The following is a 54,993-nucleotide window of genomic DNA, read 5'->3' on the forward strand; positions in this document are numbered from 1 at the left end:
TACAACTTCGCGCGCCGGCTCAAGACGCTCGCCAGCCATGGTCCTCGGACCGATGGCGGCCCATGGCTGGCCCTCACGCCTTACGAATACATCTGCAAGATCTGGACATCCGAGCGAGACAGATTCATCCTAAATTCGATCCACCAGATGCCGGGACTGAGCATCATCCAGACGTGCCTGACGATGAAGGTGCTGGTCGGCATGGCGCTGCGGAAAATCGAGCCATGGAAACGCCACTGGTCCAAGTGACCATGGCGAGGCGGGTTCGTCGAAAGCTTGTTGCGCCTGGTCGGACTTGGCTGGTCCGCTCCCGACTTCAGCACGCTGTCTCGCCGCCAGAAGGTACTGGCCGTAAACATCCCCTATCGCGGCTCCAAGGGACCGCTGCATCTGCTGATCGACAGCACCGGCATCAAGGACGAGGGCGAAGTGTGAAGAGGATCAGTAAACAGTCCAGTGGACTGTTTTCCCGACGAACGGCACGCACGCAAGCATGGCAGCCCCAAACGGCGGGTCTGGCGCAAGATCCACCTCGGATCGACGAGCAAACGCTGGAGGTCCGTGCCGTCTAGGTCACCGAAAGCCATATAGGCGACCCGCCGGTGTTGCGTGACCTTCTCGGCCAGCTTCCCGAGGATCAGGAGATTGATAGCGTGACGGCAGATGGCGCCTACGACACGCGCAAATGCTACGACGCGATCGCCAATCGTGGTGCCACGCTGTCATCCCACCGCGCAAGAACGCCCAACCATGGAAGACCGTCAGTACGCGACGACGAGGCCCTAGGCGGCGAGGCTTGCCGGCTGTGCGTGCCGCCAGGGCATGAGGTCTTCGATGCGGGATTTGGGGTGTCCGTCGAGGATGGCGCGGGACGTGCTCACCCAAATTCCCATGCGCAAACCATGCAAGATGCGCGTCGCTGTCGATCATTCGCTGTATTCATTGCGCACCCTCGTCGAACGGTGCTTCAACAAGCTGAAAAACGCACGCCGGGTCGCCACACGCTACGACAAAACTGCTGAAAGCTTCCTTGGCTTCATCGACATCACGTCTATCCGCCTCTGGGTTCGCCTATTGTCAACATGAGCTAGTCATTCGATTGCGCCTCGATTGCACGCGCGGGTTGTGGCAGGTTGGCCCCATCCCCGGAGGGCCGCGATGATCCGATACGTCCTGATGCTGGCGCTGCTGCTGCCCCTGTCCGCTCAGGCCGGGCCCTGGCCGCGAGAGGTCGGGCAGACCTTTGTGTCGCTGTCGGGCGAACGCAACCGCGCCGGGGCCAGCTATGCCTCGGCCTATGGTGAATACGGGCTGACCCCGCGCTCCACCCTGGGGGTGGAGTTGGGCCGAAGCGCGGGTGAGACGACCGCGATCCTGTGGTGGCAGCGCGCGCTGGATGATGGCCAAGGGGTCCACCGCATCGCGCTGCAATCGGGGGTGGGGGCGGTCCGGCGCGGCGACGACCTGCTGCCGCTGGCGCAGGGGGCGCTGTCTTGGGGGCGGGGGTTCGACCGGTGGGGCGGCGGATGGATGACCGCGCAGGTTCTGGCGCGCATGACCGGCGGCGCCCCCGACCCACGCAGCCCCGACATGCCGTCCCTTGCCGCCAGCTTTCTGACGGCCAAGCGGGTGGTCAAGGCCGACCTGACCCTGGGCCTGCGCCCGCGCGACGGGCTGATGGTCATCAACAGCCTGTGGCTGGAGGACCGCCAGGATGAGGGCTTTGCCGCCCGCCTGGCCCCGTCGCTGGTCTTTGACGCTCCCGGCCCGGTGCAGATCGAGTTGGGCGTGGTCCAGCCCCTGTCGGGCGGCGCCGAACAGGCGGTCAGGCTGGGCACATGGCTGGAGTTCTGACCTACAGCCGGTCGCGCCAGCGGTTCACCAGCGGATAGCGCCGATCCAGCCAGAAGGCGCGGGTGGAAATCCGCGGCCCGGGTGCGGCCTGATACCGCTTCCATTCGCTGACATAGAGCAGGGTCTCGACCTTGCGGACGGTGTCGGCGTCGAACCCCTGCGCGACCAGATCGGCCAATGACAGGTCCTGTTCCACCAGCCCGTCCAGGATCGCGTCCAGCACCTCATAGGGCGGCAGGCTGTCATCGTCGCGCTGGTCGGGGCGCAGCTCGGCCGACGGCGGCTTGGTGATGATCTGCGGGGGGATCACCTCTCCGGGCGCGCCCATCATCCAGTCGCGATGGTTGGCGTTGCGCCAGCGGCAGGTCTCGAACACCCGCGTCTTGTAGAGGTCCTTGATCGGGTTATAGCCGCCGGCCATGTCGCCATAGATGGTGGCATAGCCGACCGCGACCTCGGACTTGTTGCCGGTGGTCAGCAGCATCTCGTTGAACTTGTTGGATAAGGCCATCAGCATCACGCCGCGCAGGCGGGACTGGATGTTCTCTTCGGTGATGTCGGGCGCGGTGCCCTCCATCAGATGCGCCAAGGCGCCGCCGACCGCATCGCGCGCGCCGTCGATGCGCACGGTGTCCAGCCGCGCGCCAAGCCGTGTCGCGCAATCGGCGGCGTCATCCAGACTGGCTTGGGACGTATATTCCGACGGCAGCATCACGCAGCGCACGTTCTCGGGCCCGATCGCGTCGCAGGCGATGGTCGCGACCAGGGCGCTGTCGATGCCCCCCGACATGCCCAGCAACACCTTGCGGAAGCCCGATTTGCGCAGATAGTCGCGCAGGCCCAGCATCATGGCGTGGTAATCCTGCTCCCACGCGTCGGGCTGGGGCTCCATCAGGCCGGGCTCGGCGCGCCAGCCGTCGGGGCCACGGGTGAAATCGACATGCACCACGGCCTCCTGGAAGGCGGGCAGCTGCACGACCTTGTGGCCGCCCGGGTTCAGCACGAAGCTGGCCCCGTCATAGATCTGGTCGTCCTGACCGCCGACCATGTTCACATAGACAAGCGGCAACCCGGTTTCCACGACGCGGCCGACCATGTGGCCCATGCGCAGGTCCAGCTTGTCGCGGTGATAGGGGCTGCCGTTCGGCACGACCAGGATCTCGGCCCCGGTCTCGGCCAGGGTCTCGGCCACGTCCGGGTACCAGCTGTCCTCGCAGATCGGGCTGCCGATGCGGGCCGCGCCCACCGGATAGGGGCCGCTGATCGGGCCGCTGTCGAACAGGCGCAGCTCATCGAACAGCTGCTTGTAGGGCAGGTGATGCTTCAGCACCCGCGCGACCAGCGCGCCATCCCGGAACACCCACCACGCGTTGTACAGACGCCCGCCGTCGCGCCACGGGCCACCGATGCCGATGGCCGGGCCGCCCGTCAGCGACCGTCCCAGCTCCATGATCGCGGCCTCGGCCTGCACGACAAAGGCGGGTTTCAGCACCAGGTCCTGGGTCTGGTATCCGGTGATGAACATCTCGGGCAGGGCCAGCATGTCGGCGCCTGCGTCGCAGGCCTGCTCCCAGGCCGCGCGGGCGCGTGCCGCATTGCCGGGCAGGTCGCCTACGGTGGCGTTCAGCTGGCCGATGGTCAGGCGAAAGCGGTCGGTCATGCGGTGTTCCCCCGTGTCATGCCCCGGGGATAGCGGATCGTGACCGAGAGGAAAAGTCGGGCTTTGCGCCGGGCCGCCATCCGGGGTAAACCTGCGGCAAAACACCGTAAGGGGCGACAGGCGATGAAAGCGGCAATCGGCACGGTTCTGGCATGGGCGATCCTGGCGGCCCCCCTGGCGGCCCAGGTGATCACCAAGCAGTATGACGATGGCGGCGTCTATGAGGGCACCTTCCGCAACGGGCTGCAGCACGGTCAGGGCAGCTATGTCCTGCCCAACGGCTATCGCTACGAGGGCGATTGGGTCGAGGGCCAGATCATGGGTCAGGGCCGGGCGGAATTTCCGAACGGTTCGGTCTATGAGGGGCAGTTTGCGCGCGGCAAGCCCGACGGCCAGGGCACCATCACCTATGCCGATGGCGGCACCTATGAGGGCGCTTGGGTCGAGGGCGAGATCACCGGCCAGGGCATCGCGCGCTATGCCAATGGCTCGGTCTATGAGGGCAGCTTTGAGGGCGGGCTGCATCAGGGACAGGGCGTGCTGACCCAGGCCAACGGATACCGCTATGAGGGCGACTGGAGCGCCGGGGTCAAGGAGGGTCAGGGCAAGATCACCTATCCCGACGGCGCCACCTACGAGGGGGCGATGATGGCCGGGCAGCGGGCCGGGCGGGGCAGGCTGGTGATGGCCGACGGGCTGACCTATGACGGCATCTGGGCCGGGGGGCAGATGTCGGGCACCGGCGTGCTGGTCCAGGCCACGGGCGATCGCTACGAGGGCCAGCTGGAGGCCGGGCGCCGTCAGGGCCGCGGCGTCGCGACCTATGCCAATGGCGATGTCTATGACGGCGATTTCGCCAATGACCGCCGCCACGGGCAGGGCACCTTCACCGGCGCGGACGGCTATGTCTATGTCGGCGAATGGGCGCAGGGCCGGATGGAGGGCCGCGGCCAGATCACCTATCCCGACGGGTCGGTCTATCTGGGCCAGATGCGCGCCGACCGCCCCGATGGCACCGGCAAGATCACCTATGCCGACGGATCGACCTATGAGGGCCAATGGTCCGAGGGCGTCATCCAGGGCGAAGGTCGCGCCGCCTATGCCAACGGCATGGTCTATGAGGGGGGCTTCCGCAACGCCCGCAACGAGGGGCAGGGGCGCATGTCCTATCCCGACGGCTATGTCTATTCCGGCGCCTGGAAGGACGGCCAGCGTCACGGAGAGGGTCAGGCCACCTATCCCGACGGCACCGTCTATACCGGTGGTTTCGTCGACGGCCTGCGCGAGGGGCAGGGGCGGCTGACCACGCCCGACGGGTTCATCTATGAGGGCGGCTGGCGCGCCGGAGAGATCGACGGCACGGGCGTCGCGACCTATGCCAATGGCGACCGCTATGAGGGCACGTTCGCTGCGGGCAAGCGCCAGGGCCAGGGCGTCATGCGCTATGCCACCGGGCAGGTCGCGTCGGGCGAATGGCAGGACAATCGCCTGATCGAGGCAGATCAGGGATCGCCGGATGACGCCGCTGCCGCCCCCGACCTGCCGGCCGAGGCGCCGTGATGATGCGCAGGGCGCGGGTCACGGACCTGCCCGCGATCCTGGCGCTGCTGGCCGACGACCCCTTGGGCGCGGCGCGCGAGGACCCGACCGACATCGCGCGGTATCGCGCGGCGTTCGACCAGATCGACGCCGACCCCGCGCAACTGCTGGCCATCGCCGAGGTTGCGGGCCGCGTGGTGGGCACGCTGCAGCTGACCTTCATTCCGGGGCTGTCGCGCGGCGGGGCGCTGCGCGGTCAGATCGAGGCCGTGCGCGTCGCCCGCGACCAGCGCGGCGCGGGTCTGGGCCGGGCGATGATGGATTGGGCCATCGCGGAATGCCGCGACCGTGGCTGCGCGCTGGTGCAGCTGACGACCGACCGGGCGCGGCCCGAGGCGCACCGCTTCTATGACGGGCTGGGCTTTGTCCCGTCGCATCTGGGATACAAGTTGGCCCTGGCCTAGGCGGCGCGGTCGTCGCTGGTGAACAGGCCCTTCAGCGCGCGGCTGACCAGGTTGCCGACTTGGGGGCGCGGTTGCGCCAGGAACGGCAGGGGGCGGCAGACCTCCATCGCGGCGATGCCCACGCGGGCGGTCAGGGCGCCGTTCACCAGCCCCTCGCCAAAGCGGCGCGACAGCTTCGCCAGCATGCCCCCGCCCGCGACGGTCTGGATCAGGTCGTCGCCCGCCGCGACCGCGCCCGTGGCGATCAGATGCGTGATCACCGTGCGCGCCAGCCGCCAGCCGCCGACCGCACCGGCGCGCCCGCCATAGATCTCGGCCATGCGGCGGATCATGCGCAGGTTCGCGGCCAGCGCGGCGGCCACATCGGCCAGGGCCAGCGGGATCAGCGCGGTGGTGGCGGCGACGGTGCGGGCGGCGGCCTCGATCTCTCGGCGGGCCTGCTGGTCCAGGTTGGCCAGCAGCTCGGCCTCGGCCAGGGTCAGCAGGGTCTGGGCGTCAAAGGTCTCGGCCCGCCGTTCGGCCAGGCGCTGGCGCTGCCACTCCATCTCGGGGCGCTTGGCATAGAGCGCGACCAGACCGTCGGTGACCGCGCGGGCCTGATCCAGACTGTCCTGCGCCAGCGCGGCGCCCGCCTGACGCTGCAGCGCGTCGATGCGCGCCATGCGCCGCCAGGCCCGCCATTCGCGCAGCGCCATGCCCAGGGCCGCGACGGTGAAGATCGCGAACAGCGTCACCGCCACCCAGCCCAGCAACGGATAGCGCGTCAGCAGCCCGTTGATGAAATCCAGCGCCATCACCCCCAGAAGGAAGGTGAACAGCGCCGCCCCCGCATTCAGGAACAGCCGCGTCAGCCGCGACGGAGGCCGCCCGACCAGCCGCGCCACCATCTGCATCGTGCGCGGCTGCGGCAGGGGGGCCGTGCCCTCGTCGATGGCGGGGGCGTCGGCGGGGTTGGGGGGATCGTCGGCGCGGGTCTCGCTGCGGGGCGGGCGTGAGGGGCCTGCGCCAGCCTCGTCCAGCGGCATCAGGACCGGGCCGCGCGGGCGTTTGGGGGCGTCCGTCTTAGTGGTGTCGGTCACAGGCGGTCTCCGATCAGGAATTCGGCGGCGCGGTCCAGCCGGATATGGGGCGGGCCGTCGCCGGGGCGCGTGGTCAGCGGCGCGGGGGCAAAGTTCATGATCGCGTAATCGGCATCCAGCCAGGCCTGCGCGCCCTGCCGCGCCGGATGCAGCAGCACGGCCGGATCGGCGGGCAGTTCGCCCGGAAAGAAGGCCGCGTGACGCCCGTCCAGCAGGCGGCCGCGCACGGCGGGCAGGTCGCCATCCTCCTGCGCGATCATGTCCTCGGTCGTGGCGCGCAGGGCGGCGATGGCCATGGCCTCGGTCCGGGCGCCCTGGAAATCGGCGCGGTCGCGCGCCTCGCGCAGCATCGCGGCCAGGATGGCGGTCAGGCGGTTGTGCTGGACGTGATGCAGGTGGTCGGCCTTGGTCGCCGCGAACAGGATGCGCTCCACCCGGCGCGTGCCCAGCAGCTGGCCCAGCCAGCCCGCGCGACCGGGGCGGAAGGCAGACAGGATGTCGGCCATGGCGCGGCGCATGTCCTCGACCGCGCGGGGGCCTTGATGGATCGCACCCAGCACATCGACCAGCACGACCTGACGGTCGATCCGGGCGAAATGGTCGCGAAAGAAGGGCCGCACCACCCGCGATTTGTAGGCGTCAAAGCGGCGGCGGAATTCGCGCCCCAGACGGGTGGTCTGTAGGTCGGGCGGCAGGGGGGCGAAGGTCAGCGCGGGCGATCCGGCCAGTTCGCCCGGGATCAGAAAGCGGCCGGGCGTGCAATCGGACCAGCCCGCATCGCGCGCCGCGTTCAGATGCGCGGTATAGATGTCGGCCAGGCCCTGCGCCTGCGGTTCGGTAAAGCTGTCGTCGCGGGACTGGGCCGCCAGCGCCGCCTGAAAGCGGTCGGCGCCGGGGCGGCCCGGCATGCGGTCCAGGACCTCGGCCGACCATTGGGCGAAATCGCGCTCCATCAGGCGCAGGTCCAGCAGCCATTCGCCGGGATAGTCCACGATGTCCAGATGCAGGTTGCGGGTGCCGCGCAGGCCCAGGAACCCGCCCCCTTCCAACCGCAGCGACAGGCGCAACTGGCTGACATGGCGGGTGCCGTCGGGCCAGTGCGGGTCGGGACCGGTCAGCGCCGCCAGATGACGTTCGAAATCGAACCGCGGGATGGTGTCGTCGGGCTGGGGCTGCAGCCACACGGCCTTGAGCCGCCCGTCTGCGGCCGCGCGCAGGGACTGCATGCGGCCCCGTTCCAGAAGGTTCGCCACCAGCGCGGTGATGAACACCGTCTTGCCGGCCCGCGACAGGCCGGTCACGCCGATGCGCACCACCGGGTCGCCCAGGCCCAGGCCCTCCATCATGTCGCTGCCGATGCCCATGTTCACCCCTGTTCTTGCCGCGAGACCTAACGCCGCCGTCGGAAGATAGGTCCGCGACCGGCGGAAGTGTAGCGTCGCGATTGTGCCGGCCCGCCCTGCAACGCTAGAAGGCGGGGATGACGGATGCCTTGCCCATCGACGACGCCCTGCCCGCGCTGTGCGCGGCGATCCGCAGCCATGGCCGCGCGGTGCTGGTGGCCCCGCCGGGTGCGGGCAAGACGACGCGGGTGCCGCTGGCGCTGATGGATCAGATCGCGGGCCGCATCCTGATGCTGGAGCCGCGCCGCCTGGCCGCCCGCGCCGCCGCAGAACGGCTGGCGCAGTCCCTGGGCGAGGCCGTGGGCGGTCAGGTCGGATACCGGATGCGCGGAGAGTCGGTCCCGGGCCGTCGCATCGAGGTGGTGACCGAGGGCATCCTGACGCGGATGATCCAGACCGACCCCGCGCTGGAAGGGATCGGCTGCGTGATCTTTGACGAGTTTCACGAACGCAGCCTGAATGCGGATCTGGGCCTGGCGCTGGTCTGGGAGGCGCGGGGCGCGCTGCGCGAGGATCTGGCGGTGCTGGTCATGTCGGCCACGCTGGATGCGGGGCCGGTGGCGGCGCTGCTGGACGCAGCACCCGTCGTGACGTCCGAGGGGCGCGCCTTTCCGGTCGAGACGCGCTGGCTGGACCGGCCCTTGCCTGCAGGCGGGCGGCTGGCGGATGATGCCGCGCGCCTGATCGCGCGGGCCGAGGCTGAGACGCGAGAGACGGGCGGGTCGATCCTGGCCTTTTTGCCCGGAGAGGGAGAGATCCGCCGCGTGATGGCGGCCCTGTCGGGCACGGGGTGCGATCTGGTGCCGCTGTATGGCGCGCTGCATGCGGCGGCGCAGCGGGCGGCGCTGGCGCCTGCGGGGGCGGTGCGGCGGATCGTGCTGGCGACGGCGATTGCCGAGACCTCGCTGACCATCCCCGGCGTGCGGGTGGTGGTGGATGCGGGGCGCGCGCGGCGGGCGCGGTTCGATCCGGGCAGCGGCATGTCGCGGCTGGTGACCGAGCGTGTCAGCCGGGCCGAGGCCGAACAGCGGCGCGGCCGTGCGGGGCGCGTGGCGCCGGGCATCTGTTACCGCATGTGGGCGCGGGCCGAGGAGGGGGCGCTGCCCGCCTTTGCGCCGCCCGAGATCACCGTGGCCGACCTGACCGGCCTGGCGCTGGAACTGGCGGTCTGGGGGGCGGGGGCGGCCGATCTGGCGTTCCTGACACCGCCGCCTGACGCTGCGCTGGCCGAGGCGCGGGCGCTGCTGGGCGATCTGGGCGCGCTGGACGGGGACGGGCGGATCACGGCGCATGGGCGGGTGCTGGCGCGGCTGCCGCTGCATCCGCGTCTGGCGCATATGCTGGCGCTGGCCGGGCCTGCGGCCGCCGATCTGGCGGCGCTGTTGTCGGATCGCGATCCGTTGCGGGGCGCGGGCGCGGATCTGGAGCATCGGCTGCGGGCGATCCGCGATCCGGCTGCGCGGGCGGCGTTCGAAGTGAACCGGCAGGGCATCGAGAGGATCAGGGCCGAGGCCAAGCGGCTGCGGCGGTTTGTTGCGTCCCGCGACGACGGGGGGGACGATGTCCCCCCCGCACCCCCCCTGGCGCCCCTGTCGGCGGGCGGCATGGCTTCGCTGGCCTATCCCGACCGGATCGGGCTGCGCCGCAAGGGCGTTGATGCGCGGTTCGTGCTGTCGGGCGGTAAGGGGGCGGTGCTGCCTGCCGATGACGGGCTGGCCGCGCAGAGGCTGGTCGTGGCGCTGGACCTGGACGGGGATCAGCGCGAAGCCCGCATCAGGCTGGCCGCGCGGCTGGACGAGGGCGATCTGCGCGCGCTGCATGGCGACCGGATCGGCCAGCAGGCGGTCTGCGCATGGTCGCGCCGCGAGGGCCGGATCGTGGCGCGCCTGCAGGAGCGGCTTGGCGCGCTGGTGCTGTCGGAACGGCCCTGGCCCGACGCGCCGCCCGAGGCAATGGCCGCCGCGGCACTGGAGGGGTTGCGCCTGGACGGGCTGTCCTGGACCCCCGCTGCGGCGCGCCTTCGGGCGCGGATCGCGCTGGTGCCAGGGCTGGGGCCTGTCTCGGATGCGGATCTGCTGGCGGACGGGGCTTGGCTGTTGCCCTGGCTGGGCCGGGTGCGCAGCCTGTCCGACCTGCGCGGGCTGGATCTGGTCGAGCCGTTGAAGGCGCGCATCGGGTGGGAGGGCCAGCAGCGTCTGGACCGCGAGGCGCCGGGGCAGTTCACGACGCCCCTGGGACGCCGGGTGCCGATCGATTACAGCGGCGAGGACCCCTCGATCGAGCTGCGCCTGCAGGAGCTGTTCGGCGTCACCCGCCACCCCGTCGTGGGCGGGCGGCCGCTGCGCATCACGCTGTTGTCGCCGGGGGGCAAGCCGGTGCAGGTGACGATGGACCTGCCGGGGTTCTGGGCCAGCTCTTATGCCGATGTCAGAAAGGACATGCGCGGCCGCTATCCGCGCCATCCCTGGCCGGAGGACCCGACCGCCGCCGATCCGACCGTGCGGGCCAAGCCGCGCGGGACCTAGGCGACGGGACCTAGTCCACCGGGCGGATCAGCTTCGCGTCCAGCACGCGCAGCACCTGCGCCAGGTCATGGCCGCGTTTCAGGATGCGCCCGTCCATGGCGATCACCGCATAGGCGCCTTGGGCCGCGCGCAGCCGGGGGCGTTTCTCGATCCGGTAGAGGGGGTTTTCGGCGGCGCGGCGGAAGACGCTGAACACCGCCGCGTCGCGCAGGAAGGACATTCCGTAATCGCGCCATTCGCCCGCGGCCACGAAGCGGCCATAGGTCGACAGGATCAGGTTCAGTTCCTTGCGGTCGAACACCACGCGGTCGGCATCGGGCGGAGGGGCGTGCATCATGTCGGAATGGTGACACCCCGCCGCGGCCTGCGCAACGCGAAACGGATCAGAAGCAGCTGACCTTGGTGATGCGGCCGTTGGGGCCGTATTCGATGTTCAGCCGGTCGGGGCGGAAATCGGCGGTGACCATGTCCTCGGGGCCGATGACGCGGGTGCCCAGGGGAAAGTTCATCGCCGACAGCGCGGTGCGCGGCTGGCCGATCAGGCCCTGGTACCCGGCGGCGCCGCATTCGTCGGCAGCCGCGGGCGGGGTCACGGGCTGGACCGCGACGGGCTCGCAGGCGGCCAGGGCGGTGACGGCAAGGATCAGGGCAAGCGTGGTCTTGTGCATCGGGGTCATCCGCAATCGATCTTGGTGATGGTGCCTGCCGCATCCAGGCGGAAGACGATCCGGTTGGGGTCATAGTCCTGGGGTTCGATCCCGCGATACTCGACCACGCGATAGGTCCGGCTGAGGCCGAGCGTCGGGATGCTGCTGCCCGGCTGTCCCACGCTGGAGGCATAGGTGCTGGCCTTGCACAGGTCGGGCTGGCGTTCGGTCAGCCCGCTGATGCCGGTGGCGGGGGCGGGCATGTCCATGCCCACGGGCATGGCCGCCGGAACGGGCACGGGGGAGGGATAGGCCATCGGCGCGGCTGCGGGATAGGCGACGGGCGCCATCTGGGGCGCGGGTGCGACCTGTGGTACGGGGGCATAGGCCGGGGCCGCGTAATATCCGCCGCCCGGCGGCATCCGGCTGGCCGATGAGGCGCATCCCTGCGCCAGCATCACCAGTCCTGCGGCCGTCGCGGCCCGAAACATCCATCCCGTGCGGATCATCGCCTGTTACCCCTGCCGGTCCTGTCCCGGACCTTGTCGCAGTCACCATAGGCCCGCGCTGGGCCCTTGAGAACCCGGCATTTCAATCACGTTTCGATCATCGCAGGAATGCCACAGCGACCCCCGCCAGCGGGCCGATCAGCGGCGGCCTGCGGCATGGGCTGACAGGAACAGCTGGGCCGCTTCGGCGGCGATGCGGTCGGCCGGTGGCGCCTTGCCGGTCAGCAGGGCGGGCTGCTGGACCTGGGTCGTGACCAGGGTCACCAGCTGGCGTGCCGATTGCCCATGGTCATGGGCGGCGAGCTGGCCGGTCTCGATCCAGCCGGCGATCATGCGGGCCAGGGGGGCGACCACGCGGTCGGTCATCATCGCCTCAAAGCTGGCGGCCTCTTGCGGAAAGCGCGTGGCCTCGGCGGTGACGCTGCGCAGCAGCTCCAGCCGGGGCGCGGAGAGCGCCCATTGCGCCAGCTGGGTCAGGATCGCGGGCAGGGCATCGGCCACGGGGCCGGTGCGGTCCGTGTCGAAGGGCGCCTGACGGAACGCGCTGTCCGACGTGGCCCGCAGCACCTCGCGGAACATCAGCGACTTTTCGGGAAAATAGCTGTAAAGGGTCGCCTTGGAGACGCGCGCGGCCCGGGCGATGTCATCCACGCTGGCCCCCGCATAGCCATCGCGCAGAAAGATCGCAGCCGCGCCGTCACGCACCTGGTCAAACTTGCGTCCCCGCGTGATCACGGCGGGGTTTGGGTGCATTGACATGTTCATCGTTACTATCCTCGTTTCCGTCCGAACCCGCGCGCTGTCCGAACGGTTCAATCGTAGCGTAATTAATCGTGTGTAAGGTAGGCGACAGTATGAGGCAGAGGCAAGCAATCGCTCAGCCCGACCATCGTATCTCGGTCACTTTTCCGTCCGATCGCCTGTGGCGGGGCGTCGCGGATTGGCCTAGCGTGCGGTCAATCGACCTTGCGCCGTGATCAGGAGGAAGCAGCCAATGTCCGTCAATACGACCTCGTTCCGGGATTCGGTGGATCGCATGTTCACCCATGCCGCGGGCCTGATGAGCCTTGCGCCCGGGCTGGAGGAGAAGATCCGCGTCTGCAACTCGACCTATACGGTGCGCTTCGGGGTGCGGCTGCGCGGGTCGATCCACACGTTCACCGGATACCGGTCCGTCCATTCCGAACATATGGAGCCGGTCAAGGGCGGCATCCGCTATTCGCTGGACGTGAACCAGGACGAGGTCGAGGCGCTGGCCGCCCTGATGACCTACAAATGCGCGCTGGTCGAGGTGCCGTTCGGCGGATCGAAGGGGGGCCTGTGCATCGACCCCCGCGCCTGGAACGAGGATGAGCTGGAGCGGATCACCCGCCGTTTCACCTATGAGCTGTCGCGCAGGAACCTGATCTCTCCGTCGCAGAACGTGCCCGCGCCCGACATGGGCACCGGAGAGCGCGAGATGGCCTGGATGGCCGACGCCTACAAGCGGCTGCATCCCGATGACATCAACGCCAAGGCTTGCGTCACCGGCAAGCCGCGCACTGCGGGCGGCATCGACGGGCGGGTCGAGGCCACGGGGCGCGGCGTGCAATATGCGCTGCGCGAATTCTTTCGCCATGACGACGTGATGACCAAGGCGGGGCTGACCGGCACGCTCGCGGGCAAGCGGGTCGTGGTGCAGGGTCTGGGCAACGTGGGCTATCACGCGGCGCAGTTCCTGTCGGCCGAGGATCAGTGCCTGGTCACCTGCGTGATCGAGCGCGACGGGGTGATCCGCAATCCGCAGGGCATCAACATCGACGCGCTGCGCGGCCACATCCGCGCGACCGGCGGCGTCAAGGGCTTCATCGGCGGCGATTTCACCGAGGACGGCCTGCGCGCGCTGGAGGATGAATGCGACATCCTGATCCCGGCGGCGGTCGAGAGCGTGATCGACGCCGAGAATGCCGGCCGCATCCGCTGCAAGCTGATCATCGAGGCGGCGAACGGTCCCGTGACCGCCGACGGCGACGAGATCCTGCGCGAGAAGGGCATTGTCGTCATTCCCGACATGTATGCCAACGCGGGTGGCGTGACGGTGTCCTATTTCGAATGGGTCAAGAACCTGTCCCAGATCAGCCTGGGCCGGCTGGAGCGCCGCCACGAGGAGGCCCGCGCGCGCATGATCGTCGAGGAGCTGGAGCGGCTGTCGGCCGATACCGGGCTGAACTGGACGCTGTCCAAGGGCTTCAAGGAGAGCTTTCTGACCGGCGCGGACGAGCTGGAGCTGGTGCGGTCGGGTCTGGACGACACGATGCGGACCTCGTTCCAGAAGATGAAGGAGGTCTGGACCGCCAATCCCAAGGTGCGCGACATGCGCACGGCGGCCTATGTCGTGGCGATCCGGCGGATTTCCAACGTCTATAATTCGTTGGGGCTGTAGAAAGGGGGGCGCTGCCCCCCGTCCTGCGGACCCCCCCCGGGATATTTTTCTGAAGAAGAAGAGTTCAGGGGCGGGGGGCGGCGGCGCGGCGCAGGCGGTCGTTGATCGCCTGGCCCAGGCCGTGATCGGGGATCGGCGCGACCGAGATCGGGCGGCCCAGGGCATCGGCGCGTCTGAGCAGATCGAAGAGACGGGCGGCGGCTTGGGTCAGGTCGCCGGTGTCGGACAGGCTGAACGGGCCGGGGCTGCCGAAGGACAGGTGCGTTTCGCCGGGTTCCGGGGTTGCGTTCAGGCGCAGCGTGGCGCGGGGGGCGTAGTGGCTGGAGAGCTGTCCGGGCGCGTTCGGGGCGGCAGGGTCGGCCTGATGGGTGGCCAGGGGTTCGCCCAGGGCGGCGGCGATCGCCTCGGCCGGGATGCCGCCGGGGCGCAGCAGGGTGGCGCGGCCCTCGGGCCAGCCGATGATCGTCGATTCGACTCCGACCGGGCAGGGGCCGCCGTCCAGCACCGCGGCGATGCGTCCGTCGAGCCCTCCATCGGGGTCCAGCACGTGATCGGCCGTGGTCGGGCTGATCCGCCCCGAGGTATTGGCCGAGGGTGCCGCCAGGGGCAGCCCTGACAGGCGCAGCAGCGATTGCGCCACAGGATGGGCAGGGACGCGGATGCCGATCGTGTCCAGCCCCGCCGTCACCAGCCCCGCGATGCCCGCATCGGCGCGCAAGGGCACGACCAGCGTCAGCGCGCCCGGCCAGAAGGCGCGCGCCAGCGCCAGCGCCTGTGGCGGCAGATGCGCCAGCCGTTGGGCCGCCGCCAGGTCCGCGACATGCACGATCAGCGGGTTGAAGCTGGGCCGGCCCTTGGCCTGATAGATGCGCGCCACCGCCGCCCCGTTGCGGGCATCGGCGGCCAGGCCATAGACCGTTTCGGTGGGAATGGCGACGCTGGCGCCCTGCGCCAGCAGTGCGGCGGCGCGGGCCAGTCCGGCGGCATCGGGGGACAGTCGCAGGGTCTGCATTCGTGACGCGGGGTTTCTGTTGAGCCTGAGGGGATCGCGGCCCAAGATGCCGCCTGACGCCCGTAGATAGACGCGCCCGGCCCCGATGCCAAGGCGCGAGGAGGAGACGCCCATGAGCTACAAGGCCCCCACAGCCCAGATCGACTTCATCCTGTCCCATGTCGTGCCCTTTGGTGAACTGGCCCGCACCGACCGCTTTGCCGAGGCCACGCCCGAGACCGCGACCGCCATCCTGTCCGAGGCCGGCAAGCTGGCCCAGAACGTGATGGCGCCGCTGAATTGGGGGGGCGACCAGACGCCCGCGCGGCTCGAGAACGGGGTGGTGCGGTCGTCGCCCGGGTTTGCCGAGGCGTTCCGGGCCATCGCGGAGGGGGGCTGGGTCGGGGTGTCGGCCGATCCGGAATACGGCGGCATGGGCTTGCCGCAGGCGTTGAACATGGCCGTGGCCGAGATGATGTCGGGCGCGAACCTGGCGCTGCAGCTGAACCCGATGCTGACCCAGGGCCAGATCGAGGCGCTGGAGCATCACGCCAGCGACGACCTGAAGGCGCGCTATCTGCCCAAGCTGATCAGCGGCGAATGGTCGGGCACGATGAACCTGACGGAGCCCGGCGCGGGCAGCGACGTGGGGGCGCTGACCACCCGGGCCGAGGATGCGGGCGACGGCACCTATCGCGTGTCGGGCCAGAAGATCTACATCACCTGGGGCGACAGCGACGTGACCGCGAACGTGTGCCATCTGGTGCTGGCGCGTCTGCCCGGTGCGCCCAAGGGCACGCGCGGCATCAGCCTGTTCATGGTGCCCAAGTTCATCCCCGACGATGCCGGCGAACCGGGCATCGCCAACAGCCTCAAGGTGGTCAGCCTGGAGCACAAGCTGGGCATCCACGGCAGCCCGACCTGCGTGATGTCCTATGAGGGTGCCACCGGCTGGCTGGTCGGCGAGGAGAACAAGGGCATGGCCGCCATGTTCACCATGATGAACTGCGCCCGCCTTGGCGTCGGCATGCAGGGCGTCGGCGTGGCCGAGGCGGCGCTGCAGAAGGCCGTGGCCTATGCGGTGGACCGTAACCAGATGGGCCCGATCATCCAGCACCCCGATGTGCGCCGCATGCTGGCCACCGCGCGGGCCGAGGTCTTTGCCGCCCGCGCCATCGGCCTGGCCTGCGCCACCGCCATCGACATGGATCGCGCCACCGGCGACGCCGATCAGGCCGCCCGCGCGGCGTTCCTGACGCCCATCGCCAAGGCGTACGGCACCGATGTCGGCATCCGCGTGGCCGATATGGGCGTGCAGGTGCATGGCGGCATGGGCTATGTCGAGGAGACGGGCGCCGCGCAATATCTGCGCGACGTGCGCATCACCTCGATCTATGAGGGCACGAACGGCATCCAGGCGATGGACCTGGTCGGCCGCAAGCTGTCCGATGGCGGCGAGGCCGCGATGCGCCTGCTGGATGAGGTGCTGGACGGCGCCAAGGCCGCGCAGGGCGCCCATCCGGCGCTGGCCCATCAGCTGTGGCAGGCGGCCGAGACGCTGCGCGAGGCGACGCAAGCCCTGCTGGACCGCGCCATGCCGGAACGGTTCGCGGGGGCGGTGCCCTATCTGACGGCCTTCGCGCGGGTGCTGGGCGGGCATTACCACCTGCGCGCGGCGATGGCCGGGGGCGATGGCCACCGGGCGCTGGCGGCGGTGTTCATGGCGCGCGTCCTGCCCCATCATGCGGGCGATCTGGCCGAGGCGCTGGCCGGGCTGGACGATCTGACCGGCATCAGCGATGCGGCGCTGGCGGGCGACTTCGCGGCGTGATCCGCACGCCGCACGACACCCCGCCCGCCGAAGGGCAGGCCGTCACGGTCGCGCCCGGCGTGCTTTGGATGCGCCTGCCGCTGCCGATGAAGCTGGACCACGTCAACGTCTATGCGCTGGAGGATGACGACGGCTGGACCCTTGTCGATACCGGTTTTGACACGGCCCGCGCCCGCCAGATCTGGCAGGGACTGCTGGACGGCCCGCTGGCCGGGCGGCCGGTCGTGCGGGTGATCGGCACGCATCACCACCCAGACCATATCGGACTGGCGGGCTGGTTCATGGAGCGCGGCGCCGATCTGTGGATGTCGCGGACCGCCTGGCTGATGGCGCGGATGCTGGTCCTGGACGTGCAGGACCGCGCCAGCCCGCAGGCGCTGGCCTTTTGGCGGCGCGCGGGGATGCCCGGCGACCTGCTGGAGCGGCGCTCAACTGAGCGGCCCTTCAACTTTGCCGATGTGGTGCATCCGCTGCCCCTGGGCTTCACCCGGCTGGCCGAGGGCGACATGGTCAGCTTTGGTCGCAGGCGCTGGCGGGTCGCGATGGGGCATGGGCATGCGCCCTGTCACGCGACGTTCTGGTCGCAGGACGACGATCTGGTCATCGGCGGCGACCAGCTGCTGCCCGCGATATCGCCCAACCTGGGCGTCTATCCGACCGAGCCGCTGGCCGATCCGGTGGGCGAATGGATCGACAGCTGCACTCGGCTGCGCGCACTGGCGCGGCCCGACCAGCTGGTCCTGCCGGGGCACAAGTTGCCCTTTACCGGGCTGCCCTTTCGGCTGGACCAGCTGATCGCGAACCACCACACCGCGCTGGAGCGGCTGGCGCAGGCGCTGGCCCAGGCCCCGCGCACGGCGGTCGGCTGTTTCGACATCCTGTTCCGCCGCCGCATCGGCGAGGGAGAGTTCGGCCTGGCCCTGGTCGAGGCGGTGGCGCATCTGAACCACCTGCACCGAGCGGGCGTGATCCGGCCTGCGGGCGAAACCGACGGTGCGGTGCTGTGGGGGGCGTGACAGGTCCGCCATCATGGGGTAACGCAGGACAAACGCAATCACTGGGGGCAGGCATGGCCGATTACGACAACAAACCCGAAGCGACGCAGGGCAGCATGGATCTGTCCGAGCACAAGAAGACCTTTTCGGGTTTCATCCGCGCCTCGGTCTGGATCACCGGCCTGTCCCTGGGCGTGCTGGTGTTCCTGGCCCTGGTCAACGGCTGACCGGACCGGCACCCGGCATGAAAAGACGCGTCTTTCTGGCGGCGGCCCTGCCCGTCGCCCTGGCCGCCTGCGGGGCGGAGAACATCTGGGCCAGCGATGAGCGCGTCCGCGCGGCGCGCTATGTCTCGCCCGAGCCGCCGTCGATCACGCTGTTCACCGTCATCGGGATTCCCCGGGGCGAGGGCGGCCATTCGGCGCTGATGATCAATGGCAGCCAGCGGGTGATCTATGATCCGGCGGGCAGCTGGCAGCACCCCAATATCCCCGAACGCGGGGACGTGCTGTATGGCATCACCGACAACTTCAAGAACTTCTACATCGATTACCACGCGCGCGAGACCTATTGGGTGGCCGAGGACACGATCCGCGTGCCGCTGGACGTCGCCGATTTCGCCATCCGCCGGGCAGAGCAGAACGGCCCTGGCGCCAAAAGCTTTTGCGCGCGGGAATCGGCGCGGGTCCTGTCGGGCGTGCCGGGGTTCGAGACGGTGCCGCAGGGCTTCTCTCCGCTGAAGCTGCGCGAATGGTTCCTGCGCCAGCCGGGGGTGATCTCCAAGCGGCATCAGGATGGCGACCCGGCCAACAACCACGACGTGCTGCTGCGCCAGAAGGACGGCCGGATCGTCGGCTATAACAGGTAAAGCAGGCCCGCCAGCGTGATGCCCCCGGCCAGGATGGCCAGCATCACGTTGCGGGTCAGGACCCCCACCGCCACCGTGGCCGCCGCGGCGGCCATGCGCGCGGGGTCCGCCGCCCCGCCCGTCGCCGCGGGCCAGACGACCAGCGGCGCGACCAGCGCGGGCAGCACCGCCACCGGCGTATAGCGCAGCATCCGCATCACCCAGCCCGGCAGGTCCCGGTCGCCCAAGGCGCCCAGAAAGGACCAGCGGATCAGATAGGTGCCGACCCCCAGCACCAGGATGACGGTCCAGATCTCAGCCGGGGATGCCTGCATCGCGCGCCTCCTTGCGTTCGGTCCGCCATTCGACCAGCGCGCCCGTGGCCATGCCCGCCGGCGCCGCGATCAGCAGGCCCAGCCCCGAGGGCAGCCCCGCCAGCACCAGCGCCAGCACGATCGCCACAAAGCAGGCCGCCAGATGCGCGGGCGTGCGCAGCATCGGCGCGATCATCGCCAGAAAGGTGATCGGCATGGCGAAATCCAGCGCGATCTCATCGGGGATGGCCTGGCCCACGGTCGCGCCGACCCAGGTGGCGATCATCCAGGGCACGCAAAGCGCGACCGCCGTGCCGCCGAAATAGGCCAGCCGCTGCGGGATGCTCAGGCGCGGGTGGCGTTCGTAATGCTGGATCGACAGCGCATAGCTTTGGTCGATCAGCGCATAGGCGACCCAGGCCTTGTGCCGGCCCGACGCGCCGCGCAGCCAAGGCAGCAGCGACGCCGAATACATCGCCATGCGCAGGTTCACCGCCAGACCCGACAGGATCACGATGATCGCGGGGGCGTTGTCCGACAACAGCTGCACGGCGGTAAATTGCGACGCCCCCGCCAGCACCAGCACGGAAAACCCCATCACCTCGGCCAGGTTCAGCCCGGCCTCGGTCGCGACGACGCCGAACAGGACCGCGAACGGGATGATGACCACCAGAAACGGCAGCGATTGCACGATGCCGTGCCGAAAGGCTGCGGCCGGGCTGCGCATCAGCGCGCGGGCCGAGGCCTCGTCGGCGGCGGCCTGCCGGTTCCGGGGGCGGGGTTCGGGGGCGGGGGACATGGCGCTTTCGTCTGGCTGCGTTTCGCGCCACCTTGCTTGCACGACGCGCAAGGCAAGACAAGGCCAGCCGATGCAGATCCTGCACCCCATTCCCGCGCCCCTGCTGCCTGCCGCGGCGGCGTTGTGGCGCGCGCATTTCGGGCGCGGTGGCTGGCCGCAGCGGGTCCATGCGGGGCATGGGCTGGTGGCCGTGGATGCGGCGGGGGCGGTGGTTGGCGTGATGGGGCTGCGCGATGCGGCGGGTGGGTTTGCCGACGGGGGCGTGGGCTGGCCCGGCTGGCTGTTTCGCGCCGCCCCCGCGACGGGGGATCTGGTGATCGACGGGCTGGCGGTGCGCCTGCCGCGACAGGGTGTCGGGCGCGCGCTGGTGGCCCATGCCCGCCATCTGGCGCAGGGCGCCGCGCGGCCTGGCCTGCGGGCCGAGGTGCGCGCCCGCAACCGGGGCGCGCTGGCCTTCTATGCCGATATCGGGTTCGAGGCGCAGGCCGTCGGGCGCTATGGCCTGCCCTGGTGGGGGCAGGTCCATGTGCTGCGCCTGGCGGCCTAGCCGAAGACCCCCGACACCCGCCCCAGCAGCATGAAGGCCCGCGCCGACCGGCTGTCGGCCAGAACCGCGATCTGCATGTCGTCCAGCGCGGGGACCAGCCCGGCCAGCAACCCGTCGAAATGGCGCAGGAAATGATGCGCCGTGTCGCGAAAGATCTCGTCCTCGGCCAGCATGGCGGCGGCGATCTCCAGCGCGTCGGGGTTGTGGATGCCGCCAAGCGCGGCGACCGCGCTGCCGCGTTCGCCCGCGGCAAAGCGGCGCCAGACATCGGGGCGCGCCGATTCCGGCGGCAGATCGTCCATATAGACGTCGCGCCCGGCCATCAGCGTGACGACATCCTGCGCGGCCCGCAGGACGCGCGAATGGGCCGGGTCCTGCAGCGCGTGGCGCAGCGCGTCGATGGCGTCGTGATCGTCCGGCCCGTCGGGAAAGTTCAGCGCCCGGATCAGGGTCACCGGATCGACCGATTCGCCCTGCGGGTCCAGGCGCAGGGCGGCCTGACGCTGATCGGCGGTCGGGCGGGCCTTGGGCAGAGGCGCGCGGGGGCGGGGCGCATCGCCGCGCGATGCGGGTTCTGCCCTGGATTGCGCAGGCTCGGCCCGGGCGTCATCGGGCATGGCCGGGTCCTGCGGGGGCAGGTCGGAGAGGGGCAGGTCCTCGTCCAGGGACGTGTCGCCGCGCATTTGGGCCAGGCGGGCGCGCAGGTCCTGCGCCTCGGCGCGCAGCTCGGCCAGCTGGCGGGCCAGCGACACGCCCAGCCAGATCAGCGCCACGGGCAGCACCATCCCCATGGTCAGGACCAGGCGCGCGACGCCGCCCGGGCTGTCGGATGGCGCCGCGGGCCCCAACAGCCAGAACAGCGCCATCAGGAACAGCCAGATGCCGGTCAGGGCCATGCCGACCGTGGTGATGCGGTCGCGGTTCGAAAGGCTGGCGATGCGTGCGATCAGGGACATGGGGTCATCCGTAACGGATCTCGACGATCTCGTAGCTGCGCTGCCCGCCGGGGGTGGTGACCTCGACGCTGTCGCCCTCATCCTTGCCGATCAGCGCGCGCGCCAGAGGAGAGCGGATGTTCAGCAGGCCGCGTTCGATATCGGCCTCGGCCTCTCCGACGATCTGATAGTTGCGCTCTTCCTCGGTATCCTCATCGATCAGCTTGACGCGGGCGCCGAACTTGACGCTGCCCGACAGCTTGGAGGGGTCGATGACCTCGGCGCGCGACAGCAGGGCCTCCAGCTCCTTGATGCGGCCCTCGACAAAGCCCTGCTTTTCGCGGGCGGCGTGGTATTCGGCGTTTTCCGACAGATCGCCATGTTCGCGCGCCTCGGCGATGGCGCGGATGATGGCGGGCCGTTCCTTGGATTTCAGAACGCCCAGCTCTCGCTCCAGGTTCTGGACGCCTGTCGGGGTCATCGGTATCTTTTCCATCGCTGCCCTGTCCTTCCGGGATGCGTTCGTCCTGCGGGTGCCAAGCCAACGCCCCTGCCATAGCGATATGGCAGGGGCGCGAAGCTGATCGGGGGACATGGTGCCCAAAACGCCGCCTAATGCAAGCCTGCATCCGGCGCGGGAGCCTGTCGCGCGCAATCCACCGCCGCGTCACGATTGCCCCCGCCGCCCGGTCTGGTTATCTGTGGACAACGCCAGATTGCCACGGAGGGGGCCCCAGCACATGACCGATCAGACGGACATCAGCCGCGAATCGATGGAATACGACGTCGTGATCGTGGGCGCCGGGCCTGCGGGCCTGTCCGCCGCGATCCGGTTGAAGCAGGTCGACCCCGACCTGTCCGTCGTCGTGCTGGAAAAGGGGTCCGAGGTCGGCACCCATATCCTGTCGGGCGCGGTGCTGGACCCCTGCGGGCTGGACCGGCTGATCCCCGACTGGAAGGAGCGCGGCGCGCCGCTGACCACCCCGGTCACCGAGGACAATTTCTATGTCCTGGGCGAGGCGGGGCAGGTCCGCGTGCCGAACTGGCCGATGCCGCCGCTGATGTCGAACCACGGCAACTACATCGTCAGCATGGGCAATGTCTGCCGCTGGCTGGCCGAACAGGCCGAGGCCCTGGGCGTCGAGATCTTTCCCGGCATGGCCGCCAGTGCGGTGGTCTGGGAGGGCGACCGGGTCAAGGGCGTCGTCGCGGGCGAATTCGGCTGCAACCCCGACGGCACGCCCGGCGACGGCTATGAGCCGGGGATGGAGCTGCATGGCAAATATGTCTTCATCGCCGAGGGCGTGCGCGGCAGCCTGGCCAAGCAGATCGACGCGCGGCTGAACCTGTCGGCCACGGGCGATCCGCAGAAATACGGCCTGGGCATGAAGGAGATCTGGGAGGTTTCCCCGGAGAAGTTCAAGCAGGGCCGCGTCATTCACACGATGGGCTGGCCCCTGGGCAAGAATGCGGGCGGCGGCAGCTTCATCTATCACTTCGAGAACAACCAGGTGCTGGTCGGTTTCGTCGTCCACCTGAACTATGAGAACCCGCACCTGTATCCGTACATGGAGTTCCAGCGCTTCAAGCACCATCCGATGGTGGCCGAGCTGCTGGAGGGGGGCAAGCGCATCAGCTATGGCGCCCGCGCCATCAGCGAGGGCGGCTGGCAGTCGCTGCCGCAGCTGTCCTTCGACGGCGGCGTGCTGCTGGGCTGTTCGGCGGGCATGGTCAACGTGCCGCGCATCAAGGGCAACCACAATGCGATGATCTCGGGGATCGAGGCCGCCGATGCCGCCGCCGCCGCGATCAGGGCGGGCCGCGAGGGCGACCGGCTGACCGATTACGATCAGGCCGTGCGGACCGGCGACATCGGCAAGGACCTCAAGAAGGTCCGCAACGTGAAACCGATCTGGTCACGCATGGGCCTGTCGGCCAGCCTGATGCTGGGCGCGGTGGACATGTGGACCGCGAACCTGACCGGCTGGAACCCGCTTGGCACCTGGAGCCACGGCAAATCCGATGCCGCCGCCACCGGCAAGGCCGCCGATCACAAGCCGATCGACTATCCCCGCCCGGACGGCAAGCTGTCCTTTGACCGGCTGACCAACGTGGCCTTCAGCTTTACCAACCACGAGGAGCATCAGCCCTGCCACCTGCGGCTGCGCGATGCGTCGGTGCCTATCGCGGTCAACCTGCCGGAATACGCCGAACCCGCGCAGCGATACTGCCCCGCGGGCGTCTATGAGGTGGTCGAGGATGCGCAGGGCCCGCGTTTCGTGATCAATTTCCAGAACTGCGTCCACTGCAAGACCTGCGATATCAAGGACCCCAGCCAGAACATCGTCTGGACCACACCGCAGGGCGGCGACGGGCCGAACTACCCGAACATGTGATGAAACCGGGGGGCGGGGGCGTTGCTTGCCCCCGCCCCGCCCGTTACGCTGGACGCAACGCAAACGTGAACGTCCGGAAGTGCCTCGTGACCCAGATCCGCCCCCGTCCCACCCTGCTGCGCCTGGCCCTGATCGCCGGGCTGATGGGGGCCACCGCGCTGCCGGTCCTGGCGCAGGACACCGCTGCCGCGCCGCCGATCCGCGGCCTGGCCGGACCCTATCTGGCCGCCCGCATGGCCACGGTCGAGAACGATTTCCGCGCCGCCGCACGCTATTTCGTGCAGGCTTCGGCGCATGATCCCCAGGACGTCTATCTGCAGGACAGCGCGCTGGTCGCGCTGGCCTCGTCCGGCGAGGTCGAGCGGGCGGCGGTCATGGCCGAACGCCTGTTCCTGGAGGAGCGCCCGACCGAGCTGGCGGGCCTCTTGCGCCGCGCCCAGCTGATCCGGGCCGAGGATTGGCAGGGCGTCATCGACCTGATCGAGGCCAATCGCAGCCCCGACCTGCCGCTGGAGCAGGACCTGATGGACGGCACCATCCGGGCCTGGGCCCTGCTGGGCGCGGGGCGCGCCACCGATGCCGTCGCCGCCTTCGAGGCGATGACGGCGGGCGAGGCGCTGGCCCCCATCGTGAACTATCACCTGGCGCTGGCCCGGGCGCTGGCCGGCGACTATGAGGCCGCCGACCGCCTGATCCTGCAATCGGAGGCCAGCGGCCATCTGATGGGCCTGACCGCCCGCGTGCAGATCCTGTCGCAGCTGGATCGCCAGGACGAGGCGCTGGCGCTGTTGTCCGACATCGAGGGGCTGGAGGCCGAGCCGCAGCTGCTGGCCCTGCGCCAGCGGTTGGAGCAGGGCCAGCCCGTGCCCTTCGACGTGGTGGCGGGCCCGGGCGACGGCATCGCGCATCTGCTGCTGTCCTTTGCCTCGGCCCTGGCCAGCAGCCCCGACCCCGAGCCGCTGGCGCTGATCCACGCGCGCCTGGCGGCCTGGATCGCCCCCCAGAACCCCGAGGCGCGGCTGATGTCCGCGCAGCTGCTGCAGGACCGCCAGCAGTTCGACCTGGCCGAGGCCGAATTCGACGCCGTGCGCCGCATGGGCCAGATGCGCCCCCAGGCCGAGCTGTCGCGCATCGACGCCCTGTCGCGCGCCGACCGCCGCGAGGAGGCCGAAAAGGCCGCGCTGGCGCTGTCCTCGGCCTATCCGGGACTGGCGCAGTCCTGGGTCGCGCTTGGCGACGTGATGCGCCAGCAGGAGAAATATGCCGAGGCCGTGCCCAGCTATGACCGGGCGCTGGACCTCTTGGCCGATGCGCCGCCTCAGGCGCGCTGGTTCCCGCTTTACGCGCGCGGCATCGCGCTGGAGCGGTCGGGCCAGTTCGAGCGTGCCGAGGCCGACCTGCTGGCCGCGCTGGAGATCCGGCCCGATCAGGCCAGCCTGCTAAATTATCTGGGTTATTCCTGGATCGACCGGAACCAGAATCTGGACCGCGCCCTGGAGATGATCAAGCGCGCGGTCGAGCTGTCGCCCGGCGACGGCTATATCCTGGACAGCCTGGCCTGGGCCTATTTCCGGCTTGGCCGCTATCAGGACGCGGTGGCCCCGATGGAGCAGTCGATCGCTACGATGGCATCCGACCCGCTGGTCAACGACCATCTGGGCGACATCTACTGGATGGTGGGCCGCTATCGCGAGGCGCAGATCCAGTGGCGCCGCGCCCTGTCGCTGGAACCCGCCGAAAGCGGCGAGGTCGATGCCGACCGCATCCGCGCCAAGCTGGATCGCGGGCTGGAGGCCGTCATGGCCGAGGAGGACGGCCCCGTGGCCAGCGCCCCGAGCCAATCGCCGCAGACCGAGGCCGACGCGACCGAATGACCCTGACCGAAGGCGCACCGGCCAAGCTGAACCTGGCGCTGCATGTGACGGGGCGGCGGGGCGACGGCTATCACCTGCTGGATTCGTTGGTCTGTTTCGCCGCCGTGGGCGATGTCGTCACGCTGACCCCCGGCCCGCTGTCCCTGACCATCGACGGCCCCTTCGCGGCGGGGCTGGAGGCCGGGGACGACAACCTGTGCCTGCGCGCCGCGCGTCTGGCGGGGGGGCAGGCCGCGATCCGGCTGACAAAGGCGCTGCCTGTCGCCTCGGGGATCGGGGGCGGGTCCGCCGATGCGGCGGCGGTGCTGCGTGGGCTGGCGCGGATGGGCCACCCGCTGCCCGACCGGACCGAACGCCTTGGCGCGGATGTGCCAGTCTGCCTGGCCAGCCGCCCCGCGCGGATGCAGGGCATCGGAGAGGTCGTGACCCCGCTGCCGCCCTTGCCCGCGCTGCACATGGTGCTGGTCAATCCGCGCGTCGCCGTGCCCACGCCTGCGATCTTTGCCGGGCTTGCGCAGCGCGACAATGCGCCCCTGCCGCCCATCCCGACTTTTGCCGATGCCGACGCGCTGATCGGCTGGCTGGCGGGCACGCGCAACGACCTGCAAGCCCCGGCCATCGCCGCGGCCCCTATCATCGCCCAGGTGCTGGACGCGCTGTCCGCACAGGGCGCGCGGCTGGCGCGCATGTCGGGATCGGGGGCGACCTGTTTCGGGCTGTTCGCGGATGCGGGCGCGGCGTCGCGGGCCGCTGCGGCGCTTGCGCGCAACGGCTGGTGGGCGGTGCCAACCGAACTGGCATCCGCCCCCGCCCCCCGCTAGACTGCCGCCAGCAATCCGGAGGACCCCATGCTGCGCCTTGGCGTCAATATCGACCACGTCGCCACCATCCGCAATGCGCGCGGCTCTCCGTGGCCGGACCCGCTGCGCGCCGCCCTGCTGGCCGAGGCCGCGGGCGCGGACGGCATCACCGCCCATCTGCGCGAGGATCGCCGCCATATCAGCGACGCCGATATAGACGCGCTGATGGCGGGCCTGACCCTGCCGCTGAACTTCGAGATGGCCGCCACGCCCGAGATGCAGGCCATCGCCCTGCGCCACCGCCCGCACGCCGTCTGCATCGTCCCCGAAAAGCGCGAGGAGCGCACGACCGAGGGCGGCCTGGACGTCGCGGGCAACGCGGATGCGCTGGCCGCCTATATCGCGCCGCTGCGCGAGGCGGGCTGCCGGGTGTCGCTGTTCATCGGCCACCAGCCCGACCAGATCCGCGCCAGCGCCCGCATCGGCGCCGCGGTGGTCGAGCTGCATACCGGCGCCTATTGCGATCTGGATACCGAAGGCCGCCACGCCGAACGCGACGCCGAACTGGACGCCCTGCGCGAGGGGGCCGCGCTGGCCCACAGCCTGGGGCTGGAGGTTCATGCGGGCCACGGCCTGACCTTCGACACCGTCGGCCCCATCGCCGCAATTCCCCAGATCGCAGAGCTGAACATCGGGCATTTCCTGATCTCGGAATCGGTGTTTATGGGGCTGGACGGTGCCATCCGCGAGATGCGCGCCCGCATGGATGCCGCACGCCCATGATCCTGGGGATCGGCACGGATCTGGCCAATATCGACCGCATCCAGGGCACGCTGGACCGGTTCGGCGACCGGTTCCGCACCCGCGTCTTTACCGACACCGAATTGGCCAAGGCTGCCCGCCGCGCCGATGAGGCGGGCACGCTGGCCAAACGATGGGCCGCCAAGGAGGCCTGCTCCAAGGCGCTTGGCACGGGGCTGGCCATGGGCATCAGCTGGCGCGACATGGCGGTGACGAACCTGACCAGTGGACAGCCGGTCATGGCGCTGACGGGCTGGGCCGCGGACCGACTGGCGGCGATGACACCGCCCGGCCATCACGCCATCGTGCATGTCACCCTGACCGACGACCACCCCTGGGCGCAGGCCTTCGTGGTGATCGAGGCGCGTCCGGGCCCTGCGCCTGCTTGACTTTTCACCGCCCCCCGGACCATGAACGCCCGGATGCAGGGGCGCGGCCCCGGGACAAAAAGGACCACGCGGAATGGCCACAGCGGCACCCAAGAAGAAAGACGGCATCTGGGAGACGGTCAAGACCATCTTCTGGGCGCTGGTGATCGCCGGCATCTTCCGCACGCTGTTCTTTCAGCCGTTCTGGATTCCCTCGGGCAGCATGAAGGACACGCTGCTGATCGGCGACTTCCTGTTCGTCAACAAGATGGCCTATGGCTATTCCGCGCATAGCTGCCCGTTCTCGATGTGCCCCATCAGCGGCCGCATCCTGGAGCGCGAGCCGCAGCGCGGAGAGGTCGCGGTGTTCCGCCACCCCACCCGCAACGTCGATTTCATCAAGCGCGTGATCGGCCTGCCCGGCGACACGATCCAGATGCGCGGCGGCCGGCTGTGGATCAACGGCGAACCCGCCCCCACCGCCCCCGTCGGCGATTTCATCGAGATCAAGGAACAGCAGGGCCCGCAGGGCCTGATCCCGCGCTGCATCAACGACCCGGTCCCCGAGGGCGGCCAGTGCATCAAGGAACGCTTCACCGAGACCCTGCCCGGCGGCAACAGCCATGACGTGCTGAACATCATGGATGGCTGGGTGGCCGACGACACGCCGACCTTCACCGTGCCTGCGGGCCAGTATTTCTTCATGGGCGACAACCGCGACAATTCCGAGGACAGCCGCTTTCCCGCAGAGATCGGCGGCCTGGGCTTTGTTCCGTCCGAATTCCTGATCGGGCGCGCGGACCGGATCATGTTCTCGTCGGCGGGGCGCTCGCTGCTGTATTTCTGGACCTGGCGGTCCGACCGCTTCTTCAAGGCGGTGGAGTGACGCCCTCGTCGGACATCCGGGCCTTCATGGCCCGGCTGGGGCACGATTTCGCGCGACCCGAGCTGCTGATCCGCGCGCTGACGCATGGCTCGATCGCCAGCGTCACGCGGCCCGACAACCAGCGGCTGGAATTCCTGGGCGACCGCGTCCTGGGCCTGGTCATGGCCGAGGCGCTGTTCAGCGCCGACACCGCCGCCACCGAAGGCCAGCTGGCGCCCCGCTATAACGCGTTGGTGCGCGGAGAGACCTGCGCCGCCGTCGCCCGCGACCTGTCCTTGGGCGAGGTGCTGAAGCTGGGCCGGTCCGAGATGCTGTCGGGCGGCCGCCGCAAGGACGCCCTGCTGGCCGATGCGATGGAGGCCGTGCTGGCCGCCGTCTATCTGGATGCGGGTTTTGATGCCGCGCGCCGGGTCGTGCTGCGCCACTGGGCGCCGCGGCTGGCCCGCGTCGATGCCGACAGCCGCGACGCCAAGACCGCCCTGCAGGAATGGGCCCAGGCCCAAGGCATGCCGCCACCCGTATACGAGCAGACCGACCGCAGCGGTCCCGACCATGCGCCGGTCTTTCTGATCACCGTCCGGCTGGAGGATGGCCGCCACGCGCAGGCCCGCGGCACGGGCACCAAGCGCAGCATTGAACAGGCCGCCGCGCAATCGCTGCTGGATCGGCTGGAAGGACAGACATGACCGACGACATCACCCCCGACCTGCCCCCCGAGCCCGCCTCGCCGCCCGATGACGGCCCGACCCGGGCCGGTTTCGTGGCCCTGATCGGCGAACCCAATGCCGGGAAATCGACGCTGCTGAACCAGATGGTCGGCGCCAAGGTCAGCATCGTAACCCACAAGGTCCAGACCACCCGCGCCCGCATCCGCGGCATCGCCATGCACGGCCCTGCGCAGATCGTGTTCGTGGACACGCCGGGCATCTTTCGCCCGCGCCGCCGCCTGGACCGCAGCATGGTCGCCGCCGCTTGGGGCGGGGCATCGGATGCCGATATCGTGCTGGTCCTGATCGAGGCGCATCGCGGCCTGACCGACGGCACGCAGGCGATCCTGGATCAGCTGACCAACCTGGGCAAGGGCACCCCCGTCGCGCTGATCATCAACAAGATCGACCGCGTCAAGGCCGAGACCCTGCTGGCCCTGTCCCAGCAGCTGAACGAGGCCTATCCCTTTGCCGAGACCTTCATGATCTCTGCCATGCGCGGCCATGGCTGCCAGCAGCTGCGCGGCTGGCTGGCCCGCAGCCTGCCCGAGAGCCCGTGGCTGTACCCCGAGGATCAGATCGCCGACCTGCCCATGCGCATGATCGCCGCCGAGATCACCCGCGAAAAGCTGACCCTGCGCCTGCACGAGGAGATCCCCTATCAGCTGACGGTGGAAACCGAGGCCTGGGAGGAAAAGGACGACGGCAGCGCCCGCGTCGAACAGGTCGTCTATGTCGCCCGCCAGGGCCACAAGGGCATCGTGCTGGGCAAGGGCGGAGAGACGATCAAGGCCGTGGGCCAGGCTGCCCGCGTCGAGCTGGAGGAGTTCATGGGCCGCCGCGTCCACCTGTTCCTGCAGGTCCGCGTCCGCGAGAACTGGGAGAACGAGGCCGAACGCTATGACGAGATCGGCCTGAACTTCCGCGACGGCGATGGCTGATATCCGTCTGGCCGCGTCCCTGTGGGTCGCGGCCTATCTGGCGCGGCTGGCCCAGGCCAGCATCCCCGCCTATGTGCTGGCGCGCGGTGACGACACGGCGGGCGCCATCGCGGTGAAATGCGCGCATCTGGACGGCACCGCCGCGCTGTGGATGCGCGAATGGGACATGGACAGCGACACGCGCCCCTGGGTCGCGGTGCAGACCGGCCCCGAACGCGACATCGACGCCGCCATCGCCCGCCAGCGGTCCCGCGACCGCGATCTGTGGGTGCTGGAGATCGAGGCGCGCGATGGGCGCACCCTGCTGGATCAGGACGGGTTGTTCTGACCTCTGGCGGGGGGTGCCGTTGCAGAATATGCATCTGGCATGAGCATCCCGCAGAGTGATTCGCCCAAGGGCCTCGTCTATGCCATCGCGGCCTATGGGCTGTGGGGGTTTCTGCCCATCTACATGAAGGCGCTGGCCCATCTGCCCGCCGCCGAGATCATCGCCCATCGCATCATCTGGTCGCTGCCCATCGCCGCCGCCGTCCTGTTGTGGCAGGGCCGCGCGGCCGAGGTCGGCCAGGCCCTGCGCCAGCCGCGCCTGCTGGCGATGGGGGCGCTGACGGCGATGCTGATCTCGGTCAACTGGCTGATCTATGTCTGGGCCATCGCCAACGATCAGGCGATGGACGCGGCCTTGGGCTATTACATCAACCCGCTGTTCAGCGTCCTTCTGGGCGCGACCCTGCTGGGCGAACGGCTGTCGCGCGGCCAGTTCGCGGCAATCGCGCTGGCGGCCACGGCCGTCATCATCCTGACCGCGCAGGCGGGCAGCCTGCCGCTGGTCGCGATCGGGCTGACCCTGTCCTGGGGGTTCTATGCCTATTGCAAGAAGAGCCTGCCGCTTGGCCCCAATCAGGGCTTCACGCTGGAGGTGCTGCTGCTGGCGCCGCTGGCCGGCGGGTTCCTGATCTGGCAGGCCGTCCAGGGCCAGTCGCATTTCACCAGCGGGGGCTGGGCGCAGACCCTGCTGCTGCTGGGCTGCGGGCCGGTCACGGCCATTCCGCTGCTGTTCTATGCCAACGGGGCCAAGCTGATCCGCCTGTCCACCATTGGCATCCTGCAATATATTGCGCCGACGATGATCTTCCTGTGCGCGGTGCTGATCTTCGGCGAACCCTTTGACGGGGCGCGGCTGGTGGCCTTTCCGCTGATCTGGGCGGCGCTGGCGATCTATTCGGTGACGCTGCTGCGTCAGGCGGGGCAGCGCCGCCGCGACCGCCGCGATCTGGCCGCGCGGCGCATGCAATAGGCACGGCAAGCGGGGGCGCCGATGGAATGGCAGGCCGACGGCACCGTGATCGCCCGCCGCCCGCATGGCGAGACGGCGGTCATCATCGACGTGCTGACCCTGGAACACGGGCGCCATGCGGGCGTCGTGCCGGGCGGCGCGTCGCAGAAACGCGCCGCGATGCTGCAGCCGGGGGCGCGGCTGTCGCTGCGCTGGCGGGCGCGGCAGGCCGATCAGTTGGGCAGCTTCACGGCGGAACCGGTGCGGATGCGCGCCGGGCTGATGGGCGATCAGACCGCGCTGGCGGGGCTGAACGCGATCTGCGCGCTGCTGGTCTTTGCCCTGCCGGAACGCGATCCGCATCCCCTTCTGGTGGCCCGGACCGAGGCGCTGCTGGACCTGATCGAGGCGGGTGCGGACTGGCCGCAGACCTATCTGGCCTGGGAGATGCTGCTGCTGGACGAGATGGGATACGGGCTTGACCTGTCGGCCTGCGCGGTGACCGGCGCGACCGAGGGGCTGGCCTATGTCAGCCCGCGCACGGGCCGGGCGGTCAGCCGCGAGGGGGCGGGGGACTGGGCCGACCGGCTGCTGCCGCTGCCCGCGATGCTGGGCGGGGCGGGCGACAACCGGGGGCGCGATCTGGCCGAGGGGCTGGCCATCACCGGGCATTTTCTGGAACATCGGCTGGCGCCCGATCTGGTCGGGCGCCCTTTGCCGGCCGCGCGGGGCCGGCTGATGCGGCGGTTGCTAGACCGCTGAGGGCCTTACTGGTTGCCGCGTGCCGCCGACAGGGCGTCGGTCGCGGATTCCGCCGGGCGGCCGCTTTCAAAGATCAGCCAGGTCGGGCCCTTGATGCGCAGGACGCCGCCGTAATACTCCATCTCGGTCGCCTGCTGCAGCGCCTGGAAGAACCGCTGTTCGACGGCCTCGTCAGCGCAGCCGGACACGCCGCTGGTCTGCAGCGGCTCAAAGGCCACGGCGGGCAGGGGCACGGTGTTCCGGGCGGCATAGCCGTTGCAGGGGCCGCGGCCCGACACGCCTTCGGGGCGGGTGGTCAGGGTGATGTTGCGCAGCGGCACGGTGCCGTTGCCGATGCCCACCAGCACGTAATCATTGGCGGGAATGCCGCCCATCGGATCGCCGGCGGGCGTCGTCTCGCACGCGGCCAGGGTCAGCGTGGCGATGGCGGCCAGGGCAAGGGCGGGTCGGATCGTGAAGGACATGGGCAGGCTCCTATGGGCGCAGACAAGCGGGGCTGAGGTGGTCTAGCGCCATTCCGCCGATCGATCCAGCCCGCCCGCGCATCATCCCAGCAGACGACGCGCGATCACCTGGGCCTGGATCTCGGCCGCGCCCTCGAAGATGTTCAGGATGCGGGCGTCGCACAGCACGCGGCTGATCTGGTATTCCAGCGCGAAACCGTTGCCACCGTGGATCTGCAGCGCATTGTCCGCCGCCGACCAGGCGACGCGGGCGCCCAGCAGCTTGGCCATCCCGGCCTCCACGTCGCAGCGGTGACCGTGATCTTTTTCCCACGCGCTGAAATAAGTCAGCTGCCGCGCGATCAGGATTTCGACAGCCATCATCGCCAATTTGTCAGCCACGCGCGGGAACGCGGCCAAAGGCTTGCCGAACTGCTTGCGGTCCAGCGCGTATTGCAGCCCCAGCTCCAGCGCGTTCTGCGCCACCCCGATGGCACGGGCGGCGGTCTGGATGCGCGCGGATTCGAACGTCTCCATCAGCTGCTTGAAGCCGCGGCCCGTCTCTCCGCCCAGAAGGTTCGCGCCATCCACGCGGAACCCGTCAAAGGCCATCTCGTATTCCTTCATGCCGCGATAGCCCAGGACCTCGATCTCGCCGCCGGTCATGCCGGGGGTGGGGAAGGGGTCGGCATCGGTGCCCGGCGTCTTTTCGGCGATGAACATCGACAGGCCGCGATAATCGGTCGTGTCGGGGTCCGTGCGCGCCAGCAGCGTCATGATATGGGTGCGCGCGGCATGGGTGATCCAGGTCTTGTTGCCGGTCACCACCCAATCGTCGCCATCGCGGACGGCGCGGGTGCGCAGCGCGCCCAGATCGCTGCCGGTATTGGGTTCGGTAAAGACCGCCGTGGGCAGCGTCTCTCCGCTGGCCAGCCGGGGGAGCCACTGCGCCTTTTGCGCGTCGGTGCCGCCGCACAGGATCAGCTCGGCCGCGATCTCGCTGCGCGTGCCAAGGGAGCCGACGCCGATATAGCCGCGCGACAGCTCCTCTGACACCACGACCATCGCGGCCTTGGACATGCCCAGGCCGCCGAATTCCTCGGGGATGGTCAGGCCAAAGACGCCTAGTTCGGCCAGCTCCTCAATGATCTCCATCGGGATCAGCTGGTCCTTGAGGTGCCACTCATGGGCGTGGGGGACGACCTTGTCGTCGGTCCAGCGGCGGAACTGGTCGCGGATCATCTCCAGATCCTCGTCCAGGCCCGAGGCGCCGAAGGTCGCGGCGCCCTTGTTCCGCGCGATCAGCGCGGCCAGCTCGGCCCGCGCCTCGGGGGTGTTGCCGGCCATCAGGGCGCGGGCCTCGTCCGACGGCTGCCAGTCGACGTCCAGATCGGACAGGCGGGCGAATTCGGTCTGGCTCATGGGGATGCCGCCCATGATCTGGGTCAGGTACTCGCCCCAGCCGATCTGCGTGATCAGCGCCTCGATGGGGCCGTCCACGCGCGCGGACCAGGCCTGCAGCTGGCGCAACGAGAACACATAGGTCGCAAGCCAGGACAGCGCATGGGCGGCATGCTGATGCTGTTCCAGCAGCGGCGCGTCGATGCGGCCCCCGGCGCTGACGCGGGCGCGCAGGCCGTCGGTCGCGCGGGCCAGCAGGTCGTCCAGCTCGGACAGGACGGTTTCGGACCGGTGCGGCATGTCTTTCATCGATTCGTCCTCTTGCGGCATTGCAGCATGGATAAGGCCTTCGCACCTGCAGCGCAACAAATATGCGCAAGGGGCGTTTCCTGCGACCTAATATGTCGCACTGAAATTCATCCTTTGCGCGGCGAACAAGCGGCCTTTTCCTTTCCCGGCGCGGCGGTTAGCGTGCGGCCATGTTCGGACTGGAGCCCTGGCAATTCGTGGCGGCCTTCGGGATCACCGCCTTCGCGGGCTTCGTGAAGGGGGCCCTGGGCTTTGCCATGCCCATGATCATGATGTCGGCCTTTGGCTCGATCATGCCGGCCGCCGTGGCCCTGCCGGCGATGATCCTGCCGACGCTGTTCACCAACATCCAGCAGGCGGTGCGCGACGGGCGGGAACCGGCCTTGGCCAGCGCCCGCAAGTTCCGCCTGCATATCGTGATGGTCTGCATCTTCATCTGCGTCTCGGCGGGGTTCGCGGTGCTGATCCCGCAATGGATCATGTACGGCCTGTTGGGTGTGCCGATCACGCTGTTCGCGCTGTGGCAGCTGTCGGGTCGCCCGCTGGTCCTGAACCTGCGCCACAGGCGGCGGGCCGAGGGCTGGTCGGGTGTCATCGGCGGGCTTTACGGCGGCATCTCGGGCATCTGGGGGCCGCCGCTGATCGTCTATCTGCTGTCCATCGGCACCGATAAAAAGGAACAGGTCCGCGTCCAGGGCGTGGTCTTTCTGATCGGGGCGGTGGTGCTGTTCGTGGCGCATCTGGTCTCGGGGCTGCTGAATGCGCAGACGCTGCCGCTGTCGGCGTTGCTGTGCATTCCGGCGTTTGCGGGGATGATGGCGGGCTTTGCGCTGCAGGACCGGCTGGACGTCGCGCAGTTCCGCCGCTGGACGCTGATCCTGCTGATCCTGACCGGGTTGAACCTGGTTCGCCGTGCCTTTGAACTCTGGAGCCTGTGATGGATGCCGCCGACCTGACCGCCCGCCTGATCCGCTGCCCCTCGGTCACCCCCGAGGAGGGCGGCGCCCTGGTCCTGCTGCAGGCCCTGCTGGAACAGGCGGGGTTCGAGTGCCACCGCGTCGACCGCAACGGCACGTCGAACCTGTTCGCGCGGTGGGGCGCCAAGGGCGCGCGGGCCATCGGCTTCAACGGGCATACCGATGTGGTTCCGCCGGGCGATCCGGCGTCATGGACGCATCCGCCGTTCTCGGGGCATTGGGACGGTGATGATGTCATCTGGGGGCGCGGCGCGACCGACATGAAATCGGGCGTCGCGGCCTTTGTCTGCGCGGCGATCGACTTTGTCCGCGATACGCCCCCCGACGGCGCGGTGATCCTGACCATCACCGGCGATGAGGAAGGCCCGTCCCGCGACGGCACCATCGCGATCCTGGACTGGATGGCGGCCCAGGGCGAGGTCATGGAGGCCTGCATCGTCGGGGAGCCGTCGAACCCCGAGGTCATGGGCGAGATGATGAAGATCGGCCGCCGCGGATCGGCGACCTATACCATCGCCGCCAAGGGCCGTCAGGGACACGCCGCCTATCCGCACAAGGCGCTGAACCCGCTGCATGCGCTCACCTGCTATCTGGCCGACCTGACCGCCGAACCGCTGGATCAGGGGACGGATCATTTTGACCCCTCGGGCCTGCAGATCACCACGATCGATTGCGGCAACCCGGCGTCCAACGTCATCCCGGAGCGCGCGACGGCGGTGGTCAACATCCGCTTCAACGACCTGCATACCGGCGCGGGGCTGCTGGACCGCCTGCGCGACCGGGCGGCGGCTGTCACCGCCGAGACAGGCGTGGCGCTGGAAATCGAGGCCCAGATCTCGGGCGAGGCCTTCCTGACCGCGCCCGGTCCCTTCGTCGACATGGTCCGCGGCGTGGTCCAGCAAGAGACCAACCGCCAGCCGGTGCTGTCGACCTCGGGCGGCACGTCGGACGCGCGCTTTGTCAAGGATCACTGCCCGGTGGTGGAATTCGGGCTGGTCGGTGCCCACATGCACCAGGTGGACGAACGTGTCCCCGCCCAGCAGGTCCGCCAGCTCAAGGTGATCTATCAACGTATCCTGGAAAGGTTCTTTGCATGACGATCGAGGAGACGACCGACCTGGCCGCCTGCCACGCGCTGCGCCGCACGGTCTTCATCGAGGAACAGGCGGTCCCCGAGGCCGACGAGATGGATGACCAGGACGCCCATGCCATCCACCTGCTGGCCCGTGACGACGGCCGCCCGGTGGCCACCGCCCGCCTGCTGATCAAGGACGACATCGGCAAGATCGGCCGCGTCTGCGTGCTGGCCAGCCATCGCGGCACGGGCCTTGGCGCGACCCTGATGCGGGCCGCGCTGGACGCGCTGGCCGCGCGCGGCGTGCGTCAGGCGCGGCTTGGATCGCAGACCCATGCGATGGGTTTCTATGAAAAGCTGGGCTTTGTCGCCGAGGGGCCGGTCTATGACGACGCCGGCATCCCGCATCGCGACATGGCCCTGAACCTGAAGTGACCCGATGACCCAGATTCCCAGCAAGGCCCAGATCCTCGAATGGGTGTCCGACAACCCGGACGCCAATTCCAAGCGCGACATCGCCAAGGCCTTCGGCATCAAGGGCGCCGCCCGCATCGAGCTGAAGCGCCTGCTCAAGGAGCTGGAATCCGAGGGCCATCTGGAACGCCGCCGCCGCCACTATCTGGACGCCGAGGCGCTGCCTCCGGTCACCGTGTTGGAGCTGCTGGCCCCCGACGGCTCGGGCGACCTGTTCGCGCGGCCGCTGGAATGGTCGGGGACGGGGCCGATGCCGCGCATCCTCTATGCCCCCCTCAAGGCCGATCCGGCGCTGGCGCGGGGCGACCGCTTCCTGGGCCGCCTGATCCCGGTCGTGGGCGAGGATCACCAGTATCAGGCCCGCCTGATCCGCCGCATCACGGCGCAGGCGAACCGCATCACCGGCATCTTCCGCAAGGACAGCGAGGGCGGCCGCATCCTGCCCATCGACAAGGGCCAGGACAAGGAATGGCGCGTCCGCGCCGACGCGACGCTGGACGCCCAGAACGGAGAACTGGTCCAGGCTGAACAGATCGGCCCCCGCCACCGCATGGGCCTGCCGCAGGCCCGCGTGATCGAACGGCTTGGCGACCCCTCGGCCCCGCGCGCGGTCAGCCTGATCGCGATCCACCAGCACGGCATCCCCGACGAATTCCCCCAAAAGGCCATCGACGAGGCCGAGGCCGCGACGCCCGCGCCCCTCAAGGGCCGCGATGATCTGCGCCCGCTGCCGTTGGTGACCATCGACCCCTCGGATGCGCGCGACCACGACGACGCCGTCGCGGCCTTTGTCGAGGAGGATGGCGGCGCGACTATCTGGGTTGCCATCGCCGATGTCGCCTATTACGTCCGCCCCGGTTCCGCGCTGGACCGCGAGGCCTGGAATCGCGGCAACTCGACCTATTTCCCCGATCGCGTGGTGCCGATGCTGCCCGAGGCGCTGTCGGCGGACCTGTGTTCGCTGCACGAGGGCGTGGACCGCGCCGTCATCGCCGTCGAGATGCGCCTGGATGCGCAGGGCAACAAGACCGGCCACCGCTTTCATCGCGGCGTGATGAACAGCCGCGCCAGCCTGGCCTATGAACAGGCCCAGGCCGGGGCGGACGGGCACCCCGACGCCCAGACCGAGCCGCTGATGGATGAGGTCATCCGCCCCCTCTGGCACGCCTACGGCCTGCTGAAATCCGCGCGCGACCGCCGCCAGCCGCTGGAGCTGGACCTGCCCGAACGCCGGATCGAGCTGACCCCCGAGGGCCGCGTCAAGGCCGTGGCCTTCCGCGAACGCCTGGACGCGCATCGCCTGATCGAGGAGTTCATGGTCCTGGCCAACGTGGCCGCCGCCGAGGAACTGATCCGCCGCAAGCGCCCCCTGCTGTTCCGCGTCCACGAGGAACCCAGCCTGGACAAGATGGACGCGCTGCGCGAGGTGGCCCAGGCCTCGGGCTTCACGCTGGCCAAGGGGCAGGTGCTGCATACCAGCCACCTCAACCGCCTGCTTGCCCAGGCCGAAGGCAGCGATTTCGACGAGCTGATCAACCTCAGCACGCTGCGGTCCATGACCCAGGCCTATTACCATCCGGAAAACTACGGCCATTTCGGCCTGTCGCTGAAAAGCTACGCGCATTTCACCTCGCCCATCCGCCGCTATGCGGATCTGGTCGTGCACCGCGCCCTGATCAGCGCGCATGGCTGGGGCAAGGACGGCCTGACCGATGACGCGCTGGAGCGTCTGCCCGAAACCGCGATCCATATCAGCGAAACCGAACGGCGCTCCATGGCCGCCGAACGCGACACGACCGACCGCTATCTGGCGGCCTTCCTGGCCGACCGCGTCGGCACCGAGATGTCGGGCCGCATCAGCGGCGTGCAGAAATTCGGCGCCTTCGTCAAGCTGGACGAGACCGGCGCCGACGGCCTGCTGCCCATCCGCGCCATCGGCCAGGAGTACTTCCACTTCGACCCCGACGCCCGCACCCTGGTCGGCAGCGACACCGGGCTGGAGATCGGCATCGGCCAACGCGTGCTGGTCCGCCTGGCCGAGGCGCTGCCCCTGACAGGCGGCCTGACCCTGGACTTGCTGGAACTGGAGGGCGCGACACTGCCGCGCGGCCCCGCCAAACCCCGCCGCGGCGGCCCCGGCCGCATGGCGGTCAAGTCCCGCCTGGCCGAGATCAAGCGCGCCACCAAACGCCGCCGCAAGAAATAACCTTTCTTCTTCAGGCAAATATCCCGGGGGGTGTGGGGGGCTGGCCCCCCTCGGCGCCGTCAGATGACATACAGGATGCCGCCCACGACTGCGCCCACGACGACCAGGTGGATCACGCAGAACCCCATGATGTCGCGCGCCTTAAGCCCGGCAATGCCCAGCATCGGCAGCGCCCAGAACGGCTGCAGCAGGTTCGTCCAGGCATCGCCCCAGGCAACCCCCATCACCACCTTGGCCACATCCGCGCCAAGCGCCTCGGCCGCGGGCAGCATGACCGGCGCCTGCACCGCCCATTGCCCGCCACCCGACGGCACAAAGATGTTCACGATCCCCGCCGCGATAAAGCTCCAGAAGGGCAGCGTCTCGGCGGTCGAGATCGACACGAACCACTCCGACAGGCTGGCCGCCAGCCCGCTCTGGACCATGATCGCCATGATCCCGGCATAGAACGGGAACTGGATCACGATGCCCGCGCCCCCGCGCACCGCCTCATCCAGCGCGACCAGCAGGCTGCGCGGCGTGCCGTGGCAGACGATGCCCAGGAACAGGAACAGGAAGTTCACCACGTTCAGGTTCAGCGCGCCGCCGCCCAGGAAATGCAGCATCAGCCAGGCCAGACCCGGAATGCCGATCAGATACATCAGCAGGGGGCTGGTCTCCAACCATTCGGCGGGGGTGGGGGTGGCGGCACGGGGCGCGGGTTCGGGGTCGCGCAGCTTGTCCGGATCGATCAGCACCTGCTCATGCTCCAGCGGCAGCATCAGGCGGTTGACCAGCGGCACCGCGATCACCACCGCCAGGACGATCAGCAGGTTCCAGCCCGCAAATATCGTGCCCGAGGTCGCGATGACCCCGATCTGGTCCTCGGTGAAATGCCCCGGCGTGGCCACGGTCAGCGGGATCGACCCCGACAGCCCGCCATGCCAGATCACGAAACCCGAATAGGCCGCCGCCACCAGCAGCCGATAATCGACACGCACCAGCCGCGCGACCTCGCGCGCAAAGATCGCGCCGACCACCAGGCCAAAGCCCCAGTTGATCCAGCTGGCCGCCAGCGACACCACGCTGACCAGCACGATCGCCCCGCCCCGGCTGCTGGCCAGCCCCGCCAGCCGCCGCAGCACCCGCCGCACCGGCGGCGACGAGGCCAGGATGAACCCGGTCACCAGCACCAGCAGCATCTGCATGGCAAAGGACAGCAGCTCCCAGAACCCGTTGCCCCACATCCGCACCAGATCGACGGGGTCGGTGCCCTGGGTCAGCATTGCCGCCGCCGCCGCCAGCAGCGTCAGCACGATGACAAAGATGAAGGCGTCGGGCAGCCACCGTTCCATCAGCCGCGTCGCGGGCCTGGCCAGAAATCTCAGCATCGGGTTCCTCCTCCATGTGCGGCGCTCAGGCTGCGACAGCGGGGGGGAAATCGCAACCGCGGGTCAGCTCTCGCGGAAGGCGCGATTGAAATAATCGGTCAGCGGCTTCATCAGATAGGCCATCGGGCTGCGGTCGCCGGTCTGGATATAGACCTCGACCGGCATGCCGGGCACCAGCGCCAGCCCGCCCAGCTTGTCCAGCTGATCGGGCGGGATCGACACCTCGGCCCGGTAATATGGCGTGCGCGTCGCCTCATCCATCAGCGCATCCGCCGAGATGCGGTCCAGCCGCCCGTCGATCTCGGGCGTATTGCGCGACGAGAATGCCGAAAAGCGCAGCACGACCGGCTGGCCCAGCTGGATCTCGTCGATGTTGATCGTGGCGACGCGCGCACCGATCACCAGCGGCCGGTCCTGCGGGATGATGTACAGCAGCGGATCGGCGGGCCGGATCACCGATCGCGGCGTGGTCACCTGCATGTTGTAGACGATGCCCGATACCGGCGCGCGGATCTCCAGCCGGTCCAGCTGTTCGGTCAGGCTGCGGCGGCGTTCGGCCAGCTCCAGCTGGCGATAGCCCAGGTCGCGCAGCTGCGTCTCGGCCTCCTCGCGGCGTTCGGCGGCCAGGCGCAGGCGCTGGATCTCCAGTTCAGTCTGGCGGATCGCGGCCGAGGCGCGGGCCGCCTGCAGCGATCCCAGCTCTCCGTCCATGCGCGCCGCCTCGCGCTCCAGCGCAAGGACGCGGCTGGCCTGCGCCAGCCCCCGCGCCAGCAGGGTCTGCTGATCGGTCAGCTCACGACCGATCAGGTCGCGCTGGCGGGCCAAGGCTGCGATCTGCGCATCGATGCCGTCCACCTCGGAATCGATCTGATCCGACTGCTGGGCCAACTGGTCCAGCGACTGGCGCAGCGTGTCCAGCCGCGTCAGGAACAGGCTGGACTGCCCCTCGATCAGCTCTGCCAGCGCGGGGTCGCGGGTGGCGGCGGTCAGCAGTTCGTCGGCAAATCCGATCTGTGGCGCGTCCGCGCGTTCGGCCTCCAGACGGCCGCGGCGGGCCAGAATCTCGAAATACTGGCCCTCGACGATGGTGTGCTCGGTGCGCAGCAGGGTGCCGTCCAGCGACAGCAGCAGCTCTCCCGCGGCGACCTGCGCGCCCTCGGAGACGGCGATCTGCTGGACCACGCCGCCATCGGGATGCTGCACGATCTGGCGGTTGCTCTCGACCTCGACCTGGCCGCTGGCGACCACCGCGCCGGAAATGCGCGTCGTCGTCGCCCACAGCGCAAACCCCCCGACCAGCACCACCACGCCGATGATGCCCGCGATGATCGGGCCGCGCACGGGCCAGCGGCCGTCGCCGGATGGGGGCCGGGTCATGCGACACCCCCGGCCTGGCCCGCGCTTTGCGCCTGCCGGATCTGCGCTGAATTCTGCACCATCTGTTCCAGTACTTGGTCGCGCGGCCCAAAGGCCCGGCGCATGCCGCCCTCCAGCACCAGCAATGTGTCGCATTCGCTGATCGCGGCGGGGCGGTGGGCCATGATGATGACCGCGCCCCCCTGCGCCTTGAGCCGCCGGATCGCCTGGTTCAGCGCCTCCGACCCCTGGTTGTCCAGATTCGAGTTCGGCTCGTCCAGGACCAGCAGCACCGGGTCGGGATACAAGGCCCGCGCCAGCCCGATCCGCTGGACCTGGCCGCCCGACAGGCGCCCGGCCGTCTGGCTGATGCGCGTATCATAGCCCTGCGGCAGGTCCAGGATCATCTGATGCGCCGCCGCCGCGCGCGCGGCCTGCACCACGCGGTCCGGATCGGGGCTGGTCGACAGGCGCGCGATGTTTTCGGCGATCGTGCCGTCGAACAGGGTGACCTGCTGGGGCAGATAGCCGATCAGAGCGCCCAGCACGTCCGGGTGATACTGATCCAGCGTCGCCCCGCCAAGCCGGATCGAGCCCCCGCCCACCGGCCAGGCCCCGATCAGCGCGCGCGCCAGCGTGGATTTGCCCGCCCCCGACGGGCCGATGACGCCCAGGGCGGTGCCCGGCGCGACGCCGAAGCTGACCGCGCGCAGCGTCGCCTGCCCCTCTCCGGGCGGGGCGACGGTCAGGTTGCGCACCTCCAGCCGGGCCTCGGGACGGGGCAGGGCGGTGCGCGGCGCATCGGCGGGCTGGCGCGACAAAAGGCCCGCCAGCCGCGCCCAGCCATCCTGGGCGGCCTGCACGGCGGGCCAGCCGCCGACCAGCTGATCGACCGGCGCCAGCGCGCGGCCCATGACGATCGAACTGGCGATCATCGCGCCGGGCGTCAGCTCCTGTCGCAGAACCAGCCAGGCGCCCGCGGCCAGCATCGCGCTTTGCAGGAACAGCCGGAAGGTGCGCGAAAAGACGGTAAAGCCTGCGGTCACGTCAGCGGCGCGGACGGTGTTGTCCTGCGCCTCGGACCGCGCCAGGCGCCACCGCGCGAAGGTCGCCCCCCGCATGCCCAGGGCGCCGATCACCTCGCCCTCGTCGCGATAGAGGTCGGACATGCGCTGCGCCTGGCCCCCGGCCTGCACGGACCCCTGCAGGGGCGCCCGCGTCAGCACGCGGTTGAGAATGGTCGTCGCCACCAAAATCACACCGCCCACGGTTGCGACAATCCCCAGCACCGGGTGGAACACGAAGATCGCCGCCAGAAACAGCGGCGCCCAGGGCAGGTCAAAGAAGGCCAGCATCACCGGCGACCCGATCAGCCGCTGGACCGAATCAAGGTCGCGCATTCCTCCGGCGGTGGCTTGGGCCTCGTCCCCGCGCAGCGCACCTTCGCGCAGGGCAGCGTCAAAGACCCGTCCCTCCATCTGGTCCTGGAACCGGGCGGCAACCCGGCCCATCACCCGGCCGCGGATCACGTCAATGACCCCCATCAGCAAAAAGAGAAAGACGACCAGCACGAATAATGCCGTCAGCGTCTCGACGCTCCGAGACGCGAGAACCCGATCATAGACCTGCAGCATGAACAAAGGGCCGGTCAGCATCAGAAGGTTGACCACCGCAGAAAAGATACCGACTGCCAGAAACAGTCGCCACCCCGTCGCCCGTGCTTGGCGCAGTTCCCTTGCACCACCGACGAACTGGGCGCCCATTGCCATGCGTCTTATCCTTTGATGCGGCCCGCAAGCCTGGGGTTGTCTCACTGTTGCCGCGACCATATCACCACACGAGGCTGATGCCAGCCTGCCGCGATCCTCGCAGAGAAAGGTTAGGACTTCCTTGACCGTCAGCCACCGCCGCCCGATTCTGTCCGTCCTGCTGGCCTGCGCGCTGCTGGCCGCCTGCAGCCCGGCCCCCGCGCCCCAAACCGCCACCCCCCAGGGCATCGACATCAACGACCCGTTCGAGGCGCAGAACCGCCGCGTCCACGCCTTCAACAAGGGGCTGGATGCGCGCGTGATCGCCCCGGTCGCTAACCGCCTTCGGGGCAGCGGCGAACGGGCGCCGCGCGACCCGGATGCGCCCATCGGCCCGCTGCAGATGGTGATCAATGCCGGGCGCAACCTGTCGCTGCCGGTGAAATCGGTGAACGGGCTGCTGCAGGGGCGGCCGCGCGATGCGGGCGCGAACCTGACGCGCTTCGCGGTCAACAGCACGGTGGGTCTGGGCGGCATCTTCGACCCGGCGACCGACAGCTTTGGCCTGTCCGAACGCGATACCGACTTCGGAGAGACTTTGGCGGTTTGGGGCGTCCCCGAGGGCGCCTATCTGGAACTGCCGGTCCTGGGCCCCTCGACACAGCGCGACGCGGTGGGGCAGGTGGTCGATCTGCTGATCGATCCGCTGTATCATCTGCTGGACGGGCGCGAGGCGGGGGCGGTCTTCGGGCTGCGGGTGGCGTCAAAAGCCGGTGATCGGGCCCGGTTCGGCGATACCGTGGATGGCATTCTGCGGGGCAGTGCGGATAGCTATGCGCAGACACGGCTGATCTGGCTGATGAACCGACGCCACGACCTGGGAGAATCCGGTGACGACTATGACCCCTATGACGATGCGCAGGTCCTGGACCCCTATGAGAACTGACCGGCGCGGCTTTCTGGGCCTGATCGCCTGCGTGGGCGTGGCCGCGGTGCTGCCCTGGCGCCCGGCCCATGCGCTGGACGCCAATGGCGCGCATGCCCTGATCGACCGGTCCCTGGAGGAGGTGTATCAGGTCATCAACTCGGGCCAGCCCGCCGCCCAGATGTATCAGCAGTTCGAGGCGATCTTTGCCCGCTATGCCGATGTGGACGTGATCGCGCGCTCGGCCCTGGGGCCTGCGGCGCGTCAGGCCGATGCGGCGGAATTCGCGGCCTATCGGCAGGCGTTCCAGGGCTATGTCGGGCGCAAATACGGGGCGCGCTTCCGCGAGTTCATCGGCTCGCGCATCGAGGTGACGGGCGCACGGCCGCTGAAAAGCTTTTTCGCGGTGACCTCGGTCGCGCATCTGAACGGGCGCGCGCCGATGGAGGTGGAGTGGCATGTCTCGAACCGCTCGGGGCAGGATCTGTATTTCAACATCATCATCGAAGGCGTGAACATGCTGGCCAGCGAACGCGCCGAGATCGGCGCCATGCTGGCCCGCGAACGCGGCAGCCTGCCCGCCCTGACCGCCGCCCTGCAGCAGGCGGGCTGAGCGGGAACCGGACGCGCCCGCCGCCGGTATGGCGACAGGTGCGCGGCACGGGTCACGGCCTGCAAGGCGTTCCGGGCCAGCGAAGAGAATGGATCATCGACTGCCGCGCAACGAAAAAGCCCCGCCACGAGCGCTCGTGGCGGGGCTTTTCCTTCCGACGCTGAGGGGCGGTCAGTTCCCGCCCAGGATTCCCTGCAGCGCGCGGGACAGCGCATCCTCGGAATCGGCGCCGACGCTGCTGCCCGGCGTGACTGGCGGGCCGCCCGCCCCATCGCCGGGGCCACCGATGACGCGGCCGCTGCTCTGCGCCTCGACGCTGTTCATCACCCCGGCAAGCGCCGCCGCCAACGGGTCGTCGGCTGATCCGCTGGTCACCACCTGCGGCGTCGATCCCCCCGAGGACATGATGATCCCGCTGCCATCCGGCGACACGGTCGACAGCGGCAGTTCGGGCAGACCGTCATGGATCTCGGACATCACGGCCTGCCAGATCTCGGCGGGCAGGCCGCCTCCGGTCACGCCGGACAGCGGCGTGTTGTCGTCATAGCCCATCCAGACACCGGTCACATATTGCTCGGTAAAGCCCACGAACCAGGCGTCGCGATAGCTGCTGGTGGTGCCGGTCTTGCCCGCGACCGGGCGCGAGCCCAGCTGCGCCCGCGTGCCGGTCCCCGAACTGATCACCTGCTGCATCATGTAGATCAGCTGGCCCGCCGCACGCTGGCTGATGACGCGTTCGCCGAAACCGCCGGTCTGGCCCATCAGCGGGCGGTCGTCGCCCTGCATCGTGACCTCGACCACGCCATAGGGCGCGACCGAGGTGCCGCCGTTGCGGATGCCCGCATAGGCGCCGGTCAGCTCCAGCAGCGTGGCCTCGGACGCGCCCAGGCCCAGGGACGGGCTGGTGGTCAGGTTGCTGACGATGCCGAAATCACGCGCGACGCGGATCACCTGGTCGCGGCCCACGACCTCCTGCAGGCGGATGGTCGAGGTGTTCAGCGACTGCGCCAGCGACTGCGTCAGCGTGACCATGCCGCGATAGTTGCGGGTATAGTTCTGGGGCGACCAGTTGCGCCCGCCGGGAATGCGGATCGTCAGCGGCCCGTCCTCGACCCGGTCGCCCGGCGAATAGCCCGCCTCCAGCGCCGCGCCATAGACGAAGGGCTTGAAGCTGGAGCCGGTCTGCCGCTTGGCCTGGGTCGCGCGGTTGAAGACGCCGTTCACCCGCGTGTCGCGACCGCCGATCATGGCGCGCACCGCGCCGTCGGCGGACATCACCACCACCGCCGCCTCGGAGGCGGAACCATCGCGGACCTTTTCGTCGAACACCCGCTGCAATGCGCGTTCGGCGGCGCGCTGAATGCGCTGGTCAAAGGTCGTGGTGATGGTCACGTCCTCGGTCGTCTCGCTGGTCAGGAAACCGGGGCCCGATTCCATCAGCCAATCCGCGAAATAGCCGCCCGCCCGCGCCGTCGCGGCCTGCGACAGCGTGGCGGGGTTCGCGCGGGCCTGGGCCAGTTCCTGATCGGTCAGATAGCCTTCCTCATGCATCAGGCCCAGCACGACGCTGGCGCGGGTCTGCGCCCGCTCCAGGCTGGCGGTGGGCGCGAATCGGCTTGGCGCGGGCAGCAGGCCTGCCAGCATGGCGGCCTCGGGGGTGCTGACCTGGCTGGCCGGCTTGTTGAAATAGACCTGGGATGCGGCCTCGAAACCCCGCGCGCCGCCGCCCAGATAGGAGCGGTTCATGTAGATGCTGAGGATCTCGTCCTTGGAATACTTGGCCTCCATGGCAAAGGCGAAGGGGATCTCCTTGATCTTGCGCCACACCCCGCCCGAGCGGCATTCGGCCTCGAACTCGGCCTCGTTGGCGAATTGGGTCGGATCAAAGGTGTCGCCCAGACACAAAAGCTTGGCGACCTGCTGCGTGATGGTCGAGCCGCCATTCCCCTCCAGCGGGCCGCGGCCCGCGGCCAGGTTGATGCGGATGGCGCTGGCGATGCCGCGCGGACTGACGCCCAGGTGGCGATAGAACCGCCGGTCCTCGGCCGAGATCACCGCCTCGCGCAGGACCGGCGCGATCTGGCTGCTGTCCACCGCGCCATAGGTCTCTCCGCGCCAGGCAAAGACGCGCCCGTCGCGGTCCAGCATGGTGACGCTGCCGCGCGCGCGGCCGTCGAACAGATCCTCGGCCTCGGGCAGGCCGACATAGAAATAGGCGCTGGCCGCACCGATGATCAGCGCGACCACCATGCCAAGCCGCCAGACCGATCCCCAGACGATTCGCCAGATCAGCGTGACGAAACCCGCGATCCAGCCCAGGATGCCGCCGCGCCGCGGTCTGCGATGCCGCTTGACCTTGCGTGTGGCGCGCGGGGTCGGCTCGGGGGCCTTGCGCTTGTCGGCAATGGGGCTCTTGCCCGAGCGGGGCGGGGTGCCGGAGGGTCGTTTCATGCGTCGGATGCCTGCGTGACTGCGATGCCGGTTGGTCCGGCCCGATTGACGGGCAGCCTACAGCAAGATGGCCGCAAGGGGAATTGGGCTGACCAATCCGTGATGGGCGCAGAGCGATGCGGCGCTGATCCGCCATCGGGCAGGGTGCCCAACGAAGGGGCATCCTGCCCGATGCCCGCACAGGCGCTGCGCAAACCGCGGGCGGTGCCGCCCATTTCCGCCTGTTCCGCGGGCAGTTCAGGATTCCGGCACCCTGTCGGGGCGGCGCACCTTTGCCGACAGGGCGGAATTGCAGATGAAAGGGGCGACAGGCAGCCGGACCGGCGGCTGCGGCACCAAGCGAGGTTACAGGACATGAACAAGACCCTCCCGCTCATCGCGAGCCTTGGCGCGCTGGCGGCCTTCCCCGCCACAGCCCAGGAGGCCGCGGCGCCCGTGGAGGCGGCGGTCGCCGTCAGCGCGGATGTCGCTTACATCTTCAACACGCTGCTGTTTCTGATCGGCGGTTTCCTGGTCATGTGGATGGCCGCGGGCTTTGCCATGCTGGAGGCGGGCCTGGTCCGCTCCAAGAACGTGACCACGCAGCTGTTCAAGAACATCTCGCTCTTTGCCATTGCGGGCATCATGTACTGGCTGATCGGCTATAACCTGATGTATCCGGGCGACTGGACCGTCGCCGGCTGGATCGGAGAGATCTTCAGCCCCAAATCCATCGATCCCGTCGCGGGCGCCGTCGCGGGCGACGACTATTCCGCCGGATCGGACTTCTTCTTCCAGCTGATGTTCTGCGCGACCACCGCGTCCATCGTGTCCGGCACCCTGGCCGAGCGGGTCAAGCTGTGGCCCTTCCTGATCTTCACCGTCGTTCTGACCGGCCTGATCTATCCCATCGAGGCCAGCTGGCAGTGGGGCGGCGGCTGGCTGTCGGAAATCGGCTTCTCGGATTTCGCAGGCTCGACCCTGGTCCATGCGGCGGGCGGGTTCGCGGCGCTGGCCGGTGCCATCGTGCTGGGTGCACGGACCGGCAAATACCGCGCCGATGGCCGCCAGCAGCCGATGCCGGGTTCAAACCTGGCGCTGGCCACTCTGGGCACGTTCATCCTGTGGCTGGGCTGGTTCGGGTTCAACGGCGCCTCGCAGCTGGCCATCGGGTCGATCAATGACGCGGCCGATGTCAGCCGGATCTTCGTGAACACCAACATGGCGGCCTCGGGCGGCGCGGTTGCGGCGATCATCGTGACGCAGCTTCTGTACGGCAAGATCGACCTGACCATGGTGCTGAACGGCGCGCTGGCCGGCCTGGTGTCGATCACCGCCGAACCGCTGACGCCCACCATCTTTGCCTCGATCCTGATCGGCGGCGTGGGCGGTGCGATCGCGGTCTTCGTGGTGCCGATGCTGGACAAGATGAAGATCGACGATGTGGTCGGCGCCATCCCGGTGCACCTGGTCGCGGGCATCTGGGGCACGATGATCGTCCCGGCCACCAACCCCGACACCAGCTATGTCACGCAGGCCATCGGCGTGCTGTCCATCGGCGCCTTCGTCTTCCTGATCAGCCTGGCGGTCTGGACCATCCTCAAGGTCACCATGGGCATCCGCGTCAGCAAGGAAGCCGAGATCAGCGGCCTGGACATCAGCGAGATGGGCATGGAGGCCTATCCCGACTTCGTGCAGGCCAAGTAACACCGGTCTCTTCCCGGAGAGGGGGCGGGTCGCGCAAGCGGCCCGCCCCTTCCGCGTTCAGGAAAGCCCTTTGCGGTCAAGCCTGTGCACAGGCTGTGCACATCCTGTGCACGCGCCGTGACCGGTCAATAAGGGGGTGTCTCAGGCGACGCGGCTGACCACGAAATCGGCCAGGTCCGACAGCATGTCGCGGATCGGATGGGCAGGCAGCACCTGCAGCGCGGTCCGCGCCCGGGCGGCATGGGCCAGCGCATCGGCACGGGCGGCCTCCATCGCGCCATGGCGCGCCAGCAGGGCCAGCGCCTGATCCAGATCGCCCTCGCGCTGGTCGCCCGCCTCGATGGTGCGCGTCCAGAAGGCGCGTTCGTCGGGGGTGGCCTTGGCGATGGCCTTGATCACAGGCAGGGTCAGCTTGCGCTCGCGGAAATCGTCGCCCACGTTCTTGCCGATGGTCTCGGTCGCGCCGCCGTAATCCAGCAGGTCGTCCACGATCTGAAAGCTGATGCCCAAGGCATCGCCGTAATCGAACAGCGCCTGCACCTGATCGTCAGGCGCACCCGCGATGACGCCGCCCACCTCGGTCGCGGCCGAGAACAGCGCCGCCGTCTTGCCACGAACCACCTGAAGATAAACGCTTTCATCCGTCGCCAGATCCTGCGCTGCGGTCAGCTGCAGCACCTCGCCCTCGGCGATGGTGGCGCTGGCATTGGCCAGGATCTCCAGCGTGCGCAGGTTGCCGGGTTCGACCATCAGCTGAAAGCTGCGGGCGAACAGATAGTCGCCGACCAGCACGCTGGACTTGTTGTCCCACAGCAGATTGGCCGTGGGCCTGCCGCGCCGCTGGCGGCTTTCGTCGACCACATCGTCATGCAGCAGCGTGGCGGTGTGGATGAATTCGACCGTCGCGGCCAGGTGGATGTGCCACGGCCCGGCATAGCCCAGCAGCCGGGCTGCGGCCAGGGTCAGCATCGGGCGCAGGCGCTTGCCGCCGGCCTCGATCAGATGGGCGGTCACCTCGGGGATGCGGGGGGCATGACGACTGGCCATGCGGTCGCGGATCAGCGCGTTGACCGCCGCCATGTCGTCGGTCAGGGCCTCGGTCAGCCGGTCCAGCGGTTTGCGGACGTTGTCCTGCACAGTCATAGCATACCCCGTGTCTGCGCCCCACGCATTGCCACGGCATCGACAAATGCGCAACCGCCGCTTAACGTCCCGGCCATGAAAGAGCTTTTCCGCAGCAACGATCCCGTCCGCATGTCCGCCGCCACCAGCCTGCTGGAATCGGAGGGGATCATGACATTCCCCATGGATCAGCACATGAGCGTGCTGGAGGGGTCCATCGGCATCCTGCCCGCGCGGCTGATGGTCGCGGATCGCGACGAATTCATGGCCCGCGCCATCCTGCGCGACAACGGGCTGGATGACTGACACCCGCATCGACGGATTTCTGGACGGGCGGCTGCGGATCAGCCAGCCCGTGCGCGGCTATCGGTCGGGGGCGGATGCGGTGATGCTGGCCGCCGCCTGTCCCGCGCGGCCGGGGCAGGCGGTGCTGGAACTGGGCTGCGGGGCAGGCGTGGCCAGCCTGTGCCTGGGCTGGCGGGTGCCGGGCCTGGCGATCACCGGGCTGGAGCGGCAGGCCGATTACGCTGATCTGGCGCGGGCCAATGCGGCGGCGAACGGCCTGGCGCTGACCGTGCTGACCGGTGATCTGGCGGCCCCGCCCGATGCGCTGCGGGGCGCGATGTTCGATCAGGTGATGATGAACCCGCCCTATTTCTTGGGCGGCACGCCCGCGCCCGATGCGGGCCGCGCCACCGCCCGGTCGGAGGAGACCCCGCTGGCCGCCTGGATCGACGCGGGCCTTAGGCGCTTGGCGCCGGGGGGGTGGCTAACGGTGATCCAGCGTGCCGACCGGCTGGACGGGGTCATGGCCGCGCTGTGGGGCAGGGCGGGGGCCGTGACGGTGCTGCCCGTGGCGGCGCGCGCGGGGGCGCCTGCAGGGCGCGTGCTGGTCGCGGCACGCAAGGGCGCGCGCAGCCCGCTGCGCCTTCTGGCGCCGCTGATCACCCATGCCGCGCCGCGCCACGACCGCGACGCCGAGGATCTGACCCCGCTGGCTGCCCGCGTGTTGCGCGGGGGCGCGCCGATCGACATGGGAATTGCGAAAGTCTCGTGACAGAATCGAAAAACCGTGGTGCATTGGAGTTGTTCGAGACAACTACAGAGGAGTACGCGATGACGGTTGCTTCCCATGTCGAGGAGCTTCGCAAGAAGCATCAGAACCTGTCGGTTGCTGTGGAGAGGGCGCAGAGGAGCCCCGGTGCCAGCGACCTCGAAATCACCGAGATGAAGCGCAAGAAACTTCGCCTCAAGGAGCAGATCAGCCGCCTTGGCCACTGACCCGTCGATATCCGGCGACTCCACCAAAAAGGCCCGCGCGGATCGCGCGGGCCTTGCCTGTTTCGCAGGCGTCAGACGAAGTACTGGCCGCCATTCGCGCTGATCGTCGATCCGGTGATGAAGCCCGCATCGTCCGCAGCCAGGAACACCACGGCGCGCGCGATCTCTTCGGGTTCGCCAAGGCGGCCGACGGGGATCTGCGGGATGATGCGCTCGTTCAGCACCTTTTCGTCGATGGCGCGCACCATTTCCGTGCCGATATAGCCGGGGCAGATGGCGTTGACGGTGATGCCCGCGCGTGCCCCCTCCTGGGCCAGCGCCTTGGTAAATCCCAGATCGCCGGCCTTGGCGGCAGAATAGTTGGCCTGACCGGCTTGGCCCTTCTGCCCGTTGATCGAGCTGATGTTGATCACGCGGCCGAACTTGGCGTTGCGCATGCTGTTCCAGACGCCGTGGGTCATGTTGAAGACCCCGGTCAGGTTGGTGTCGATGACCTCTTTCCACTGCTGCGGCGTCATCTTGTGGAACATCGCGTCGCGGGTGATGCCCGCGTTGTTGACCAGCACGGCGACGGGCCCCAGCTCGGCCTCGACCTGCTTGATGCCTTCGGCGCAGGCGTCGTAATCGGCGACCGACCATTTGTAGGTCTTGATGCCGGTTTCCTCGGTAAAGGCGCGCGCGGCATCATCATTGCCGGCGTAATTGGCCGCGACGGTATAGCCCGCATCCTTCAGCGCCTTCGAAATGGCGGCGCCGATTCCCCGTGATCCCCCGGTGACAAGTGCGACTTTGGACATGTTTCCCCCTCCTGCTCAGGTACTTGAAATATTGCTAATCAATGGCGGTCCCGCGCGCAAGATCATTGCGCGCGGGAAGTGACGTCAGCGCTCCAGGCACATGGCAACGCCCATGCCGCCGCCGATGCACAGCGTGGCGAGGCCCTTCTTCGCGTCGCGGCGGCGCATCTCGAACAGCAGCGTGTTCAGCACCCGCGCGCCCGAAGCGCCGATCGGGTGACCGATGGCGATGGCGCCACCGTTCACGTTCACGATGGACGGGTCCCACCCCATGTCCTTGTTCACCGCACAGGCCTGGGCGGCAAAGGCTTCGTTCGCCTCGACCAGATCCAGATCGCCGACCGACCAGCCGGCCTTCTCCAGCGCCTTGCGGCTGGCCGGGATCGGGCCGGTGCCCATGATCGCGGGGTCCAGACCGGCGGTCGCATAGCTGGCGATGCGGGCCAGGGGCGTCAGGCCGCGGCGCGCGGCCTCGTCCTCGGTCATCACCATGACCGCCGCCGCGCCGTCGTTCAGGCCCGATGCATTGGCGGCGGTGACCGATCCGTCCTTGGCAAAGGCGGGGCGCAGCTTCTGCATCGCCTCGATGGTCGCGCCGTGGCGGATGTATTCGTCCTTGTCCACGACCGTGTCGCCCTTGCGTGTCTTGACGGTGTAGCCGACGATCTCGTCGTCGAAACGGCCTTCCTTCTGGGCGGCCTCGGCCTTGTGCTGTGATGCGACTGCGAATTCGTCCTGCTGGTCGCGGCTGATCTGCCACTTGTTCGCCACGTTCTCGGCCGTCTGGCCCATGTGATAGTTGTTGAACGCGTCCCACAGCCCGTCGCGGATCATCGTGTCGATGAACTGCATGTCGCCCATCTTTTGACCGGCGCGCAGATAGGCGGCATGCGCGGACAGCGACATGCTCTCCTGACCGCCGGCCAGCATCACGCGGGCATCGCCCAGGATCACCTGCTGCGCGGCCAGCGCCACGGCGCGCAGACCCGAGCCGCAGACCTGGTTGATGCCCCAGGCCGAGGATTCCTGCGGAAGGCCGGCCTTGATATGGGCCTGACGGGCGGGGTTCTGCCCTTGGGCTGCGGTCAGGACCTGGCCCAGGATCGTCTCGTCGACCTCAGTCGGGTCGATGCCGGCGCGCCGGACGACCTCGGCCAGGACGGCCGCGCCCAGATCGTGCGCAGGAACATTGGCAAAGGCCCCCAGAAAACTTCCGACCGGGGTACGGGCGGCGGAAACGATTACGGCTTTGGTCACGACAGACTCCTTCCCATCATTGCCGGACGAACCGGCCTGCGGTCAGGATGCTGTTTCGTCACCCAAGGTCAAGCACAAGCCTGAGACTTTCGACGGAGAGGTGCGATCAGCGGCTTGCGAGGGAGGGCGGCTTTTTCCAGGGCGGCGCGATGGTTGGCGCGCCGAAGTAGTAGCCCTGAAGGCAATCGATGCCGATATCGATCAGGAATGCCGCCTCATCCGCGGTCTCGACCGATTCCGCCACGGTGAACATGTCGAAATGATGCGCGATGGATTGCAGCGCGCGGGTCAGCACCTGATTGTCGGGCTTGGCCGCGATCTCGCGGATGAACTGGCCGTCGATCTTGATCATGTCAAAGCAGAAGTCGCGCAGATAGCGGAACGAGGTATAGCCCGCCCCGAAATCGTCCAGCGCCAGGCTGATGCCATAGGCCTGCACCTCGGCCATGAAGGCCTGAACCTCGTTCGGCATCCCCATGGCCGAACTTTCGGTGATCTCCAGGATCAGACGCTCGCCCAGGGTGACGTCGTCAGAGACGCCGCGCCGCAGCGTGTTGATCCATTCGGGATACAGAATCGACCGGGCCGACATGTTGATCGACAGGCGCAGGCCGGGGTCCTCGGCCAGGGTCTGCAGGCCAAGGGACAGCGACAGGCAGTCGATCTTGCGCCCCAGCTCGGTCACCTCGGCCTGGGGCATGAAATCGCGCAGCGGCACCAGGCGGCCGCTGTCGTCGATGATGCGGATCAGCCCTTCGTAGAAGGCGGGGGTCTTGGTCCTCTGCGCCTGCACGATGGGTTGAAACGCCAGGGTCGCGCTGCCCTTTTCGACGGCCGCCGAGACGGCCGCCAGGGTGATGCGGTCCTGATGGCGGATCGCGTCCTCAAGGGGCGAGCTGTTATCCATTATTCTGTCGCTCACGGGCGGCCTCTTACCGAGTCGGGTCTGCTTGCAGTCTGCCCATATTGGCTTAAGCTGGCGTGAAATGTGACGGGTAATTCACTTTTGGGTTAACAGATGATGGACCGCTGCGGGTGGTGCGGGGACCTGCCGGTCTATGTCGCCTATCACGACACCGAATGGGGCGTGCCCGAGCGTGATCCCCGCGCCCTGTGGGAGAAACTGGTGCTGGACGGGTTCCAGGCCGGGCTGTCCTGGATCACCATCCTGAGGAAACGCGACGCCTTTCGCGCGGAATTCGACGGGTTCGACCCCGAGCGTGTGGCCGCATGGGACGCGGCGCGCATCGACCGCGCGCTGAGCAACCCCGGCATCATCCGCCATCGCGGCAAGATCGAGGCCACCGTCCGCGGCGCCCGCGCCTTTCTG

At 69.0% G+C, this 54,993-nt stretch carries 54 protein-coding genes and 2 pseudogenes (1 of these 56 only partly in view); 34 read left to right on the plus strand and 22 right to left on the minus strand.

Going from position 1 to position 54,993, the window contains the following annotated elements:
* Window positions 1–165: 165 nt before the first annotated feature.
* The 3 genes and pseudogenes from FA740_RS02830 to FA740_RS02845 form a co-directional block, all read left to right on the plus strand.
* Window positions 166–766: pseudogene (locus FA740_RS02830) on the plus strand (IS5 family transposase); the annotation flags it as partial.
* 101 nt (window positions 767–867) lie between these two features.
* Window positions 868–1,086: pseudogene (locus FA740_RS02840) on the plus strand (IS5/IS1182 family transposase); the annotation flags it as partial.
* 72 nt (window positions 1,087–1,158) lie between these two features.
* On the plus strand, window positions 1,159–1,854 hold the full coding sequence (locus FA740_RS02845; protein ID WP_136855275.1) for a hypothetical protein: 696 nt from the start codon (window positions 1,159–1,161) through the stop codon (window positions 1,852–1,854).
* A 1-nt stretch (window position 1,855) separates the two neighbouring features.
* On the opposite strand, the gene FA740_RS02850 is transcribed toward FA740_RS02845, so the two are convergent.
* Window positions 1,856–3,514, minus strand: coding sequence for an NAD+ synthase (locus tag FA740_RS02850; RefSeq protein ID WP_136855276.1), 1,659 nt, complete (start codon window positions 3,512–3,514; stop codon window positions 1,856–1,858).
* A gap of 123 nt (window positions 3,515–3,637) precedes the next feature.
* Here FA740_RS02850 and FA740_RS02855 point away from each other — a divergent pair, with 123 nt between their 5' ends.
* Together FA740_RS02855 and FA740_RS02860 are read left to right on the plus strand one after the other, a co-directional pair.
* Window positions 3,638–5,074, plus strand: a complete 1,437-nt coding sequence (locus FA740_RS02855) for an MORN repeat-containing protein (RefSeq protein WP_136855277.1) — start codon at window positions 3,638–3,640, stop codon at window positions 5,072–5,074.
* On the plus strand, window positions 5,074–5,517 hold the full coding sequence (locus tag FA740_RS02860) for a GNAT family N-acetyltransferase (RefSeq protein ID WP_136855278.1): 444 nt from the start codon (window positions 5,074–5,076) through the stop codon (window positions 5,515–5,517). The genes FA740_RS02855 and FA740_RS02860 overlap by 1 nt, the downstream gene beginning before the upstream one ends.
* Here FA740_RS02860 and FA740_RS02865 read toward each other — a convergent pair.
* Window positions 5,514–6,542, minus strand: coding sequence for a YcjF family protein (locus FA740_RS02865; protein ID WP_136855477.1), 1,029 nt, complete (start codon window positions 6,540–6,542; stop codon window positions 5,514–5,516). The two genes, FA740_RS02860 and FA740_RS02865, sit on opposite strands and share 4 nt — an antisense overlap.
* A gap of 50 nt (window positions 6,543–6,592) precedes the next feature.
* On the minus strand, window positions 6,593–7,960 hold the full coding sequence (locus tag FA740_RS02870) for a YcjX family GTP-binding protein (RefSeq protein ID WP_136855279.1): 1,368 nt from the start codon (window positions 7,958–7,960) through the stop codon (window positions 6,593–6,595).
* Between the two features lie 116 nt (window positions 7,961–8,076).
* Between FA740_RS02870 and hrpB the strand changes: the two genes are divergently transcribed.
* On the plus strand, window positions 8,077–10,524 hold the full coding sequence (gene hrpB / locus FA740_RS02875; protein ID WP_136855280.1) for an ATP-dependent helicase HrpB: 2,448 nt from the start codon (window positions 8,077–8,079) through the stop codon (window positions 10,522–10,524).
* A 10-nt stretch (window positions 10,525–10,534) separates the two neighbouring features.
* Here the strand turns inward: hrpB and FA740_RS02880 are convergent, their stop codons facing one another.
* The 4 genes from FA740_RS02880 to FA740_RS02895 all read right to left on the minus strand — a co-directional run bounded on the left by FA740_RS02880 (window position 10,535) and on the right by FA740_RS02895 (window position 12,445).
* The gene (locus FA740_RS02880; protein WP_136855281.1) at window positions 10,535–10,861 is read right to left on the minus strand and encodes a DUF2794 domain-containing protein; all 327 of its coding nucleotides are present in this window, start codon (window positions 10,859–10,861) and stop codon (window positions 10,535–10,537) included.
* A gap of 46 nt (window positions 10,862–10,907) precedes the next feature.
* Window positions 10,908–11,201: an I78 family peptidase inhibitor gene (locus tag FA740_RS02885; RefSeq protein ID WP_246053432.1), complete on the minus strand. Its 294-nt coding sequence runs from the start codon at window positions 11,199–11,201 to the stop codon at window positions 10,908–10,910.
* A complete protein-coding gene (locus tag FA740_RS02890) occupies window positions 11,198–11,680 on the minus strand; it encodes a hypothetical protein (protein WP_246053434.1) in 483 nt (160 codons plus the stop codon). Before FA740_RS02890 ends, FA740_RS02885 begins: the two co-directional genes overlap by 4 nt.
* A 138-nt stretch (window positions 11,681–11,818) precedes the next feature.
* Entirely contained in the window at window positions 11,819–12,445 is a 627-nt protein-coding gene (locus FA740_RS02895; RefSeq protein WP_136855282.1) for a TetR/AcrR family transcriptional regulator, read from the minus strand.
* A 229-nt stretch (window positions 12,446–12,674) separates the two neighbouring features.
* On the opposite strand from FA740_RS02895, the gene FA740_RS02900 reads away from it, so the two are divergent.
* A complete protein-coding gene (locus FA740_RS02900) occupies window positions 12,675–14,102 on the plus strand; it encodes a Glu/Leu/Phe/Val family dehydrogenase (RefSeq protein WP_136855283.1) in 1,428 nt (475 codons plus the stop codon).
* A 64-nt stretch (window positions 14,103–14,166) separates the two neighbouring features.
* On the opposite strand, the gene FA740_RS02905 is transcribed toward FA740_RS02900, so the two are convergent.
* On the minus strand, window positions 14,167–15,114 hold the full coding sequence (locus FA740_RS02905) for an L-threonylcarbamoyladenylate synthase (RefSeq protein WP_136855284.1): 948 nt from the start codon (window positions 15,112–15,114) through the stop codon (window positions 14,167–14,169).
* A 112-nt stretch (window positions 15,115–15,226) separates the two neighbouring features.
* Here FA740_RS02905 and FA740_RS02910 point away from each other — a divergent pair, with 112 nt between their 5' ends.
* Genes FA740_RS02910 through FA740_RS02925 form a run of 4 tightly spaced genes read left to right on the plus strand, consistent with a single transcriptional unit; the run spans window position 15,227 to window position 18,787 of the window.
* Window positions 15,227–16,924: an acyl-CoA dehydrogenase gene (locus FA740_RS02910; protein ID WP_136855285.1), complete on the plus strand. Its 1,698-nt coding sequence runs from the start codon at window positions 15,227–15,229 to the stop codon at window positions 16,922–16,924.
* Window positions 16,921–17,940 carry an MBL fold metallo-hydrolase gene (locus tag FA740_RS02915; RefSeq protein ID WP_169306200.1) on the plus strand — a complete coding sequence of 340 codons (1,020 nt, stop codon included), beginning with the start codon at window positions 16,921–16,923 and terminating at the stop codon, window positions 17,938–17,940. Before FA740_RS02910 ends, FA740_RS02915 begins: the two co-directional genes overlap by 4 nt.
* A gap of 53 nt (window positions 17,941–17,993) precedes the next feature.
* Window positions 17,994–18,146, plus strand: coding sequence for an aa3-type cytochrome c oxidase subunit IV (locus FA740_RS02920; RefSeq protein ID WP_136855286.1), 153 nt, complete (start codon window positions 17,994–17,996; stop codon window positions 18,144–18,146).
* 17 nt (window positions 18,147–18,163) lie between these two features.
* Entirely contained in the window at window positions 18,164–18,787 is a 624-nt protein-coding gene (locus FA740_RS02925) for a hypothetical protein (RefSeq protein ID WP_136855287.1), read from the plus strand.
* Here FA740_RS02925 and FA740_RS02930 read toward each other — a convergent pair.
* Together FA740_RS02930 and FA740_RS02935 are read right to left on the minus strand one after the other, a co-directional pair.
* Window positions 18,775–19,101, minus strand: coding sequence for an AzlD domain-containing protein (locus tag FA740_RS02930; protein ID WP_136855288.1), 327 nt, complete (start codon window positions 19,099–19,101; stop codon window positions 18,775–18,777). The genes FA740_RS02925 and FA740_RS02930 overlap by 13 nt on opposite strands.
* Window positions 19,082–19,807, minus strand: a complete 726-nt coding sequence (locus FA740_RS02935; RefSeq protein ID WP_136855289.1) for an AzlC family ABC transporter permease — start codon at window positions 19,805–19,807, stop codon at window positions 19,082–19,084. The genes FA740_RS02930 and FA740_RS02935 overlap by 20 nt, the downstream gene beginning before the upstream one ends.
* A 142-nt stretch (window positions 19,808–19,949) precedes the next feature.
* Between FA740_RS02935 and FA740_RS02940 the strand changes: the two genes are divergently transcribed.
* Entirely contained in the window at window positions 19,950–20,426 is a 477-nt protein-coding gene (locus FA740_RS02940; protein ID WP_169306201.1) for a GNAT family N-acetyltransferase, read from the plus strand.
* Here FA740_RS02940 and FA740_RS02945 read toward each other — a convergent pair.
* Window positions 20,423–21,382 carry a hypothetical protein gene (locus FA740_RS02945; protein WP_136855291.1) on the minus strand — a complete coding sequence of 320 codons (960 nt, stop codon included), beginning with the start codon at window positions 21,380–21,382 and terminating at the stop codon, window positions 20,423–20,425. The two genes, FA740_RS02940 and FA740_RS02945, sit on opposite strands and share 4 nt — an antisense overlap.
* Before the next feature lie 4 nt (window positions 21,383–21,386).
* Complete coding sequence (greA, locus tag FA740_RS02950) at window positions 21,387–21,857, minus strand: transcription elongation factor GreA (protein WP_136855292.1); 471 nt, start codon at window positions 21,855–21,857, stop codon at window positions 21,387–21,389.
* A 244-nt stretch (window positions 21,858–22,101) separates the two neighbouring features.
* Between greA and FA740_RS02955 the strand changes: the two genes are divergently transcribed.
* From FA740_RS02955 to recO, 11 genes are all read left to right on the plus strand, one after another.
* Window positions 22,102–23,757 carry an electron transfer flavoprotein-ubiquinone oxidoreductase gene (locus tag FA740_RS02955; RefSeq protein ID WP_136855293.1) on the plus strand — a complete coding sequence of 552 codons (1,656 nt, stop codon included), beginning with the start codon at window positions 22,102–22,104 and terminating at the stop codon, window positions 23,755–23,757.
* A gap of 86 nt (window positions 23,758–23,843) precedes the next feature.
* Window positions 23,844–25,631: a tetratricopeptide repeat protein gene (locus FA740_RS02960; protein WP_246053437.1), complete on the plus strand. Its 1,788-nt coding sequence runs from the start codon at window positions 23,844–23,846 to the stop codon at window positions 25,629–25,631.
* Window positions 25,628–26,452 (plus strand): 4-(cytidine 5'-diphospho)-2-C-methyl-D-erythritol kinase, encoded by an 825-nt coding sequence (locus tag FA740_RS02965; protein ID WP_136855295.1) that lies wholly within the window; start codon window positions 25,628–25,630, stop codon window positions 26,450–26,452. Before FA740_RS02960 ends, FA740_RS02965 begins: the two co-directional genes overlap by 4 nt.
* Window positions 26,453–26,479: 27 nt before the next feature.
* Complete coding sequence (locus FA740_RS02970; protein ID WP_136855296.1) at window positions 26,480–27,214, plus strand: pyridoxine 5'-phosphate synthase; 735 nt, start codon at window positions 26,480–26,482, stop codon at window positions 27,212–27,214.
* A complete protein-coding gene (acpS, locus tag FA740_RS02975; protein WP_136855297.1) occupies window positions 27,211–27,621 on the plus strand; it encodes a holo-ACP synthase in 411 nt (136 codons plus the stop codon). Before FA740_RS02970 ends, acpS begins: the two co-directional genes overlap by 4 nt.
* A 73-nt stretch (window positions 27,622–27,694) precedes the next feature.
* Entirely contained in the window at window positions 27,695–28,486 is a 792-nt protein-coding gene (lepB, locus tag FA740_RS02980; RefSeq protein WP_136855298.1) for a signal peptidase I, read from the plus strand.
* A 26-nt stretch (window positions 28,487–28,512) separates the two neighbouring features.
* Window positions 28,513–29,172: a ribonuclease III gene (gene rnc, locus FA740_RS02985; protein WP_409781423.1), complete on the plus strand. Its 660-nt coding sequence runs from the start codon at window positions 28,513–28,515 to the stop codon at window positions 29,170–29,172.
* Window positions 29,169–30,134 (plus strand): GTPase Era, encoded by a 966-nt coding sequence (gene era, locus FA740_RS02990; RefSeq protein ID WP_136855300.1) that lies wholly within the window; start codon window positions 29,169–29,171, stop codon window positions 30,132–30,134. The genes rnc and era overlap by 4 nt, the downstream gene beginning before the upstream one ends.
* Window positions 30,127–30,462, plus strand: coding sequence for a DUF1491 family protein (locus FA740_RS02995; protein ID WP_136855301.1), 336 nt, complete (start codon window positions 30,127–30,129; stop codon window positions 30,460–30,462). The genes era and FA740_RS02995 overlap by 8 nt, the downstream gene beginning before the upstream one ends.
* Window positions 30,463–30,501: 39 nt before the next feature.
* Complete coding sequence (rarD, locus tag FA740_RS03000; protein ID WP_136855302.1) at window positions 30,502–31,431, plus strand: EamA family transporter RarD; 930 nt, start codon at window positions 30,502–30,504, stop codon at window positions 31,429–31,431.
* 21 nt (window positions 31,432–31,452) lie between these two features.
* Window positions 31,453–32,172 carry a DNA repair protein RecO gene (gene recO / locus FA740_RS03005; protein ID WP_136855303.1) on the plus strand — a complete coding sequence of 240 codons (720 nt, stop codon included), beginning with the start codon at window positions 31,453–31,455 and terminating at the stop codon, window positions 32,170–32,172.
* Window positions 32,173–32,177: 5 nt separating this feature from the next.
* On the opposite strand, the gene FA740_RS03010 is transcribed toward recO, so the two are convergent.
* Both FA740_RS03010 and FA740_RS03015 read right to left on the minus strand, forming a co-directional pair.
* Complete coding sequence (locus FA740_RS03010) at window positions 32,178–32,636, minus strand: META domain-containing protein (protein ID WP_136855304.1); 459 nt, start codon at window positions 32,634–32,636, stop codon at window positions 32,178–32,180.
* 81 nt (window positions 32,637–32,717) lie between these two features.
* On the minus strand, window positions 32,718–34,325 hold the full coding sequence (locus tag FA740_RS03015) for an acyl-CoA dehydrogenase family protein (protein ID WP_420873126.1): 1,608 nt from the start codon (window positions 34,323–34,325) through the stop codon (window positions 32,718–32,720).
* A gap of 170 nt (window positions 34,326–34,495) precedes the next feature.
* Between FA740_RS03015 and FA740_RS03020 the strand changes: the two genes are divergently transcribed.
* From FA740_RS03020 to rnr, 4 genes are read left to right on the plus strand one after another with little or no spacing between them, the layout of a single operon-like run.
* Window positions 34,496–35,263 (plus strand): sulfite exporter TauE/SafE family protein, encoded by a 768-nt coding sequence (locus FA740_RS03020; protein WP_136855306.1) that lies wholly within the window; start codon window positions 34,496–34,498, stop codon window positions 35,261–35,263.
* Window positions 35,263–36,399, plus strand: a complete 1,137-nt coding sequence (dapE, locus tag FA740_RS03025; protein ID WP_136855307.1) for a succinyl-diaminopimelate desuccinylase — start codon at window positions 35,263–35,265, stop codon at window positions 36,397–36,399. Before FA740_RS03020 ends, dapE begins: the two co-directional genes overlap by 1 nt.
* Window positions 36,396–36,812 carry a GNAT family N-acetyltransferase gene (locus FA740_RS03030; RefSeq protein WP_136855308.1) on the plus strand — a complete coding sequence of 139 codons (417 nt, stop codon included), beginning with the start codon at window positions 36,396–36,398 and terminating at the stop codon, window positions 36,810–36,812. The genes dapE and FA740_RS03030 overlap by 4 nt, the downstream gene beginning before the upstream one ends.
* Before the next feature lie 4 nt (window positions 36,813–36,816).
* Window positions 36,817–39,057 (plus strand): ribonuclease R, encoded by a 2,241-nt coding sequence (gene rnr / locus FA740_RS03035; RefSeq protein WP_136855309.1) that lies wholly within the window; start codon window positions 36,817–36,819, stop codon window positions 39,055–39,057.
* A gap of 59 nt (window positions 39,058–39,116) precedes the next feature.
* On the opposite strand, the gene FA740_RS03040 is transcribed toward rnr, so the two are convergent.
* The 3 genes from FA740_RS03040 to FA740_RS03050 form a co-directional block, all read right to left on the minus strand.
* The gene (locus tag FA740_RS03040; RefSeq protein ID WP_136855310.1) at window positions 39,117–40,427 is read right to left on the minus strand and encodes a short-chain fatty acid transporter; all 1,311 of its coding nucleotides are present in this window, start codon (window positions 40,425–40,427) and stop codon (window positions 39,117–39,119) included.
* A 63-nt stretch (window positions 40,428–40,490) separates the two neighbouring features.
* Entirely contained in the window at window positions 40,491–41,804 is a 1,314-nt protein-coding gene (locus FA740_RS03045) for an HlyD family type I secretion periplasmic adaptor subunit (RefSeq protein WP_136855311.1), read from the minus strand.
* Window positions 41,801–43,552 carry a type I secretion system permease/ATPase gene (locus FA740_RS03050; protein ID WP_136855312.1) on the minus strand — a complete coding sequence of 584 codons (1,752 nt, stop codon included), beginning with the start codon at window positions 43,550–43,552 and terminating at the stop codon, window positions 41,801–41,803. The genes FA740_RS03045 and FA740_RS03050 overlap by 4 nt, the downstream gene beginning before the upstream one ends.
* A 121-nt stretch (window positions 43,553–43,673) precedes the next feature.
* On the opposite strand from FA740_RS03050, the gene FA740_RS03055 reads away from it, so the two are divergent.
* Together FA740_RS03055 and FA740_RS03060 are read left to right on the plus strand one after the other, a co-directional pair.
* Window positions 43,674–44,477, plus strand: a complete 804-nt coding sequence (locus tag FA740_RS03055) for an MlaA family lipoprotein (RefSeq protein WP_246053439.1) — start codon at window positions 43,674–43,676, stop codon at window positions 44,475–44,477.
* The gene (locus FA740_RS03060) at window positions 44,467–45,069 is read left to right on the plus strand and encodes an MlaC/ttg2D family ABC transporter substrate-binding protein (protein ID WP_136855313.1); all 603 of its coding nucleotides are present in this window, start codon (window positions 44,467–44,469) and stop codon (window positions 45,067–45,069) included. Before FA740_RS03055 ends, FA740_RS03060 begins: the two co-directional genes overlap by 11 nt.
* Before the next feature lie 171 nt (window positions 45,070–45,240).
* On the opposite strand, the gene FA740_RS03065 is transcribed toward FA740_RS03060, so the two are convergent.
* On the minus strand, window positions 45,241–47,520 hold the full coding sequence (locus tag FA740_RS03065; protein ID WP_136855314.1) for a transglycosylase domain-containing protein: 2,280 nt from the start codon (window positions 47,518–47,520) through the stop codon (window positions 45,241–45,243).
* Window positions 47,521–47,874: 354 nt separating this feature from the next.
* On the opposite strand from FA740_RS03065, the gene FA740_RS03070 reads away from it, so the two are divergent.
* Window positions 47,875–49,206 carry an ammonium transporter gene (locus FA740_RS03070; protein ID WP_136855315.1) on the plus strand — a complete coding sequence of 444 codons (1,332 nt, stop codon included), beginning with the start codon at window positions 47,875–47,877 and terminating at the stop codon, window positions 49,204–49,206.
* 141 nt (window positions 49,207–49,347) lie between these two features.
* Here FA740_RS03070 and FA740_RS03075 read toward each other — a convergent pair whose 3' ends face one another.
* A complete protein-coding gene (locus FA740_RS03075; protein WP_136855316.1) occupies window positions 49,348–50,349 on the minus strand; it encodes a polyprenyl synthetase family protein in 1,002 nt (333 codons plus the stop codon).
* Window positions 50,350–50,424: 75 nt separating this feature from the next.
* Between FA740_RS03075 and FA740_RS03080 the strand changes: the two genes are divergently transcribed.
* The 3 genes from FA740_RS03080 to FA740_RS03090 are packed head-to-tail and all read left to right on the plus strand — an operon-like array spanning window position 50,425 to window position 51,609.
* Window positions 50,425–50,634 (plus strand): putative signal transducing protein, encoded by a 210-nt coding sequence (locus tag FA740_RS03080; RefSeq protein WP_136855317.1) that lies wholly within the window; start codon window positions 50,425–50,427, stop codon window positions 50,632–50,634.
* The gene (locus FA740_RS03085) at window positions 50,627–51,385 is read left to right on the plus strand and encodes a tRNA1(Val) (adenine(37)-N6)-methyltransferase (RefSeq protein ID WP_136855318.1); all 759 of its coding nucleotides are present in this window, start codon (window positions 50,627–50,629) and stop codon (window positions 51,383–51,385) included. Before FA740_RS03080 ends, FA740_RS03085 begins: the two co-directional genes overlap by 8 nt.
* 59 nt (window positions 51,386–51,444) lie before the next feature.
* Entirely contained in the window at window positions 51,445–51,609 is a 165-nt protein-coding gene (locus FA740_RS03090) for a YdcH family protein (protein WP_136855319.1), read from the plus strand.
* 71 nt (window positions 51,610–51,680) lie between these two features.
* Here the strand turns inward: FA740_RS03090 and phbB are convergent, their stop codons facing one another.
* The 3 genes from phbB to FA740_RS03105 all read right to left on the minus strand — a co-directional run bounded on the left by phbB (window position 51,681) and on the right by FA740_RS03105 (window position 54,570).
* Window positions 51,681–52,406, minus strand: a complete 726-nt coding sequence (gene phbB, locus FA740_RS03095; protein ID WP_136855320.1) for an acetoacetyl-CoA reductase — start codon at window positions 52,404–52,406, stop codon at window positions 51,681–51,683.
* Between the two features lie 84 nt (window positions 52,407–52,490).
* Complete coding sequence (locus tag FA740_RS03100) at window positions 52,491–53,663, minus strand: acetyl-CoA C-acetyltransferase (protein ID WP_136855321.1); 1,173 nt, start codon at window positions 53,661–53,663, stop codon at window positions 52,491–52,493.
* Between the two features lie 106 nt (window positions 53,664–53,769).
* Entirely contained in the window at window positions 53,770–54,570 is an 801-nt protein-coding gene (locus tag FA740_RS03105) for an EAL domain-containing protein (protein WP_136855482.1), read from the minus strand.
* 111 nt (window positions 54,571–54,681) lie between these two features.
* Between FA740_RS03105 and FA740_RS03110 the strand changes: the two genes are divergently transcribed.
* Window positions 54,682–54,993, plus strand: partial view of a DNA-3-methyladenine glycosylase I gene (locus tag FA740_RS03110; protein WP_136855322.1) — the 5' portion only. It continues 264 nt past the right edge of the window; the window shows 312 of its 576 coding nt (coding positions 1–312); its start codon is at window positions 54,682–54,684; the stop codon falls past the right edge of the window.

The organism is Paracoccus hibiscisoli (genome assembly GCF_005048265.1).
Taxonomy (GTDB): Bacteria; Pseudomonadota; Alphaproteobacteria; order Rhodobacterales; family Rhodobacteraceae; genus Paracoccus; species Paracoccus hibiscisoli.

Coding starts and splice junctions, on each gene's coding strand:
- FA740_RS02845 (WP_136855275.1), top strand. CDS start 1,159: ATGATCCGATACGTCCTGATGCTGGCGCTGCTGCTGCCCCTGTCCGCT.
- FA740_RS02850 (WP_136855276.1), bottom strand. CDS start 3,514: ATGACCGACCGCTTTCGCCTGACCATCGGCCAGCTGAACGCCACCGTA.
- FA740_RS02855 (WP_136855277.1), top strand. CDS start 3,638: ATGAAAGCGGCAATCGGCACGGTTCTGGCATGGGCGATCCTGGCGGCC.
- FA740_RS02860 (WP_136855278.1), top strand. CDS start 5,074: ATGATGCGCAGGGCGCGGGTCACGGACCTGCCCGCGATCCTGGCGCTG.
- FA740_RS02865 (WP_136855477.1), bottom strand. CDS start 6,542: ATGCCGCTGGACGAGGCTGGCGCAGGCCCCTCACGCCCGCCCCGCAGC.
- FA740_RS02870 (WP_136855279.1), bottom strand. CDS start 7,960: ATGGGCATCGGCAGCGACATGATGGAGGGCCTGGGCCTGGGCGACCCG.
- hrpB (WP_136855280.1), top strand. CDS start 8,077: ATGACGGATGCCTTGCCCATCGACGACGCCCTGCCCGCGCTGTGCGCG.
- FA740_RS02880 (WP_136855281.1), bottom strand. CDS start 10,861: ATGATGCACGCCCCTCCGCCCGATGCCGACCGCGTGGTGTTCGACCGC.
- FA740_RS02885 (WP_246053432.1), bottom strand. CDS start 11,201: ATGACCCCGATGCACAAGACCACGCTTGCCCTGATCCTTGCCGTCACC.
- FA740_RS02890 (WP_246053434.1), bottom strand. CDS start 11,680: ATGATCCGCACGGGATGGATGTTTCGGGCCGCGACGGCCGCAGGACTG.
- FA740_RS02895 (WP_136855282.1), bottom strand. CDS start 12,445: ATGAACATGTCAATGCACCCAAACCCCGCCGTGATCACGCGGGGACGC.
- FA740_RS02900 (WP_136855283.1), top strand. CDS start 12,675: ATGTCCGTCAATACGACCTCGTTCCGGGATTCGGTGGATCGCATGTTC.
- FA740_RS02905 (WP_136855284.1), bottom strand. CDS start 15,114: ATGCAGACCCTGCGACTGTCCCCCGATGCCGCCGGACTGGCCCGCGCC.
- FA740_RS02910 (WP_136855285.1), top strand. CDS start 15,227: ATGAGCTACAAGGCCCCCACAGCCCAGATCGACTTCATCCTGTCCCAT.
- FA740_RS02920 (WP_136855286.1), top strand. CDS start 17,994: ATGGCCGATTACGACAACAAACCCGAAGCGACGCAGGGCAGCATGGAT.
- FA740_RS02925 (WP_136855287.1), top strand. CDS start 18,164: ATGAAAAGACGCGTCTTTCTGGCGGCGGCCCTGCCCGTCGCCCTGGCC.
- FA740_RS02930 (WP_136855288.1), bottom strand. CDS start 19,101: ATGCAGGCATCCCCGGCTGAGATCTGGACCGTCATCCTGGTGCTGGGG.
- FA740_RS02935 (WP_136855289.1), bottom strand. CDS start 19,807: ATGCGCAGCCCGGCCGCAGCCTTTCGGCACGGCATCGTGCAATCGCTG.
- FA740_RS02940 (WP_169306201.1), top strand. CDS start 19,950: ATGCAGATCCTGCACCCCATTCCCGCGCCCCTGCTGCCTGCCGCGGCG.
- FA740_RS02945 (WP_136855291.1), bottom strand. CDS start 21,382: ATGTCCCTGATCGCACGCATCGCCAGCCTTTCGAACCGCGACCGCATC.
- greA (WP_136855292.1), bottom strand. CDS start 21,857: ATGGAAAAGATACCGATGACCCCGACAGGCGTCCAGAACCTGGAGCGA.
- FA740_RS02955 (WP_136855293.1), top strand. CDS start 22,102: ATGACCGATCAGACGGACATCAGCCGCGAATCGATGGAATACGACGTC.
- FA740_RS02965 (WP_136855295.1), top strand. CDS start 25,628: ATGACCCTGACCGAAGGCGCACCGGCCAAGCTGAACCTGGCGCTGCAT.
- FA740_RS02970 (WP_136855296.1), top strand. CDS start 26,480: ATGCTGCGCCTTGGCGTCAATATCGACCACGTCGCCACCATCCGCAAT.
- acpS (WP_136855297.1), top strand. CDS start 27,211: ATGATCCTGGGGATCGGCACGGATCTGGCCAATATCGACCGCATCCAG.
- lepB (WP_136855298.1), top strand. CDS start 27,695: ATGGCCACAGCGGCACCCAAGAAGAAAGACGGCATCTGGGAGACGGTC.
- rnc (WP_409781423.1), top strand. CDS start 28,513: ATGGCCCGGCTGGGGCACGATTTCGCGCGACCCGAGCTGCTGATCCGC.
- era (WP_136855300.1), top strand. CDS start 29,169: ATGACCGACGACATCACCCCCGACCTGCCCCCCGAGCCCGCCTCGCCG.
- FA740_RS02995 (WP_136855301.1), top strand. CDS start 30,127: ATGGCTGATATCCGTCTGGCCGCGTCCCTGTGGGTCGCGGCCTATCTG.
- rarD (WP_136855302.1), top strand. CDS start 30,502: ATGAGCATCCCGCAGAGTGATTCGCCCAAGGGCCTCGTCTATGCCATC.
- recO (WP_136855303.1), top strand. CDS start 31,453: ATGGAATGGCAGGCCGACGGCACCGTGATCGCCCGCCGCCCGCATGGC.
- FA740_RS03010 (WP_136855304.1), bottom strand. CDS start 32,636: ATGTCCTTCACGATCCGACCCGCCCTTGCCCTGGCCGCCATCGCCACG.
- FA740_RS03015 (WP_420873126.1), bottom strand. CDS start 34,325: ATGAAAGACATGCCGCACCGGTCCGAAACCGTCCTGTCCGAGCTGGAC.
- FA740_RS03020 (WP_136855306.1), top strand. CDS start 34,496: ATGTTCGGACTGGAGCCCTGGCAATTCGTGGCGGCCTTCGGGATCACC.
- dapE (WP_136855307.1), top strand. CDS start 35,263: ATGGATGCCGCCGACCTGACCGCCCGCCTGATCCGCTGCCCCTCGGTC.
- FA740_RS03030 (WP_136855308.1), top strand. CDS start 36,396: ATGACGATCGAGGAGACGACCGACCTGGCCGCCTGCCACGCGCTGCGC.
- rnr (WP_136855309.1), top strand. CDS start 36,817: ATGACCCAGATTCCCAGCAAGGCCCAGATCCTCGAATGGGTGTCCGAC.
- FA740_RS03040 (WP_136855310.1), bottom strand. CDS start 40,427: ATGCTGAGATTTCTGGCCAGGCCCGCGACGCGGCTGATGGAACGGTGG.
- FA740_RS03045 (WP_136855311.1), bottom strand. CDS start 41,804: ATGACCCGGCCCCCATCCGGCGACGGCCGCTGGCCCGTGCGCGGCCCG.
- FA740_RS03050 (WP_136855312.1), bottom strand. CDS start 43,552: ATGGCAATGGGCGCCCAGTTCGTCGGTGGTGCAAGGGAACTGCGCCAA.
- FA740_RS03060 (WP_136855313.1), top strand. CDS start 44,467: ATGAGAACTGACCGGCGCGGCTTTCTGGGCCTGATCGCCTGCGTGGGC.
- FA740_RS03065 (WP_136855314.1), bottom strand. CDS start 47,520: ATGAAACGACCCTCCGGCACCCCGCCCCGCTCGGGCAAGAGCCCCATT.
- FA740_RS03070 (WP_136855315.1), top strand. CDS start 47,875: ATGAACAAGACCCTCCCGCTCATCGCGAGCCTTGGCGCGCTGGCGGCC.
- FA740_RS03075 (WP_136855316.1), bottom strand. CDS start 50,349: ATGACTGTGCAGGACAACGTCCGCAAACCGCTGGACCGGCTGACCGAG.
- FA740_RS03080 (WP_136855317.1), top strand. CDS start 50,425: ATGAAAGAGCTTTTCCGCAGCAACGATCCCGTCCGCATGTCCGCCGCC.
- FA740_RS03085 (WP_136855318.1), top strand. CDS start 50,627: ATGACTGACACCCGCATCGACGGATTTCTGGACGGGCGGCTGCGGATC.
- FA740_RS03090 (WP_136855319.1), top strand. CDS start 51,445: ATGACGGTTGCTTCCCATGTCGAGGAGCTTCGCAAGAAGCATCAGAAC.
- phbB (WP_136855320.1), bottom strand. CDS start 52,406: ATGTCCAAAGTCGCACTTGTCACCGGGGGATCACGGGGAATCGGCGCC.
- FA740_RS03105 (WP_136855482.1), bottom strand. CDS start 54,570: ATGGATAACAGCTCGCCCCTTGAGGACGCGATCCGCCATCAGGACCGC.